This is a genomic window from Streptosporangium sp. LJ11, assembly GCF_051918945.1.
In the GTDB taxonomy this organism is placed as follows: Bacteria; Actinomycetota; Actinomycetes; order Streptosporangiales; family Streptosporangiaceae; genus Streptosporangium.
Window position 1 is genome coordinate 1 of record NZ_JBPXMB010000008.1, and the last position, 56071, is coordinate 56071.

52 protein-coding genes and 1 pseudogene (1 of these 53 cut by a window edge) are annotated in these 56071 nt (G+C 71.3%); 29 read left to right on the plus strand and 24 right to left on the minus strand.

Annotated elements, in window-relative coordinates:
- Positions 1-288 precede the first annotated feature (288 nt).
- Both ACTOQ3_RS13490 and ACTOQ3_RS13495 read right to left on the minus strand, forming a co-directional pair.
- Complete coding sequence (locus tag ACTOQ3_RS13490; protein WP_440083735.1) at positions 289-606, minus strand: hypothetical protein; 318 nt, start codon at positions 604-606, stop codon at positions 289-291.
- A complete protein-coding gene (locus ACTOQ3_RS13495) occupies positions 557-2863 on the minus strand; it encodes a BTAD domain-containing putative transcriptional regulator (protein WP_440083736.1) in 2307 nt (768 codons plus the stop codon). Before ACTOQ3_RS13495 ends, ACTOQ3_RS13490 begins: the two co-directional genes overlap by 50 nt.
- A gap of 189 nt (positions 2864-3052) precedes the next feature.
- On the opposite strand from ACTOQ3_RS13495, the gene ACTOQ3_RS13500 reads away from it, so the two are divergent.
- Positions 3053-3649 carry an NADPH-dependent FMN reductase gene (locus ACTOQ3_RS13500; protein ID WP_440083737.1) on the plus strand — a complete coding sequence of 199 codons (597 nt, stop codon included), beginning with the start codon at positions 3053-3055 and terminating at the stop codon, positions 3647-3649.
- 28 nt (positions 3650-3677) lie between these two features.
- Here ACTOQ3_RS13500 and ACTOQ3_RS13505 read toward each other — a convergent pair whose 3' ends face one another.
- Both ACTOQ3_RS13505 and ACTOQ3_RS13510 read right to left on the minus strand, forming a co-directional pair.
- The gene (locus ACTOQ3_RS13505; RefSeq protein ID WP_440083738.1) at positions 3678-3869 is read right to left on the minus strand and encodes a hypothetical protein; all 192 of its coding nucleotides are present in this window, start codon (positions 3867-3869) and stop codon (positions 3678-3680) included.
- Positions 3870-3921: 52 nt separating this feature from the next.
- The gene (locus ACTOQ3_RS13510) at positions 3922-4863 is read right to left on the minus strand and encodes a hypothetical protein (protein ID WP_440083739.1); all 942 of its coding nucleotides are present in this window, start codon (positions 4861-4863) and stop codon (positions 3922-3924) included.
- Between the two features lie 130 nt (positions 4864-4993).
- Here ACTOQ3_RS13510 and ACTOQ3_RS13515 point away from each other — a divergent pair, with 130 nt between their 5' ends.
- From ACTOQ3_RS13515 to ACTOQ3_RS13535, 5 genes and pseudogenes are all read left to right on the plus strand, one after another.
- Positions 4994-5506: a SigE family RNA polymerase sigma factor gene (locus ACTOQ3_RS13515; protein ID WP_440083740.1), complete on the plus strand. Its 513-nt coding sequence runs from the start codon at positions 4994-4996 to the stop codon at positions 5504-5506.
- Positions 5493-6233 carry a hypothetical protein gene (locus ACTOQ3_RS13520; RefSeq protein WP_440083741.1) on the plus strand — a complete coding sequence of 247 codons (741 nt, stop codon included), beginning with the start codon at positions 5493-5495 and terminating at the stop codon, positions 6231-6233. The genes ACTOQ3_RS13515 and ACTOQ3_RS13520 overlap by 14 nt, the downstream gene beginning before the upstream one ends.
- A 452-nt stretch (positions 6234-6685) precedes the next feature.
- Positions 6686-6751 (plus strand): annotated as a pseudogene (locus ACTOQ3_RS13525) (hypothetical protein); the annotation flags it as partial.
- A gap of 306 nt (positions 6752-7057) precedes the next feature.
- Positions 7058-7300, plus strand: a complete 243-nt coding sequence (locus ACTOQ3_RS13530) for a hypothetical protein (protein ID WP_440083993.1) — start codon at positions 7058-7060, stop codon at positions 7298-7300.
- A gap of 120 nt (positions 7301-7420) precedes the next feature.
- Positions 7421-7939: a COG4315 family predicted lipoprotein gene (locus ACTOQ3_RS13535; protein ID WP_440083742.1), complete on the plus strand. Its 519-nt coding sequence runs from the start codon at positions 7421-7423 to the stop codon at positions 7937-7939.
- Between the two features lie 321 nt (positions 7940-8260).
- Here the strand turns inward: ACTOQ3_RS13535 and ACTOQ3_RS13540 are convergent, their stop codons facing one another.
- The 5 genes from ACTOQ3_RS13540 to ACTOQ3_RS13560 form a co-directional block, all read right to left on the minus strand.
- Positions 8261-10672 carry a GH1 family beta-glucosidase gene (locus tag ACTOQ3_RS13540; RefSeq protein ID WP_440083743.1) on the minus strand — a complete coding sequence of 804 codons (2412 nt, stop codon included), beginning with the start codon at positions 10670-10672 and terminating at the stop codon, positions 8261-8263.
- Positions 10673-10925: 253 nt separating this feature from the next.
- Positions 10926-11555 (minus strand): TetR/AcrR family transcriptional regulator, encoded by a 630-nt coding sequence (locus tag ACTOQ3_RS13545; protein WP_440083744.1) that lies wholly within the window; start codon positions 11553-11555, stop codon positions 10926-10928.
- A gap of 131 nt (positions 11556-11686) precedes the next feature.
- A complete protein-coding gene (locus ACTOQ3_RS13550; RefSeq protein ID WP_440083745.1) occupies positions 11687-12490 on the minus strand; it encodes a hypothetical protein in 804 nt (267 codons plus the stop codon).
- 6 nt (positions 12491-12496) lie between these two features.
- The gene (locus tag ACTOQ3_RS13555) at positions 12497-13138 is read right to left on the minus strand and encodes a response regulator transcription factor (protein ID WP_362689643.1); all 642 of its coding nucleotides are present in this window, start codon (positions 13136-13138) and stop codon (positions 12497-12499) included.
- Complete coding sequence (locus ACTOQ3_RS13560; protein WP_440083746.1) at positions 13129-14367, minus strand: sensor histidine kinase; 1239 nt, start codon at positions 14365-14367, stop codon at positions 13129-13131. Before ACTOQ3_RS13560 ends, ACTOQ3_RS13555 begins: the two co-directional genes overlap by 10 nt.
- A gap of 352 nt (positions 14368-14719) precedes the next feature.
- On the opposite strand from ACTOQ3_RS13560, the gene ACTOQ3_RS13565 reads away from it, so the two are divergent.
- Both ACTOQ3_RS13565 and ACTOQ3_RS13570 read left to right on the plus strand, forming a co-directional pair.
- Positions 14720-15625, plus strand: coding sequence for a hypothetical protein (locus ACTOQ3_RS13565; protein WP_440083747.1), 906 nt, complete (start codon positions 14720-14722; stop codon positions 15623-15625).
- A 79-nt stretch (positions 15626-15704) separates the two neighbouring features.
- Entirely contained in the window at positions 15705-16676 is a 972-nt protein-coding gene (locus ACTOQ3_RS13570) for an asparaginase (RefSeq protein WP_440083980.1), read from the plus strand.
- A 208-nt stretch (positions 16677-16884) separates the two neighbouring features.
- On the opposite strand, the gene ACTOQ3_RS13575 is transcribed toward ACTOQ3_RS13570, so the two are convergent.
- A complete protein-coding gene (locus ACTOQ3_RS13575) occupies positions 16885-17394 on the minus strand; it encodes a VOC family protein (protein ID WP_440083748.1) in 510 nt (169 codons plus the stop codon).
- 71 nt (positions 17395-17465) lie between these two features.
- On the opposite strand from ACTOQ3_RS13575, the gene ACTOQ3_RS13580 reads away from it, so the two are divergent.
- Entirely contained in the window at positions 17466-17927 is a 462-nt protein-coding gene (locus ACTOQ3_RS13580) for a MarR family winged helix-turn-helix transcriptional regulator (protein WP_440083749.1), read from the plus strand.
- A 132-nt stretch (positions 17928-18059) separates the two neighbouring features.
- Here ACTOQ3_RS13580 and ACTOQ3_RS13585 read toward each other — a convergent pair whose 3' ends face one another.
- Positions 18060-19211, minus strand: a complete 1152-nt coding sequence (locus ACTOQ3_RS13585; protein ID WP_440083750.1) for an ROK family protein — start codon at positions 19209-19211, stop codon at positions 18060-18062.
- Between the two features lie 78 nt (positions 19212-19289).
- Between ACTOQ3_RS13585 and xylA the strand changes: the two genes are divergently transcribed.
- The 6 genes from xylA (at position 19290) to ACTOQ3_RS13615 (ending at position 25905) form a co-directional block, all read left to right on the plus strand.
- On the plus strand, positions 19290-20441 hold the full coding sequence (xylA, locus tag ACTOQ3_RS13590; protein WP_362689672.1) for a xylose isomerase: 1152 nt from the start codon (positions 19290-19292) through the stop codon (positions 20439-20441).
- Complete coding sequence (gene xylB, locus ACTOQ3_RS13595; RefSeq protein WP_440083751.1) at positions 20438-21823, plus strand: xylulokinase; 1386 nt, start codon at positions 20438-20440, stop codon at positions 21821-21823. Before xylA ends, xylB begins: the two co-directional genes overlap by 4 nt.
- Positions 21824-21952: 129 nt before the next feature.
- The gene (locus tag ACTOQ3_RS13600) at positions 21953-22603 is read left to right on the plus strand and encodes a DUF998 domain-containing protein (protein ID WP_440083752.1); all 651 of its coding nucleotides are present in this window, start codon (positions 21953-21955) and stop codon (positions 22601-22603) included.
- 141 nt (positions 22604-22744) lie between these two features.
- Positions 22745-24973, plus strand: a complete 2229-nt coding sequence (locus ACTOQ3_RS13605; RefSeq protein WP_440083753.1) for a sensor histidine kinase — start codon at positions 22745-22747, stop codon at positions 24971-24973.
- A gap of 174 nt (positions 24974-25147) precedes the next feature.
- Complete coding sequence (locus ACTOQ3_RS13610) at positions 25148-25537, plus strand: roadblock/LC7 domain-containing protein (RefSeq protein WP_344745811.1); 390 nt, start codon at positions 25148-25150, stop codon at positions 25535-25537.
- On the plus strand, positions 25534-25905 hold the full coding sequence (locus ACTOQ3_RS13615; RefSeq protein ID WP_440067661.1) for a DUF742 domain-containing protein: 372 nt from the start codon (positions 25534-25536) through the stop codon (positions 25903-25905). The genes ACTOQ3_RS13610 and ACTOQ3_RS13615 overlap by 4 nt, the downstream gene beginning before the upstream one ends.
- A 179-nt stretch (positions 25906-26084) precedes the next feature.
- Here ACTOQ3_RS13615 and ACTOQ3_RS13620 read toward each other — a convergent pair whose 3' ends face one another.
- The 4 genes from ACTOQ3_RS13620 to ACTOQ3_RS13635 all read right to left on the minus strand — a co-directional run bounded on the left by ACTOQ3_RS13620 (position 26085) and on the right by ACTOQ3_RS13635 (position 29973).
- Positions 26085-26660: a GTP-binding protein gene (locus tag ACTOQ3_RS13620; protein WP_362689690.1), complete on the minus strand. Its 576-nt coding sequence runs from the start codon at positions 26658-26660 to the stop codon at positions 26085-26087.
- Positions 26641-26988, minus strand: coding sequence for a DUF742 domain-containing protein (locus tag ACTOQ3_RS13625; RefSeq protein WP_362689693.1), 348 nt, complete (start codon positions 26986-26988; stop codon positions 26641-26643). The genes ACTOQ3_RS13620 and ACTOQ3_RS13625 overlap by 20 nt, the downstream gene beginning before the upstream one ends.
- Before the next feature lie 67 nt (positions 26989-27055).
- Positions 27056-27463: a roadblock/LC7 domain-containing protein gene (locus ACTOQ3_RS13630; RefSeq protein ID WP_440067665.1), complete on the minus strand. Its 408-nt coding sequence runs from the start codon at positions 27461-27463 to the stop codon at positions 27056-27058.
- The gene (locus ACTOQ3_RS13635; protein ID WP_440083754.1) at positions 27460-29973 is read right to left on the minus strand and encodes a nitrate- and nitrite sensing domain-containing protein; all 2514 of its coding nucleotides are present in this window, start codon (positions 29971-29973) and stop codon (positions 27460-27462) included. Before ACTOQ3_RS13635 ends, ACTOQ3_RS13630 begins: the two co-directional genes overlap by 4 nt.
- Before the next feature lie 157 nt (positions 29974-30130).
- Here ACTOQ3_RS13635 and ACTOQ3_RS13640 point away from each other — a divergent pair, with 157 nt between their 5' ends.
- Positions 30131-30937, plus strand: a complete 807-nt coding sequence (locus ACTOQ3_RS13640) for an SDR family NAD(P)-dependent oxidoreductase (RefSeq protein ID WP_440083981.1) — start codon at positions 30131-30133, stop codon at positions 30935-30937.
- A 166-nt stretch (positions 30938-31103) separates the two neighbouring features.
- Positions 31104-32141 (plus strand): acyltransferase family protein, encoded by a 1038-nt coding sequence (locus tag ACTOQ3_RS13645; protein WP_440083755.1) that lies wholly within the window; start codon positions 31104-31106, stop codon positions 32139-32141.
- Positions 32142-32243: 102 nt separating this feature from the next.
- Here ACTOQ3_RS13645 and ACTOQ3_RS13650 read toward each other — a convergent pair whose 3' ends face one another.
- The gene (locus ACTOQ3_RS13650; protein ID WP_440083756.1) at positions 32244-34265 is read right to left on the minus strand and encodes an NAD(P)-binding protein; all 2022 of its coding nucleotides are present in this window, start codon (positions 34263-34265) and stop codon (positions 32244-32246) included.
- A 500-nt stretch (positions 34266-34765) separates the two neighbouring features.
- Between ACTOQ3_RS13650 and ACTOQ3_RS13655 the strand changes: the two genes are divergently transcribed.
- The 6 genes from ACTOQ3_RS13655 (at position 34766) to ACTOQ3_RS13680 (ending at position 39593) form a co-directional block, all read left to right on the plus strand.
- The gene (locus tag ACTOQ3_RS13655; protein ID WP_362689711.1) at positions 34766-34966 is read left to right on the plus strand and encodes a hypothetical protein; all 201 of its coding nucleotides are present in this window, start codon (positions 34766-34768) and stop codon (positions 34964-34966) included.
- 133 nt (positions 34967-35099) lie between these two features.
- Positions 35100-36668 (plus strand): SPFH domain-containing protein, encoded by a 1569-nt coding sequence (locus tag ACTOQ3_RS13660; protein ID WP_440083757.1) that lies wholly within the window; start codon positions 35100-35102, stop codon positions 36666-36668.
- Positions 36669-36928: 260 nt separating this feature from the next.
- The gene (locus ACTOQ3_RS13665) at positions 36929-37201 is read left to right on the plus strand and encodes a GlsB/YeaQ/YmgE family stress response membrane protein (protein ID WP_329088698.1); all 273 of its coding nucleotides are present in this window, start codon (positions 36929-36931) and stop codon (positions 37199-37201) included.
- 406 nt (positions 37202-37607) lie between these two features.
- On the plus strand, positions 37608-38195 hold the full coding sequence (locus ACTOQ3_RS13670) for an ArsR/SmtB family transcription factor (RefSeq protein ID WP_440083758.1): 588 nt from the start codon (positions 37608-37610) through the stop codon (positions 38193-38195).
- The gene (locus ACTOQ3_RS13675) at positions 38192-38926 is read left to right on the plus strand and encodes an SRPBCC family protein (RefSeq protein WP_440083759.1); all 735 of its coding nucleotides are present in this window, start codon (positions 38192-38194) and stop codon (positions 38924-38926) included. Before ACTOQ3_RS13670 ends, ACTOQ3_RS13675 begins: the two co-directional genes overlap by 4 nt.
- 76 nt (positions 38927-39002) lie before the next feature.
- On the plus strand, positions 39003-39593 hold the full coding sequence (locus ACTOQ3_RS13680; protein ID WP_440083760.1) for a dihydrofolate reductase family protein: 591 nt from the start codon (positions 39003-39005) through the stop codon (positions 39591-39593).
- Positions 39594-39600: 7 nt separating this feature from the next.
- Here ACTOQ3_RS13680 and ACTOQ3_RS13685 read toward each other — a convergent pair whose 3' ends face one another.
- On the minus strand, positions 39601-40062 hold the full coding sequence (locus ACTOQ3_RS13685) for an alpha/beta hydrolase (RefSeq protein WP_440083761.1): 462 nt from the start codon (positions 40060-40062) through the stop codon (positions 39601-39603).
- A 47-nt stretch (positions 40063-40109) separates the two neighbouring features.
- On the opposite strand from ACTOQ3_RS13685, the gene ACTOQ3_RS13690 reads away from it, so the two are divergent.
- Complete coding sequence (locus tag ACTOQ3_RS13690; protein WP_440083982.1) at positions 40110-40643, plus strand: MmyB family transcriptional regulator; 534 nt, start codon at positions 40110-40112, stop codon at positions 40641-40643.
- On the opposite strand, the gene ACTOQ3_RS13695 is transcribed toward ACTOQ3_RS13690, so the two are convergent.
- The gene (locus ACTOQ3_RS13695; RefSeq protein ID WP_440083762.1) at positions 40588-41637 is read right to left on the minus strand and encodes an AraC family transcriptional regulator; all 1050 of its coding nucleotides are present in this window, start codon (positions 41635-41637) and stop codon (positions 40588-40590) included. The genes ACTOQ3_RS13690 and ACTOQ3_RS13695 overlap by 56 nt on opposite strands.
- A gap of 184 nt (positions 41638-41821) precedes the next feature.
- Here ACTOQ3_RS13695 and ACTOQ3_RS13700 point away from each other — a divergent pair, with 184 nt between their 5' ends.
- Positions 41822-42490, plus strand: coding sequence for an alpha/beta hydrolase (locus tag ACTOQ3_RS13700; protein ID WP_440083763.1), 669 nt, complete (start codon positions 41822-41824; stop codon positions 42488-42490).
- 276 nt (positions 42491-42766) lie between these two features.
- On the opposite strand, the gene ACTOQ3_RS13705 is transcribed toward ACTOQ3_RS13700, so the two are convergent.
- The 3 genes from ACTOQ3_RS13705 to ACTOQ3_RS13715 all read right to left on the minus strand — a co-directional run bounded on the left by ACTOQ3_RS13705 (position 42767) and on the right by ACTOQ3_RS13715 (position 45194).
- Positions 42767-43660: an aldo/keto reductase gene (locus ACTOQ3_RS13705; RefSeq protein ID WP_440083764.1), complete on the minus strand. Its 894-nt coding sequence runs from the start codon at positions 43658-43660 to the stop codon at positions 42767-42769.
- 134 nt (positions 43661-43794) lie between these two features.
- Entirely contained in the window at positions 43795-44682 is an 888-nt protein-coding gene (locus ACTOQ3_RS13710; RefSeq protein WP_440083765.1) for a hypothetical protein, read from the minus strand.
- The gene (locus ACTOQ3_RS13715; RefSeq protein ID WP_440083983.1) at positions 44682-45194 is read right to left on the minus strand and encodes an RNA polymerase sigma factor; all 513 of its coding nucleotides are present in this window, start codon (positions 45192-45194) and stop codon (positions 44682-44684) included. Before ACTOQ3_RS13715 ends, ACTOQ3_RS13710 begins: the two co-directional genes overlap by 1 nt.
- A gap of 482 nt (positions 45195-45676) precedes the next feature.
- Between ACTOQ3_RS13715 and ACTOQ3_RS13720 the strand changes: the two genes are divergently transcribed.
- Positions 45677-47665: an alpha/beta hydrolase gene (locus ACTOQ3_RS13720; RefSeq protein ID WP_440083766.1), complete on the plus strand. Its 1989-nt coding sequence runs from the start codon at positions 45677-45679 to the stop codon at positions 47663-47665.
- Between the two features lie 261 nt (positions 47666-47926).
- On the opposite strand, the gene ACTOQ3_RS13725 is transcribed toward ACTOQ3_RS13720, so the two are convergent.
- From ACTOQ3_RS13725 to wecB, 3 genes are all read right to left on the minus strand, one after another.
- The gene (locus ACTOQ3_RS13725; RefSeq protein ID WP_440083767.1) at positions 47927-48397 is read right to left on the minus strand and encodes a hypothetical protein; all 471 of its coding nucleotides are present in this window, start codon (positions 48395-48397) and stop codon (positions 47927-47929) included.
- 672 nt (positions 48398-49069) lie between these two features.
- Positions 49070-51127 carry a glycosyltransferase family protein gene (locus ACTOQ3_RS13730; RefSeq protein WP_440083768.1) on the minus strand — a complete coding sequence of 686 codons (2058 nt, stop codon included), beginning with the start codon at positions 51125-51127 and terminating at the stop codon, positions 49070-49072.
- Between the two features lie 63 nt (positions 51128-51190).
- On the minus strand, positions 51191-52360 hold the full coding sequence (wecB, locus tag ACTOQ3_RS13735; RefSeq protein ID WP_440083769.1) for a non-hydrolyzing UDP-N-acetylglucosamine 2-epimerase: 1170 nt from the start codon (positions 52358-52360) through the stop codon (positions 51191-51193).
- 401 nt (positions 52361-52761) lie between these two features.
- On the opposite strand from wecB, the gene ACTOQ3_RS13740 reads away from it, so the two are divergent.
- The 3 genes from ACTOQ3_RS13740 to ACTOQ3_RS13750 all read left to right on the plus strand — a co-directional run.
- Positions 52762-54639 carry a glycosyltransferase family 4 protein gene (locus ACTOQ3_RS13740; RefSeq protein WP_440083770.1) on the plus strand — a complete coding sequence of 626 codons (1878 nt, stop codon included), beginning with the start codon at positions 52762-52764 and terminating at the stop codon, positions 54637-54639.
- A gap of 129 nt (positions 54640-54768) precedes the next feature.
- On the plus strand, positions 54769-56034 hold the full coding sequence (locus tag ACTOQ3_RS13745; RefSeq protein ID WP_440083771.1) for a nucleotide sugar dehydrogenase: 1266 nt from the start codon (positions 54769-54771) through the stop codon (positions 56032-56034).
- A 19-nt stretch (positions 56035-56053) separates the two neighbouring features.
- Positions 56054-56071, plus strand: partial view of a glycosyltransferase gene (locus ACTOQ3_RS13750; protein ID WP_440083772.1) — the 5' end (the start) only. It continues 1071 nt past the right edge of the window; the window shows 18 of its 1089 coding nt (coding positions 1-18); the start codon lies at positions 56054-56056; its stop codon lies beyond the right edge, outside the window.

The window sequence follows — 56071 nt, forward strand, 5'->3', positions numbered from 1 at the left end:
CTTCAAGATCCGCGTCTGCGAGGGCACCGACAAGTTCGACGACTGCGGCCGCTGGGGCGACGCCTTCTAACCCCCTCCCGCACACCGACCCGACACCGACCCGATCGGTCTCCCCCGCTCGAACCCGGCCGGCTCCCCAGGGGGCCGGCTTCGTGCTGTCCGGGGATTCGTGCCGCGCGAGGGCGTCGGCCGCCGGCCCGGGGCGATCGGGGACTGCGCGGAGACGTCGGCCGCCGGCCGGAAACGATCGGGGACGAGGGCCCCGCGCACCGGTCCGCCCGGTGCGCGTCAGGGCACGGCCACCTGGTCGACGAGCGATCTGGCCTCCTCGGGCGTCAGGTCGCCGCCGTGTTCGAAGCAGGACGCGAAGTCGTCCCCACCCAGCGCGTCGCGTGCTCTCGCCGTGATCCTGTCGATGTCACCGCGCTCGGCGGGCGCCGGGGGCATCGCCGTCGCCAGGCGGGCCGAGGCCGCCGCTCCCAGTAACAGGGCGGCGTGGCCGTGCTCCCCGGCGAGGGACAGCGCCCCGGCCAGGCCCTCCATGGCGCGTATCACGTCACGGAAGGCGTCGAGCTCCCGGGCGACGGCGAAGCTCTCCAGGTGCATGGCTCGTGCCGTCGCGGCGTCGCCGCGCTCCTCGAAGACGAAACCGAGCTCGACCAGGATCATCGGCAGGTGCACGAGGTGGTCCGTCTCGCCGCCCTCCCGCTTCGGGGTCCACTCCAGGATGTTGCGCAGGTGCGTCTCCGCGAGGTCGAGCCCGCCCGCCCTCCTGGCGGCGTAGGCGAGCACCGTCTCGGCGAAGATCTGCCCGGCCTGGTGGCCCTGTTCCGCGGCCAGCCGCGCCGCCCGCTCGCCCGACTCCCGGGCCCCGGTCGGCCACCGCGCCGTCGAGCGCGGCGCGGAGATTGGCGGCCTCCGCGTCGAGGCGGCGCAGCCACCGCCGCTGGTCGTGCCCGTACAGGTGCCGCTCGGCCTCCTCGGCGAGCTCGGTGTAGTAGCGCCGGTGACGCCGCCGCAGCGGCTCGAACTCACCCGCCTCGTGGACGCGTTCGACGCAGTAGGCGGCCACGGACTCCAGAAGGCGGTAGCGGGGGCCGTCGGCGGTGTGGGTGACGGTGACCAGGGAGCGGTCGACCAGGCGTGCCAGCAGGTCGAGCACGTCGGCGGCCGGGAGGTCGTCCGCGCCGCAGACGGCCTCGGCGGCGGACAGGGTGCAGCCACCGGCGTGGACGGCGAGGCGGCGCAGGGCGAGGCGCTCGGGGCCGGTCAGGAGATCCCAGCTCCAGTCGATCATCGCGTGCAGCGTCCGCTGGCGGGGCGGGGCACCGCGATGCCCGGTGGCCAGGAGACGGAAACGGTCGTCCAGGCGGTCGACGAGGCCGTGCACGCCCAGCGCGCGCACCCTGGTGGCGGCCAGCTCCAAGGCCAGCGGGATGCCGTCCAGGCGGCGGCAGAGCGTGGCGACCGCCGGGGCGGTGTCCGCGTCGAGGGTGAACCCGCGGGTCGTCGCGCGGGCGCGGGTGACGAACAGCCGTACCGAGCCGGTCCGTTCCAGCGCGTCGAGGTCGGCGTCGGCGTCCGGCGTCTCCAGGGGCGGGACGTTCCAGACCACCTCACCGGTCAGGGCGAGGGGCTCCTGGCTGGTGGCCAGGACGCGCAGGCCGGGAACGGCTCGCAAGAGGAGTTCCGCCAGTTCGGCGACGGGCTCGACGAGATGCTCGCAGTTGTCGAGCACCAGCAGCAGCCGCCGGGGACGGAGCGCGCCGACCAGCCGGTCCACGGGCTCCCCCGGACCGGCGCTGTCGTGGATGTCCAGCACCGTCGCGACCGCGTCGACCAGCGAGTCCGTCGTCGGAGCGCCCGCCCGGTCGAGCGCGGCCAGCTCGACCAGCCACACGCCGTCGGGGAAGGCGTCCGTCAGCCGCCACGCGGTCTCGACGGCGAGGCGGGTCTTGCCCACCCCGCCGGGACCGGTGAGGGTCACCAGGCGGTCGGCGCGCAGCAGGGCGTCGATCTCGGCGATCGCGTCGTCCCTGCCGACCATGCCGGTGAGGGGCGCGGGCAGGTTCGTGGCGGGCCTGGCGGGGGGAGAGGCCGGTACGGCGGGCGGGTCGAGTGCCGGATCCCGGGCGAGGATCGCCCGGTGCAGGGCGATCAGCTCGGCACCCGGGTCGAGGCCGAGCTCGTCGGCGAGATGGGCGCGGAGCTCCTCGTAGCCGTGGAGCGCCTCGGTCTGCCGTCCGGAACGGTAGAGGGCGAGCATGTGGGCGGCGCGCAGCCTCTCCCTGAGGGGGTGCCGGGCCGGCAGGTCGCCCAGCTCGGCCGCGAGCCGGGTGTGCTCGCCGAGGGCGAGGCGGGCCTCGGCGTGGTCCTCGTGGGCGGTGAGCCGCTGCTCGTGCAGGTGGGTGATCATCGCTTGGGCGAAGGGCTCGTCGGTGAAGTCGGCCAGCGCGGGACCGCGCCACAGGGCGAGCGCGTCGGCCAGCAGCGCCGCCCTGGCGCGCGGGTCGCCGGTCCGCCCCGCCTCGGCGGTCAGGGAGAGGAACCGCCGCGCGTCGACCGCGTCGGCGTCGACGCGCAGCACGTATCCCGGAGGGGGCGACACCACCAGCTTCCTGGCGCCGGGCTCGGCGTCCTCCAGGGTTCGGCGCAGCTGCGAGACCTTGGCCGACAGCGCCCCCGCCGGGTTGCCCGGCAGGTCCTCGCCCCACAGGTCGTCGACCAGCCGATCGGCGGGCACCGGGCGCCCCTCGTGGATGAGCAGGTCGGCGAGGAGGGCGCGAACCTTCAGCCCGGGGACGGCGACAGGCCTGCCGTCCGTCGTCCACACCGCCAGCGGTCCCAGCACCCCGAAACGCATGGACGCCACCATAACGCGGCACGGCGTCGCGAGGCCGGGCCGTACGCGTCTGCCGAGGCCTCCGTGCGAGAGGACCGGACCCATGCCGTACGGCCAGATTCGGGTGGTGACCGGAAGCCGAGCGTAAACATGCCGTAAACGCCCTTCGGCAGGGTGGGACACATCACGTGGGAGCGAAGGAGGCCGGGGATGTCGAAGACGCAGGACGGCGACCGGTTGCGGGTGGCGGTCATCGTCGGCAGCACCCGCAACGGCCGGTTCGGTCCCACGGTCGCGGCCTGGTTCGCGGGGCGGGCTCGCAGGCGGGTGGATCTGGAGATCGACCTGATCGATCTGGCCGACGCCGCCCTGCCGCAGACGCTCACGGACCAGGACGAGGCGCTGCCCGCGCCGGTGGTCGCGCTGGCGCCGCGCCTGGCGGGTGCCGACGCGTTCGTGGTGGTGACTCCCGAGTACAACCGGAGCTTCCCGGCTCCGCTCAAGAACGCCATCGACTGGTTCCACCGGGAGTGGCAGGCCAAGCCGGTCGCGGTCGTCTCCTACGGCAACGACTCCGGCGGCCTGCTCGCCGCCGCGCAGCTGCGCGAGGTGTTCGCGGAGCTGCACGCGGTGGCCATCCGCGACGGTGTCGCGCTGCCCCGCTACTGGGAGCGGTTCGCCCCCGACGGCAGCTGGCCCCGGGCGAACGCGGAGTGCGACGCCACCGTCAAGACCACCCTGGACCAGCTGACATGGTGGGCCCGCGCGCTGCGCGAGGCCAGGGCCGCACACCCCTATGAGGCCTGAGTACGGGAACGCGGCTCGGGATCGGCCATCATGTCCGGGTCCTGGGTGAGGCGGCCCACCGGGCACCCCGCGGGGCGTCCCGCTCCCGGCCCGGATAGGCGCTGATCCGCTCCAGCGGAGTCCCGGAGGCGGAGAACTCCGCCTCCGCACGGGCGCGCAGGTCGTCGGCGCTGCGGGCGATCGCGGCCGGCGTCAGGTCGGGTCGGCTCCCGCCGGGCACGGCCCCGGCTTGGCGAAAGAGCGAGGGGTGACAAGCTCACCCAAGTGCGCCGCTACGGCAGGGCGGGCACAGCCGGCGCGGTGTTGGTCCAGCCGGCCTCGAGCATGGTCCGGGTGCGGGTCTCGTTGAGGGACAGCTTGCCACTGATCTTGGTCGTCTGGCTCTCGGACAGCAGAAGCATCGTGCCGGTGTCCACGATCAGGTAGGTCGTGTCCTTGATCGTCAGTCCGTCTTTCTGAACGGCCTTCGGGTGGTCGATCGACAGGGCCGCGCCGGCTCTGCCCATGCTGTCCTTGGACTCTCCCCGCGAACGGACAGCGGGCATCGTCAGCAAGGCCTGGTAGGCCGCGGCGCGGACGTTCTTGGGCGCCGGAAGCTGAGAGAGCATCCCCGGCAGCGCCCCGGTGACGTACTGGTCCACGTCGTTCTGCTTGACCCGTTGGACCCGCGCGGCCTCGGAGAGCCAGGACTTCAACACGTTCGGGTCCGCGGGCAGTCGCTGGACCTCGTCGTATGTCAGCCGCTGCCCGGCCAGAAAGAACTTGTCGTCGTTGCCACGTACGGGCCCGACGTGGCCCTTGTCCGGCTCGGTCGACAGCTTCACGACCTGGCCGTCGGCCGTGCGGGTCCACTTGGCCGGCGAGCCGTCGCGGCGCCACGCCTTCCGGTCCGCCGCGCTCTTCGGGTACGCCCCCGCCTTCCGGTATCCGAACCAGGCCTTGCCGTCGGGCGCGGTCCACGTCTCGCTGAGCCTCTGCTCCACCACCCAGTAGCGATTCGCGCCGCTGCCCATCTGGCGGGGACCGGTGTGCTGGGTCAGCACCCTCGTATGCCAGTAGGCGCCTTCCGGCGGAGCCGACTCGGTGGCCGCGAGCCGTGTCTCCGGTGCCTTCATGACGCTCGGCAGGCCCAGCAGGGCGACGGCGCCCACGGCGGCGGCCAGGCCGGTGCCGACGGCGATCAGCGGCCGGACCGGTGCGGTCGCGAGCTTCATGTGTTTCCTCCAGAGGTTCGAAGTGATGTCCCCCAATACGCCTGAGCGCCTCACAAGGTTGCCTGCGACCCCCGGGCAACTGTTGGAGGATGCGAGGCGTATTAGGAGGCGTGAAACGGGACAGACAGACGTGAGCGGCGCGGAGCACGACTTCGGCGCATTTGTAGCCGCAAGGGCCTCCACCCTGCTGCGGGTCGCCTACCTCGCCTGCGGGAACGAGGCGGAGGCAGAGGACCTGCTGCAGACGGCGCTGGAGCGTACCTACAGGAACTGGGACAGGGTGCGGCACGACAGCCCCGAGCCCTACGTGCGCCGCGTCATCATCAACACCGCCATCAGCCGGGCCCGCCGCCGGGCAATCCTGAGCATCATCCCGATGCGCATCCTGCCGGAGAGGGCGGCGCGTTCGACCAACGTCGATCTGCGCCACCTGCTCATGGACGCGCTGCGTGGCCTGCCTCCCCGGCAGCGCGCGGTGGTGGTCCTGCGGTACTGGGAGGACCTCAGCGAGGCGCAGACCGCGGAAGTGCTCGGCTGCACGGTCGGCACGGTGAAAAGTCAGACGTCGAAGGCGATGGCCAAGCTGCGTGCAGCGCTCGGCGAGGCATCCGTGGAAGGAGTGATCGACAATGCTCACGCTTGAGGAACGCCTCCGCCAGGTCATGGCGGACGAGACCGCGAGGCTGCACGCCGCGCCCGACTTGGCGGACCGGGTCATCCGGTCCACGAGGCGGACGAGGACGCGGGGCAGGGTCGCGGCCCTGGCCACGTCGGTGGCCGTCCTCGCGGCAGGCCCCCTCTACCTGACGGTGGCCCCGGGCGCCACGCAGACGCCCGCTGTGTCGGAGACGCCGGCCGTCTCCGAGACGCAGGGGCCGCCCGCCATCGACGACACCCCGCCCGTGCCGTCCGCCCCTCCCAGCCTCGGGGACCTGGGCGACGGGAAGACGCTCAAGCACCTCAAGGTGGGTTACCTGCCCGAGGGTCTGCAGTGGAGCCACTGGTCGGTGGACCACGGCGACAGCTACTCGACCTCGTGGAACTTCGACGGCGACAAGCACGGCTTCTACTGCGTGCAGATCTTCGTGTACGAGGGTGAGGCCGTCCAGGAGGTCGACGACCGTGTGCAGTGGCACCGCGACGAGGGGGAGGGCGAAGAGGTGACCGTCGGCGACCGGACCGGCTATTCGGTCATCGCAAACGTCGGCGAGGACGGCATGAAGGGCACCCCCACGCTCATCCTGAACATGGGGGAGCAGCGGCGGGCCGAGATCATGTTCAGCCCCACGTACGCGAAGGAATTCCCCAACGCCAAGGCCGTCGACCGCGAGCTGACCAAGATCGCCGAAGGTCTCACCGCCGACGACTAGAACCCTCTCTCTGCTCACTGTGTGACATGCCAATCACAATGGGTGGCAGCGCTGCGGGTATGCAGTGCTGTCACGCGAGCGGAAGGTCGGGTCGGCTGGATGCCGGGCCGGCCACCGGTAGCTCCGACAAGACAGTGCGACTACGGCGACTGTGAAGGCCCGTCGCCCGGCCCGTACACCAAAGGAATACAACGCTCAGTGATTCCTGAAGAGTTGCGGGGCGAGCATTCAAGCTCGGTACCCCCACCTCAAGTGACCACGGGTGATCAGAGTGGTGTTCCGTAAGGGGATCCCTCAACGGAACACCACTCAAGCCGGATAGACCCCCAGGTCGGCGTGTTCCGTATAGGTGTTCCGCGAACTGTTCCGGTGAAGGTCCCCTATTCGGAACACTTGAACGCGTGAACGGAGCCCGTGTCGGCTACGCCCGCTGCTCCACCGACGAACAAGGTGTGATCATCCAGACCGAGCCGCTCCTGGCCCCCGGCGTGCCGCAAGACCGGATCCACCTCGACCGCGGGTTCTCCGGCACCACCCGCCGCAACCGCGCCGGCCTGGACCAGGCTCCGGCCGCCGTGTGGGACGGCGGCGTCTTCACCGCTCCGCGCGGCGACGGCAGTGACGAGCTCGGCGTCGGTGCTGTCCACGGTGACATCGGGGGGCTCGCGCCGCCGGAAAGGGAACGGTCTCACGGTGTGTCTATCGCACGGCCCGCACGCGCCGGTTCACCTAGGTCAGCACTTTCGCGATTTGGCCCCTGGAGAAGCCCTCTCCCGAGCCCCCGCCGCTCCGCGATCCCGCGGGCCCGGCGTGCAGCACACCATATGGAACGCGACCTCAGCCACGAACGCACCATGGACGGCCTCGCCGCCGCGGACGCCCAGGGACGCTACGGCGGCGGGCCTCCCGCCGTCGCCGACGACACCCTGGCCATCGCACGCGCCTGCCAGGCCCGTGGGCCCGGTTTCCCGCCCCGGCTCGTCCCCGTCCGCGGACGTTCATGGGCCGCGGACAAGCGATCTGGCGGTTCGGGCGGGTCGGAGTGGGTTCAGGCGTACCGGGCGTGAGACGGGTCTCGCAAGGGCGGGCAAAGGCATGTCCAAGCGATCCGTGTCGTGGCCCCCAACCGGTGCCGCAGCGTGTCTGCTGTCCAGCAGTAATGGCACTGCTTACCTGGAGGGTCGGAGATGAGGAAGTTGCTTCATGCCGGCGTGCTCGCGCTCGGCGTGCTCGCAGCCGGATGCGGCGGCGCCGACGACGGGAGCACGACCGAGCCGATGGTCGCGGACCAGGTCAAGGCGTCGCCCACCTCGCCAGAAACCCCCACCTCGTCCTCGCCGGCGACCAGGGCCAAGGTCGAGCTGGGAGAGACGAGTATCGGAAAGGTCCTGGTCGGAGAGGGAGGACGCACGCTCTACCTCTTCGAGAAGGACAAGGACGGGAAGTCGTCGTGTTCCGACGCCTGCGCGCGGGCGTGGCCGCCGTACGTCACGGACGGGAAGCCCGAAGCGGGCCAGGGCGTCAAGGAGGACCTGCTCGACACCACCGAGCGGGACGACGGCACGACGCAGGTGACCTACAACCGCCATCCCCTCTACTACTTCGCCAAGGACACCAAGGCCGGTGACGTCAAGGGGCACGACGTCGACGGCTTCGGCGACGAGTGGTACGCGGTCGACGCGGACGGGAAGAAGGCGCGCGACTGAGCCGGACCGAAGGAATGTGAACGAGCGCAACTCGGGGGGACGTGAACGAGCGCGTCCATGAGGCCGGATCCCCGGACCTCCGGGAACCCGGGAACCCGGGAGTCCGGGCCGGAGGCGGCGGGCACGGCGTGCCGGCCCGCGACGCGGGCGAGCCCGCCGGCGAGACCGTGAGGATCGCCCCGCCCGGGGCGCGAAACGTGAAGGGCCCGCCGTCGCCCCGGCGGGCCCTTCACGTTTCGCGCCCGCGCCTTCGTGGAGTTCTCCGCCCGCGCCTTCGCGAGTTCTTCGCCGGTCGAGGCCGGTCGAGGCGCGGTCACCCCGTCAGGTGGACTCCCGGACGACGAGCTCCGTGGGCAGGATCGTCGACGACACGGGACCGCCGTCGATCTGGCGGAGAAGCAGGCGCACCGCCGCCCGCGCCTGGTCCTCCCGGGGCGCGCGCACCGTGGTGAGCGCGGGCACGGCGTAGGAGGCGGCCTCGATGTCGTCGAATCCCGCGATCGCGACGTCGTCCGGCACCCGCCGCCCCGACTCGCTCAGCACCCGCAGGGCACCGATCGCCATCAGGTCGCCGGCCGCGAAGACCGCGTCGAGCGCCGGGTCGTCGCGCAGGAGCTGGCGCATCGCGTCCGCGCCCGAGGCGAGGGTGAGATCGCCGACGGCGATGATCGACCGGTGCCCGGTGTCGCGCAGGGCCTCGCGGTAGCCCCTGAGCCGGTCCTGCGCGGCGACCGCGTCCGGGGGCCCGGCGATCGCGGCGATCCGCCGCCGTCCCCTGGCGAGCAGGTGCGCGACCGCCGAGGCGGCGCCGCCCGCGTTGTCGACGTCGGCGTACGCGGCGTGCGTCGCCACCGCGGGCCTGCCCAGTGACACGACCGGGATGCCCGTACGGGCCAGCGCGGCGGGCAGCGGGTCGGTGCCCTGCGTCGATACGAGCACCACCCCGTCCACGTGCCCCGAGGCGGCGTACTGCTCCACCCGGAGCCGGCCGGCCGTCGAGTCGGCGAGCATGAGGGTGACGCGCTTGCCCGACTCCTCCAGCTCCCGGGTGGCCGAGCGGACGGTCGCCGAGAACAGCGGGTCGTCGGAGCGGACTCCGGAGGGGGAGCCCGAGACGACCAGCGCGATCGAGTCGGTGCGCCGTGTCACCAGGCTGCGGGCCGCCGAGTTGGGGACGTAGCCCAGCTCGTTGACGGCGTGCATGACGATCGCGCGGAACTCGTCGCTGACCGTGTCCTCACCGTTGATCACCCGGGAGACGGTCGACCTCGACACGCCCGCGCGGGCGGCGACCGCCTCCAGGGTGGGGCGCTTGGCGCGCTCGCGGCGCAGCCCGTTGTGCCGGATCACCTCGCGGTACCACAGCGCGCTGTCCTTGGGCAGCCGCCGCTGCGTCTCGAAGTCGACGTGCACGATCCCGAAGCGCTTGTGGTAGCCCTCGGCCCACTCGAAATTGTCCAGCAGCGACCACACCAGAAAGCCGCGCAGGTCGGCACCGGCCTCGATCGCGGCGTGCGCGGCCCTCAGGTGGCCCTCGAAGAAGGCGGTCCTGTCGGCGTCGTGCACGCGGTCGCCCGCCACCACGTCGTCGAACGCGGCGCCGTTCTCGGTGACGATCAGGCCGACCTCGGGGTAGTCGCGCGAGAGCCGCGTGAGCAGCTGGGAGAGCCCGGTCGGCACGATCGCCCAGCCCATCGCCGTCGTCGGGGCGTGGGTGCCGCTGAACCGGATGCCCTCGCTGCCGGGGTAGGCGGCATTGGCCGGCTCGCCCGGCTCGGACCGCACGACGCAGGGGGTGTAGTAGTTGATCCCGAGCAGGTCGATGGGCTGGTTGATCGTTTCGAGGTCGCCGTCGTGGATGTGGTCGGTCCCGCCCATGCGCTCCATGATGGCGAGCACCGGCTCGGGATGCTTCCCGCGCAGGACGGGGTCGAGGAACTGCCGGTTGATGAGGCAGTCGATCAGGTTCACCGCCTCGGCGTCCTCGGCGGACGGTACGAGGTCGGGGTCGCTCAGCTGGCCGGGCGTCATCACCGGCGTGAGGTTCAGGGTGAGGGCGATCTCGCGGGCGCCCGCGTCGCGCAGCACCCGGGCGCCCAGGCCGTGGGCCAGCAGGAGGTGGTGGGAGGCGCGGAAGGCCTCCGCCGCCGAGGCGCGGCCCGGCGCGTGGATGCCGATGCCGTACCCCAGCACCGCGGCCACCCACGGCTCGTTGACGGTCATCCACGTCCCGACGCGGTCGCCGAGCCGGTCGTACATGATTCGGGTGAAGTCGGCGAAGCGGTGGGCAGTGTCGCGGTTGGTCCACCCGCCCAGGTCCTCCAGCGCCTGGGGGAGGTCCCAGTGGTAGAGCGTCACGTAGGGCGTGATGTCGGCCGCCAGCAGCTCGTCCACCAGCCGGTCGTAGAAGTCGAGCCCGGCGGCGACGGCGGGCCCCGAGCCCGACGGCTGGATCCTGGGCCACGCCACCGAGAACCGGTAGGCCCCGAGGCCCAGCTCCGCCATCATGCGGACGTCGCCGGCGTAGCGGTGGTAGTGGTCGCAGGCCACGTCGCCGGTGTGGCCGTCGGCGGTCCTGCCCGGCGTGTGGGAGAAGGTGTCCCAGATCGACGGGCCACGCCCCCCGTCTCGCGCGGCGCCCTCGATCTGGTACGCGGCGGTGGCGGCCCCCCAGACGAAGCCCTCGGGAAAGGCCAGGGTCTCGCCCCGGGTCGAGATGGTCGTTGCGGTCATCCTTCGAAAACCCCCGTTGGTTCTCGCGACTGCCAGGACGCGCGAGGCGGTGGCGGGGTCGCCGTCGTCCCGGCCGGTGGAAGTGGCCTACCGACATCATGGGACGATCGCGGCCCGGCGTCGAGAGGATTTCCCGACCCGCGTGGGAACGCTCCCACCCTGCCCGTTTTCATGATCGACGAAACAGTAACCGATGCCACCGACAGCGGGCACGCCGTTCTCCGGGGCGGAGAGGACCTCCAGGAGGCCGTTCTCAGGCTCCGGGGAGTTTCAGCATGCGATCGAGCAACTGGCGGTGATGGGCCAGGAGGCGTCGCCGCGCCCGAGGGTCGGTGGAGACGGAGTGTTCCGCCTCGGCGATCGCCTCGCCGTGCAGGAACCCGTACACGCTCCAGATCAGCGTACGCAGAAACAGGCTCAGGTCCACCTGGTCGTCGATCAGCCCGGCCCTGGCGGCGGAGCGCATCGCGTCGCGGGTGAGGTTGATGAGAGGGATCGAGTAGATCTGCTCCAGGTCGGGAAGATCGGCGGCGTCGCCGAGCCAGCGGTGCATCCACAGCGCGGGGATCTGCGGATTGTCGAGGCAGAACTCCAGGTAGCGCTCGGAGAGTTCGTACATGACGGCGGCGAATTCCTCGGGGCCGGCGGCGGGGAGCGCGCTGAGCACGTCCTCCACGAGGGCCTGTTCCGCCCGGCCGGCGTGGTCGATGACGGCGAGGTAGAGATCGTGTTTGTCGCCGAACCGTTGCTGCACCCACGTCAGGTTCTGCCCGGCCGCCTCCGCTATCCCCTGCAGTGACGTGCCGTCGTGACCGAACGCCGCGAAGAGCCGCGCCGCGATGTCGATGACCGCTCGGCTCTGCGGGTCGTCGGCGGGAATCATGATTCGATTCAAGTCCTCCGCACGGGTGAAGACGCCCTGGCGTTGGTTTTGACCTGGTCAAACCTGTGTGCGCGATGCTCCGTCCCGCCCGCGCCGAGAGGCGTGGGGCTCGTGGGGCGGGAGACCGCGGGTCAGGACGGGAGGACGCTCAGCTCGCCCGACCCGGTCAGGGTGGTGATCCGCCGCGGGGCGGCCGGGTCGCGCCGCACCCCGACGCTCGCGTGCTCGGTGCCGGTCCGCACGTCGTAGCCCTCCTCGTACTCCTGGCCGTCCGGCACCCTGACCTTCACGTCCCCGGACGTTCTCACCACGGCGCTGACGTCGTCCGGCGGGGCCGCGAACCTCAGGTCGACGTCTCCCGTACCGGTCTCGACGTCGGTCCCGGCGGACCTGAGGCCGGTGCCGATCACGTTCCCCGTCTGCGCCCGCACCAGCAGCGCGCCCCCCGTGCCGTCCGCGACCACGTCGCCCATGGCGGTGGAGAGGCGCAGGTCGCCCTGGATCCCGCTCACCGAGACGTGTCCGAAGCGGCGGGACGCCGCCTCGACGTCGGTGTCCGCGGGCACGCCCAGGACGTAGTCGGCCTGGCAGGCGGGGCCGCCGGGACGGTCGCCGCCGGGGCAGCGGACGTCGAGCCGGAGCGTCCGCCCGTCCCACTCCTCGGTGACCACGGGCCGGTCCCGGGTCCACAGGAGCGTCCGTTCCAGGTCCAGCCGCTTCGCCGAGCCCGGCACGAACGAGATGTTGACGTGGCCGGTGGCCTCCACGACGATCTTCGGTGAGGTGAGCGCCCGGGACTGCAGCGCGGTCTCGGTGTGCGGGCGGACCATCGTGATCTCGGCCCACGCCGCCAGGGCGGTGAAGGCCACGGTGAGCGCGGTGAGCGTCCCACCGGCGGCCAGCCAGGCGGTGCGGGCGTTGTTTCGTGTCGGCATGCTCTCTCAAACCTTCAGGAATCGCAGGACGGCGAGCACCCGGCGGTGGTCCTTGTCGGCGCCGGAGAGGTCGAGCTTGGTGAAGATGTTGTTGATGTGCTTGCCGACCGCGCTCTCGGACACCACCAGGGCCTCGGCGATCCCGGTGTTGGAGCGGCCCTCCGCGATCAGCGCGAGCACCTCGTGCTCCCGGCGGGTCAGCCGGTCCAGCGGGTCGCTGTGCCGGCGCAGCAGCAGCTGGGCGACCACCTCGGGATCCAGGGCGGTGCCTCCGGCGGCGATCCGGCGCAGCGCGTCGAGGAACTCCTCGACGTCGGCCACCCGGTCCTTGAGCAGGTAGCCGATCCCGCTGGTGGCGGTGGACAGCAGCTGGGTGGCGTAGCGTTCCTCGACGTACTGGGAGAGCACGAGGATCGCGAGCGTCGGCCGCTGGCGGCGCAGGACGAGCGCCGCGCGCAGGCCCTCGTCGGTGTGCGAGGGGGGCATCCGGACGTCGGTGACGACGAGGTCGGGGACGTGCTCGTCCACGGCGCGCAGCAGCCCCTCCGCGTCGGACACGGCGGCCACGACCTCGATGCCCGCCGAGCCGAGCAGGCGGACGAGCCCCTCCCTCAGCAGGACGGAGTCCTCGGCGAGCACTACGCGCACGGCAGCTCCACTCTGATCGTCGTCGGCCCGCCGAGCGGGCTGTCGACGTACAGGATGCCGTCCACGGAGCCGACCCGGCGGGCCAGGCCGCGCAGGCCGGTCCCCCGGTCGGGATCGGCGCCGCCGCGGCCGTCGTCGCTGACGGCCACGTGGAGGCGGTCGTCGAGCCGGTGGACGGCGACCTCGGCGCCGAACGCCTCCGCGTGCTTGGTGATGTTGGTCAGCGCCTCGGACACGACGAAGAACGCCACCGCCTCGACCGTGGGGGAGACCCGCTCGAAGATGTCGACGTCCAGCCGTACGGGGAACGGCGCCCGCGCGGCCAGACCGGACAGCGCCGCGTCCAGGCCCTGGTCGTTGAGTACGGCCGGGTGCAGCCCCCGGACGAAGTCGCGCAGCTCCTTCAGGGCCTGCTTGGCCTCCTCGTGCGCCTGCACGATCACCTCGCGGGCGGGTTCCGGCAGGTCGGTGAGGGTGGCGCGGGCCATGCCCAGGTTCATCGCCAGCGACACCAGTCGCTGCTGGGTGCCGTCGTGCAGATCCCGCTCGATGCGGCGGCGCTCGGCGTCCGCGGCGTCGACCACCTCGGCGCGGCTCTCCCGCAACGTCTCGACCCGCTGGACCAGCTGGTCGCTCAGGCTGGGGCCGAGCAGGGCCTCGGCGGCGATCACGTCCAGTACGGCGAACCCGCGGGCGACCCAGGGGGCCGCGACGAACAGGGTCCCCGAGACGAGGACGAACGCCACGCTCGGCCAGCTCTCCTCCATCGCCCAGTACCGCACGGCGAGCGCGGCGGTGACCAGGCCGCCCGCCCACGCCCCGACGACCGAGACGGCACCGACCCCGCTGATCAGCGGGGTCAGCAGGTGGTACCCGAGCCGGCGCCAGGTGCTCCGCGTCCTGGCCTCCTGGAGCAGCCGCCTGAACGGGTTCATGCTCATGGGGCGGCGCGCGACCGGCGGGATGTCGATGTCGAGGAAGGCGGCGAACCGGGACCGCTGCGCCAGGGTGAGCAGCCGGACGACCCAGAAGAACAGCAGCAGCGCGATCACCGGGACCACCACGGTCCACATCAGCAGCAACGACGCCATCACCAGCGCCGCGATCACCGCCGTGCCCAGCAGGGCGATCGGCACGCCCGTCACCAGATGCGCGGTGCGGAGCCAGGCCCGCGCGGACCAGTGGGCGCTGATCCTCTCCCAGGGGGTGGTCATCTCGATGCCGGTCATGTGACCACCGTAAGGACCGCCACGGCCGGGGCACAGGGGCGAGGCATCCCGGAAAAAGGTGGGGTAAACCCCACCTTCACGGCCGGCCCGGAGTTCTCTTCACGGGGTACCCCCGGTGTCACAACCGTATGGTTCGCCCTCTTCGTAGGGTAAAGACATCATTTGCAGGCTTCACCTAACCTTGAGGAACGGGCTCCCGCGAGCATGTCGAACGGCATGGCGCGGGAGGGGCGACGGACCGGTCGCCTCCCGCTCGGGCCGTACCCCCGCACCCCCGCACCCCCGTGCCCCCGTGCCCCCGGCCTCCCCGTATCCCCATATCCCCGCCCTCTCCGCACTCCCAGGTCTACCCATGTTCCCCGTGCTCCCCGTACTCCCCGGCCTCTCCGGCGCCGCCGATCCTTCCCGGCTCCTCGTCGACGACCCGATGTCCGAGCCCCTGACCTACCCGGGCCGCCTCCCCTCGGGAGCCGGACTGCTGGCCGACGACCGTTTCCTGCCGATGTCCGAGGATGCCGGCGCCCTCGGCGACCGGCGGGTCCGGTCCGGCAGCCGGGTCGTGCGGCTCGCCGACCACCTGGCGAGCCTCGGCGCGGGGCCGATGGAGGCCCGCCACCCGGTGGTCGCGGTGGGGTCCAACGCCGCGCCGGGCCAGCTGCACCGCAAGTTCACCGCCGCCGGGATCCGGCCCGTCGTCCCGCTGACCCCGGCCACCGCGCACGGCGTCGCCCCGGGGGTGTCGGCGCACGTCAGCCGGAACGCCTACCTGCCCGCCGCGCCCGTCAGGGTGGCGGGGGCGTCACTCCTGTTCGTCGTGTGGGTGGACGACGCCCAGCTCGCCGCGCTGGACGCGACCGAGCCGAACTACCTCCGGCTCCCGCTGCCCCCGAACTCCTTCCCGGTGCGCCTCTCCTCGGGGGAGACCCTCCCGTCGTGCCACATCTACGCGGGCAGGCACGGATGCCTGGTGGACGAGGAGGGCGAGCCGCTGCGGCTCGCGCCCCAGCCGGAGCTGATCGGGCACCTGCTGGCGCGCTCCGCGAAGCTGCGGCGCCTGTTCGGGTGGACACCCGAGGAGTTCGTGACCAGGGCGCGGCGGGACGACGGGACGCGGGAGGCGGCCCACGCGCTGTTCCGGAGCGACGGGCTCGCCGACCCCGGAGCCGGGCTCGCCGGAGAGCTGTCACGCGTCCCGGACCGCGAACGGCACCGGCACTCCTGGCCGGAGGCCGCACCGACCGCTTCGGCTTTCAGGTAACCCCAATGGGGTTAGTCGTGGGTTATAAATAGAGGGAGACCTGAAAGCGGCCAACGAAGGGATCGTCTCCTTGAAGCGCGTGCTGCTGCTGGCGACCGGTGACGCCATCGCCCACTCCTACGCCCCGGGCCGCCCGGGAGTCGCGTCGGGGGCCGAACTGCTGAGGGCGCTCCCGCCCGGCACGATCGCGGCGGACGCGGTGGACGTGGTGGCCGAGGACGTGATGGCGGAGCCCAGCTGGGACATGTCGCCCTCGACCATGCTGGAACTGGCCCGCAGGGCGCGCTCGGCCATCCTGGATCGCGGATTCGACGGCGTCGTGATCACTCACGGCACCGACACGATCGAGGAGACGGCGTACCTCGTGGACCTCCTCGCGGGCCGGGCGGCGGAGCGCGGCACCATCGTGCTGACCGGCGCCGTCCGCTCCCTGGACGAGCTGTCCTCGGACGGCCCGCGCAACCTCGCCTCCTCGCTCGTGGTGGCCGCCGACGGCGCGCTGCGCGGTGCCGGGGCCGTCGTGTGCGTCAACGACGAGGTCCACGCGGCCCGCTGGGTCGCCAAGGTCGACGCCACGAGCGTCGCGGCGTTCTCGTCGGCCCCCTTCGCCGTGCTGGGCCGGGTGACCGGCGGCCGGGTCGAGACGCTGTCCGCCCCACCGCCCCGGCCGCCCGCGTTCGGAGGGGACCCGGCGTCGGACGTCGCCCTGATCAAGACCTATCCGGGGATCGAACCCGTGCTGCTCACCGCCGTCGTGGACGCCGGGGCCCAGGGCGTCGTGCTGGAGGCGACCGGCATGGGCAACGTGCCGGTCGGGCTCTTCGTGGCGATCGCCGAGCTGACGGAGTGGGGGATCCCGGTGGTCGTCGCGTCGAGGTGCCGTACCGGCGCGGTCCCGCTCGGCGAGATGCGCTTCGGCGCGGGGCTCGCCGCGAGTGTCGGTGCGATCGGAGCCCGGGGCCTGGCGCCCTCGAAGGCGCGGTGCGCGCTGATGGTCGCCCTCGGGACCGGCGGGATCGACGCCGTACGCGACTGGTTCGACAGGCTCTGACGCCGGTTCGGCAGGTCTGACGCGCCGTGAGGCGATGCGCGGATAGGTAAAAACCGCGAGAAGGGGAGTATCGCCGAGCTGTGCGGGCACGTCGGTGGAGTCCGTGATCCGGCGAAGGGCTGGGGAGGCCTTCGCCGGATCACCCCCTCCCCGCCCGGCGCCCGTCACGGGGTGCCGGGCCGCGGAGCGGCCGGACGGGCCGGAACGATCAGACGGGGATCGAGACCCCGAGGCCGCCGCGGGTCTCGGCGCCGTACCGCTCCTTCTCCCTGGCGATGTCGAGGGGCTTGATGCCGGAGCGCCCGTTCAGCACCTCCTCGGTGAGCAGGTCGGCGGGGACCAGCCAGGAGACCTCGAACTCCAGCCCGTCGGGGTCCTTGGCGTACAGGGCCTTGGTGGTGGAGTGGTCGGAGGCGCCGACGAGGGCGTCGAGCTCGCCGAGCTTGAGGGCGATCCGCTCCAGCTCCTGGAGGGTGTCGACCTCCCAGGCCAGGTGGTAGAGGCCGACGGCCGAGCGCCCGGCCTCCGAGGGACCCGCCTGCGCGCCGACCTCGAAGAGGCCCAGGTCGTGGTCGTTGCTGGACCCCGAGGCCTGGAGGAACGCGGCGCCCGGCATGCCCATGACCACCCTGAAGCCGAGTGCCTCCCGGTAGAAGGCGACGCTGCGCTCCACGTCGCGGACGAAGAGAACGGCGTGGTTGAGCCGCTGAACCGGCATGCTTCCTCCTAAAACTTGAACTCTCAAGTACATTACCCCCACTTTCTTGAGAGTTCAAGTAAGCTGAGCCCGTGACGCGATGGCTGGACGATGACGAGCAGCGCACCTGGCGTGCGTTCCTGGCCGCCTCGCAGCTCGTCCAGGAGGAGCTGGACCGGCAGCTGCAGCGCGACTCCGGCATGCCGCACGCCTACTACGCCGTGCTGGTGAAGCTCTCCGAGGCGCCCGGGCGCATGATGCGGATGAGCGAGCTGGCGGCGGAGGTCAACTCCTCGCAGAGCCGCCTGTCGCACGCGGTGAAGCGGCTGGAGGAGCGCGGCTGGGTGCGGCGCGAGCCGTGCGCCGCGGACAAGCGCGTGAGCTGGGCGATCCTCACCGACCAGGGCCTCGCGGTCCTCACCGCCGCCGCCCCCGGCCACGTCGAGGCGGTACGGCAGACCCTGTTCGACCGTCTCGACCCCGAGCAGCTCGTCCAGCTGGCCGAGATCTGCGCCGCCATCCTCGCCAGGCCCGGCCCCGGCCTTCCCTCCTGAGCCTGAGCGGGCCTTCCCGTCCGTGCCTGAGCGACCTCGCCGCGGACGCGCCGGCGCCGCCCTCCCCTGGTGGCCACGGGTGACCACGAAGGACGCAGGGGTGTCCACGGGTCAGGTGGCCACGGACGGCTACTAGAGGTGGCTCCAGGGGTCGGCGATGACCCGGTGGATGACCTGCCCGGCGGCGCCCAGGGTCGCGGCGTCGCCGCCGAGCCGCGAGACGGTCAGTTCGGGGACGGCCCGGCGCATCACGCCCAGCCGGGAGGTCATCGTCTCGTGCGCCGGACCCCGGATCCACGGGAACAGCGGGGCGAAGACCCCGCCCAGCACGATGGTCCCCGGGTCCATCAGGTGCACCGCGGAGGTGAGGGCGACGCCGAGTGCCTGACCGGCGCGCTCGCAGGCCTCCAGGGAGTCCCGCTCGCCCGCGTGGAGGCGTGCCAGCAGCGTGGCCACGCCGTCGGGAACGCCGGCGAGCCCGGCGGCCCTCAGGAGCGCGTCCTGCCCGGCGTACTGCTCCAGGCAGCCCCGGCCGCCGCAGCGGCAGGCCGGGCCGTCGGGGGAGACGACCACGTGTCCCAGTTCCCCGGCGAGGCCGCGGGCGCCGCGGAACAGGGCGCCCCCGACCACCAGGCCCGCGCCGATGCCGATCTCCCCCGACACGTGCAGGAAGTCGCCGGGCACCGAGCCGAACCAGAGCTCGCCCAGGGCCGCGAGGTTGGCCTCGTTGTCCACCTCGACGGGGAAGTCCAGCAGGTCGGAGACGCGGACGTCGTGCCAGCCGAGGTTGGGGGCCGTGTGGACCAGCCCGCCGTCCACGGGGCCGGGCACCGCGAGGGTCGATCCGGCGATGGAGAGGCCTTCCCCGCGCGCTTCGTCCACAGCCCTGTGGGCGAGTTCTTCCAGGTGGGACAGGGTTTCCACAGGCGAGGACGTACGGTTGTCCACAGCCTGTGCATATCTGAGCCGCACCGCCAGGGTGAGGTCGACCACGCAGGCGGACAGGTAGTCGACGTTGATCTCCAGGCCGAGCGCGGCGACCCGCCGCCCGCTGAGCGCGACGGCCGTGCCGGGCCGCCCCCGCTCGCCGTCCCTGAGCGCGCCCGACTCGGTGACCATGCCCGCCTCGATCAGGTCGCCGACCATCTTCGACACCGTCGTCTTGGTCAGTCCGGTGATCTCGGCCAGCGCCGCCCGGGTGATCGGGCCGCTCCTGCGGACCTCGCCGAGGACCACACCGAGGTTGCGGGCGCGCATCGAATTGTGGCGTACGGCCTGTGTCATGGAGCACCCACCTCTTGACGATCCCACCACCTCGATCCATATTAAGTCCATAAAGTGGATTAAATCGGAGGAACGCAAATGAGCGCCTACACCCCCAAGCCCGAAGACCGCTTCACTTTCGGGTTGTGGACCGTCGGCTGGCAGGCCCGCGACCCCTTCGGGGACGCCTCGCGGGCCCCGCTGGACCCGGTGGAGAGCGTCCACCGGCTCGCCGAGCTCGGCGCGTACGGCGTCACCTTCCACGACGACGACCTGCTCGCCGTCGAGTCCGACCGTGACAGGGCCATCGCCAACTTCAAGAAGGCGCTGGCCGAGACCGGGCTCAAGGTCCCGATGGCCACCACGAACCTGTTCACCCACCCCGTCTTCAAGGACGGCGGGTTCACCAGCAACGACCGCGACGTCCGCCGCTACGCGCTGCGCAAGGTCATCCGCAACGTCGACCTGGCCGCCGAGCTCGGCGCGACCACCTACGTCTGCTGGGGCGGGCGCGAGGGAGCGGAGTCCGGGGCCGCCAAGGACATCAGGGCCGCGCTCAGCCGCTACAAGGAGGGCATGGACCTGCTCACCTCGTACGTGATCGAGCAGGGCTACGACATCAGGTTCGCCATCGAGCCCAAGCCGAACGAGCCCCGGGGCGACATCCTTCTCCCGACCATCGGTCACGCGCTCGCGTTCATCAACGAGCTGGAGCACTCCGAGCGCGTCGGCCTCAACCCCGAGGTGGGCCACGAGGAGATGGCCGGGCTCAACTTCGCGCACGGCATCGCGCAGGCGCTCTGGCACGGCAAGCTCTTCCACATCGACCTGAACGGCCAGCACGGCCCCCGCTACGACCAGGACCTGATCTTCGGTCACGGCGACGTGAAGAATGCCTTCTTCCTGGTCGACCTGCTGGAGAACGGCGGCTACGACGGCCCCAGGCACTTCGACTACAAGCCGCTGCGCACCGAGGACTCCGAGGACGTCTGGGTCTCCGCCGCGGCCAACATGCGCACGTACCTGATCCTGAAGGAGAAGGTCGCGGCGTTCCGCGCCGACCCCGAGGTCGCCGAGGCGCTCGCCGCGAGCAGGGTCGCCGAGCTCTCCGAGCCCACGCTCGCCCCCGGCGAGACGATCGCCGACCTGAACCGCGACGAGTTCGACCTCGACGCGGTGGCGGCGCGCGGCTTCCACTTCACGCGCCTCAACCAGCTCGCCATGGACTACCTCCTCGGAGTCCGCGGATGACGCTGGTGGCCGGGGTCGACTCGTCGACCCAGAGCTGCAAGGTGGTGATCAGGGACGCCCGTACGGGCGCCCTGGTCCGCCAGGGGCGCGCGACCCACCCCGAGGGCACCGAGGTCGACCCCGGAGCCTGGTGGGAGGCGCTCCAGGAGGCGATCGCGCGGGCGGGCGGGCTGGACGGCGTCGAGGCGATGAGCGTCGGCGCGCAGCAGCACGGCATGGTCTGCCTGGACGAGTCCGGCGAGGTCGTCAGGAAGGCGCTGCTGTGGAACGACACCCGTTCCGCCGGAGCCGCCGCCGACCTGGTGAAGGAGCTGGGCGGTCCCGAGGTCTGGGCCGAGGCGGTCGGCAGCGTGCCGGTCGCGTCGTTCACGGTGACCAAGCTCCGCTGGCTGGCCGAGCACGAGCCCGACTCCGCCCGTCGCACGGCGAGGGTGTGCCTGCCGCACGACTGGCTCACCTGGCGGCTGGGCGGGGAGTTCGTCACCGACAGGGGCGACGCGTCGGGTACCGGGTACTGGTCGCCCGCGACCGGGGCCTACCGGACCGACCTCCTCCGGACGGCCTTCGGCGCCGTACCCGGGCTCCCCGAGGTGCTGGGACCCCGAGACTCCGCGGGCGAGGTGCGGCCCGCAGCCGGCGTCTCCGGCGCGGGCGCGGTGCGGCTCGCGCCGGGTACGGGCGACAACATGGCGGCGGCCCTCGGGGTCGGCGCCCTGCCCGGGGACGTGGTGGTGTCGATCGGGACGTCGGGGACGGCCTTCGCGGTCGCCGCCGTCCCGAGCGCGGACCCGACCGGTTCCGTGGCCGGGTTCGCGGACGCCACGGGGCGGTTCCTCCCGCTGGTGGCCACGCTCAACGCGGCCAGGGTGCTCGACGCCGCCGCGCGGATGCTCGGGGTCGGCCTCGACGAACTCGGCAGGCTGGCCCTGGAGGCGCCCTCGGGGGCCGGAGGGCTCGTCCACGTCCCGTACCTGGAGGGCGAGCGCACCCCGAACCTGCCCACCGCCACCGGCTCGCTGCACGGGCTGACGCTCGGCACCTCCACCCCGGCGCACCTCGCCAGGGCGGCGGTGGAGGGCATGCTCTGCCATCTCGCCGACGCCTTCGACGCGCTCGGGCTCGACCCGGCCAGGGTGCTGCTCATCGGAGGAGGCGCCAGGTCGGAGGCCGTACGGCGGATCGCCCCCGCGGTCTTCGGGCGGCCGGTGGTCGTTCCCGAGCCCGGCGAGTACGTCGCCGACGGGGCGGCGAGACAGGCCGCCTGGCTGCTCGGCGGCGACGCCGAGCCGCCGGCCTGGGAGGCGGGCAAGGTCGAGCACTACGAGGCCGATCCCGCACCGGAGGTCAGGGCCCGCTACGCCGAGGTCCGCGGCCTCCGCTGAGCCGCGGGCGCCCCGGCGCGTGCTCCCGCCGGGGCGCGCGCCGGGGTGGGTCGTCTCAGGGGCGGCTCAGGGTTGGATCAGGGGTGCCGCCGGATGTCTGAAACGTCCTCTGGCGGACAGTCTTAGCGCATGCTCGCGTCGAAGAGGCTCTACCCCCTGATCGCCTGTGCCGGGCTCGTCGTGGCCGTCGCGGCCGCGGCCGCCGGACAGGCCGACCCGGTTCCCTACGCGAACCCGCTCGATCTGACGATCAGTGAGTACGCCGCGCTGGATCGCACCGGAGCCACCGGGCTCGCGATGGCGGCGCTGGGGATCGCGGCCTTCGCGGTGGTCGCCGGGCTGCGGGCCGTGGGGGCGCCGGTGGGTGTCCTGGCCGAGCGGCTGATGCTGGCCTGGGGCGTGGGGCTCATCGTGCTCGCGGTGGTGCCCGCGGCTCTTCCCGGTACGGGGACGGACCTGATCTCCCAGACGTACCGCTACGTGTCGATCGCCGTGCTGGCCGCGGTGCCCGCGGCGGGCGGCCTGACGGTGGCGCGGTTCGGCGAGGACGAGCGGTGGCGGCCGGTGGCCAGGCCGCTGGAGTGGCTCACGCTGGCCGGGGGTTTCGGGCTGCTGGCGCTCACCTACGTGACGCTTCCCGGGGGCGGGGTGCTCGCCGGTCTCGTCGAGTGGACCCTGCTCGGCACCGAGATCGCGCTGGTCGGAGTGCTGGCCGTCCGGCTCGCGAGACTGACATGGGCGCGGGGAACCGCTCCCGCCTCACGCGCCGCTCTCGGCTGACGGACTCACTTTTGAAAACTCTTTCATGACATGTCACAAATAGGCTACAAATAGCAGGAGCCGCCAGTGCTATTCTCGTCGGCGATCTAGAGATCGTCCGGGGCTCCCCCCGGCGCTCCGAGAGCGAGCCGTTGAGGTGACATGGCAGCGAGCAGGTCCATCCGCTTCAAGGTCTCGGTGCTGCTGGTCATCCCGCTCGCCTCACTGGTGGCACTGTGGGCTTTCGCGACGGTCGTGACGGTCGGCGACTCGATGAGCCTGCTCTCCGTCGGCACGCTGTACGACACCGTCGCCAAGCCCGCCGGAGACCTCGGCACCGCGGTCCAGCGCGAGCACATCCTGTCGGCCGAGTACCTGGCCACCCGCTCGGACGCGGACCGCGACACCCTCGTGGGGCAGCGCTCGGTCACCGACCAGGCCCGTGCCCGGCTGCGCCGGCAGACGACCGGGGACGCGGCGCAGGCGGCGATGTCCGAGGAGATGAGGACGCACCACGACGAGCTGATGCGTCAGGTGGGCGCGCTCGACGCGATCCGCGCCAGGGTCGACTCCGGGCGGATCGGCCCGGTGGGCCTCTCCGAGGAGTTCTCCCGGCTGCCGGACGCCCTGCGCCGGCTCTTCAACACCCTGAGCCTCAGCAACGACCTCTCGCTCTACCGCCAGTCGCGCGCCATCACGACGATCAACCATGCCATGGACCTGCTCAGCCGCGAGCGGGCACTCGCCGCGGGCTCGCTGGCGCTCAGGAGCCCGATGACGCCGAGCGAGATGCGGCTGTTCACCCGGCTCTCCGCCAACCGGATCTTCCTCATGGAGCAGGCGCTCCCCGAGCTGGATCCCGAGCTGCGCGCCCCCTTCTCGGACATGATCGCCTCCTCGACGTACGCCCGCTTCATCACCCTGGAGAACCACCTGCTGACCGGCGCCGAGGTGCGGTCCACCGACTGGCGCGCCGCCGGTGACGCGCTGGACGCCGTCTACCAGCGGTCCCTGACGGCGGTCGCCCCCGCGCTCATCGAGCAGGCCACGCCCGCGGCCGTCAGCGTCTTCGTCCGCGCCGGTGTGATCGGCGTGCTCGGCCTCATCGCGGTCGTCGCGTCGCTGCTGGTCTCCTACCGGGTCGGCAGCGGGATCACCAAGGAGCTCGCCGCCGTGCGGCGGGCCGCCGCCGAGCTCGCGCAGGCGCGGCTCCCGAGGGTCATGGAGAAGCTGCGCCGCGGCGACATGGTGGACGTGGAGGCCGAGGCGCCCGCGCTCAGGCCGCCGGGCAGCACGGCCGAGATCCACGACGTCGCCGACGCCTTCAACAGCGTCCAGCGCAGCGCCATCGACGCCGCCGTGGAGCAGGCCAGGCTGCGCGAGGGCGTCTCCCAGGCCTTCCGCAACCTCGCCCGCCGGAGCCAGTCGCTGCTGCAGCGCCAGCTCAAGATGCTCGACGGCATGCAGAAGCAGGCGGAGGATCCCGCGGCGCTGGACAACCTCTTCAAGCTCGACCACCTCACCACCCGCATGCGCCGCCACGCCGAGGGCCTGGTGATCCTGTCCGGCGGGGCGGCGGGCCGCAAGTGGCGCTCGTCGGTGCCGATGGAGGACGTGCTGCGCGGGGCCGCCGCCCAGGTCGAGGACTACGCCCGGGTGCGGATCCACCCGACGGGCGGCACCACCCTGGTCGGCAACGCCGTCGCCGACATGATGCACCTGTTCGCCGAGATCTTCGAGAACGCCACCGTCTTCTCCCCGCCGGGCAGCCAGGTCTCGGTCCGGGGCGAGCTCGTCGGGCGGGGCTTCGCGGTCGAGATCGAGGACAGGGGACTCGGGCTGACCGACGACAAGCGCGCCGCGATCAACGAGCGCCTGGCCAGCCCGCCGGAGTTCGACCCGGCCGACACCGACCGGCTCGGCTTCGCCGTGGTCGGGCTGCTGGCGGCCAGGTACGGGGTCGAGGTGGTGCTGCGCGCCTCGCCGTACGGCGGTACCGGGGTGGTCGTCCTCATTCCCGAGAAACTGCTCGGAGACCCCGAGCCCGTCGAGCAGCCGCTGGAACCGCCGGTGCTCACCGTCATCAGCGTCCGGCCCGAGTCCGCGGAGCAGCGGGCGGAGACCCTCGTGGAGCGGGTGGACCGGCCGGGCGACTCCGGTGAGGTCCCGATCCCCGCTGACCTGTGGAAGCCGCTGCGGCGCGGTGGGGACGGCCTGCCCCGCCGGGTGCGGCAGGCGAACATGCCGCCGCGCCAGGCCCAGGAGTCCCGCTCGCCCGAGGCCGAGGTCGGGGGACGGTCGCCCGAGGAGGCGAGGGCGCTGATGAGCTCCCTGCAGTCCGGGTGGCGGCGCGGGCGCGGCGACGACGAGGACGGCGGTGCCAAGCGATGAGCCGGGACCGTGCGCGCCGCCGCGGATCCCCGGGACCGGGTTCGCCGAGGTCCGGCCCGCGGCCGTGCGCGCGGCCCGGCGACACCCGTGGGAGCGGATTCGCGGGAACGGATTCACCGAGCCGGTGGGGGCCGGCGACCAGCGAGATCATCAGAGGGGAAGGGGTTTAACCACGTGCCGGGTGAGCTGTATTGGCTGCTGGATGACTTCGTCACGAGTGTGGCGGACGTCTCGCACGCGCTGATCCTGTCCAACGACGGGTTGATGATGGCCTCGTCCCGAGGGCTGAGCAAGGAGGACGCCGAACACCTGTCCGCGGTCGCCTCCGGCTTCCAGAGTCTCGCCAAGGGCACCAGCCTGCAGTTCGGCGGCGGTGCCGTACGCCAGACGATGGTGGAGATGGACTCCGCGTTCCTCTTCGTCACCTCCGCCGGTCAGGGGAGCTGCCTGTCGGTCATGACCACCGGCGCCGCCGACGTCGGCCTGATCGCCTACGAGATGGCCCGCCTGGTCACCCGCGTCGGCCAGCATCTGGCCACCGGACCACGGGTGGCCGGCCAATGAAAGACGACGTCGAGTGGGTCGACGAGGAGGCCGGTCCCGTTGTCCGCCCCTACGCGATGACCGGTGGGCGTACCCGGGCGTCGTCGTCCTCGTTCGACCTGCTCGCGATGGCGGTGGCGACCGGAGCGCCGGTCGGCCCCGGGGCGAACCTGGGCTCCGAGCACCGGCGGCTGCTCAACCTGGTCAGGCGGGCACGCCCGATCGTGGAGATCGCCTCGGACGCGGGGCTGCCGGTCGGCGTGATCAAAGTCCTCCTGGGCGACCTGCTGGACCAGGGCCTGATCCAGGTGCGGTCGCCGCTTCCCGCCGCCTCCATACCCCCCGAGAGCCTCCTGAAGGAGCTGATCAGCGGCCTGCGGGCGCTGTGACGCCTCCCGCGACCCCGCTGTGACGCCTCACGCGACCCCGGCGGGCAAGGGCGTCGGGGGCGTCGAGGGCACTGCGCCCAGGCTCGCGACCCCACCGGCCGGCGCGCCCGCTCCGCGGCCGTAGCGCCCGAGCCGGTGTCCGGCCCAGGCGGGGGCCGGGAGTACCCCGGCCCGCTCCTCTAGCTCTGGCTGGCCGTCAGCACCCTCAGGGAGTGCTCCACCAGCGTCACGAGCACCGTCTTCGCCGAGACGCGGCGTCGCACGTCGCAGAGCAGCACCGGCACGTCCATGTCGAGGTCCAGGGCGACGCGCACGTCCTCCGCCTCGTGCTGCTCGGCACCGTCGAAGCAGTTGACGGCCACGATGAACGGCGTGCCGCGCTGCTCGAAGTAGTCGATCGAGGGGAAGCAGTCGGTGAGCCGCCGGGTGTCGGCGAGCACCACCGCACCCAGCGCGCCGTAGGACAGCTCGTCCCACATGAACCAGAACCGCTCCTGGCCCGGCGTGCCGAACAGGTAGACGACCAGGCCCTCCCTGATCGTGATGCGGCCGAAGTCCATCGCGACCGTGGTGGTGGTCTTGCCCTCGACGCCGTCGACGTCGTCGATGCCGATACCGCGGTCGGAGAGGACCTCCTCGGTGCGGAGCGGCCGGATCTCGCTGATGGCGCCCACCAGCGTGGTCTTGCCCACCCCGAAGCCACCCGCGATGAGAATCTTGAGGGCGACGGGTTCGTCAGAGGGCCCGAAGTCCATTGATCACTTCCTTGAGAATGCGCTCGCTCGCGGAGGCGCGCCCGATCGAGATGAGCTTGTGGTCCTGCAGGTCGCCGAGAAGGACCCTGACCACGCCGAGCGGCAGGTTGAGGTCCGAGGCGACGTCGGCGACCGAGGTCGGAGTGGTGACCATGGCGAGGATGCGTTCCTGTTCGGGGCCTGGGACGAATCCCCCGGACGGAGCGCCGCGAGTCGAGGTGACCATCGCGACCAGGTCCAGCTTGTCACCGGAGGAGCGGGTGCGACCCCCGATGAGCGCGTACGGCCGGACGACCGGTCCGGCCTCCTCGTCCATCCAGTTCGTCATCCAGACCTCCAGCACCGGGCTCGGGGATCTAACGGTCCGTCGACGACGCGGCCCTCCGTTCTCTCGCTCACGAGAGACCCTGGCGCGGGTTGGTGGAGATGTGCTGGCCGACCCGCTTGACCAGCATCGCCATCTCGTACGCGATGTGGCCGACGTCGGCGTCGGAACTGCTCAGCACGGCCAGGCAGGTTCCCTGACCCGCGGCGGTGACGAACAGGAACGCCGACTCCATCTCCACGATGGTCTGGCGCACCTCGCCACCGCCGAAGTGGCGTCCCGCGCCGCGCGCCAGGCTCTGGAATCCGGCGGCGACCGCGGACAGATGTTCGGCGTCCTCGCGCAGGAGGCCCTTCGAGAATCCGACGGCCAGCCCGTCGGTGGAAAGGATCACCGCCTGGCGCACCGCGCCCACCCTGGTGATCAGGTCGTCGAGGAGCCAGTTCAGCTCGCCGGTGTTGGTCAATTTGCCGGTCATTTGTCCCCCTTGTCGCCTGTCGTATGGTGCGCGAAGTCATTGTCCTGCTCCTCGCGCCCGCGCCGCGCCCCCGCCTGGAAGGCGGAGAACAGCGCGCGGACCTCGTCCGGCGAACGCTCCTCGCTCGGCTCCGCCCTCGGCTCCGGCTCGGACTCCTGGCGGAGCTGAGGCGCCAGGTTCGCCTGCCGGACCCGGCGGGGCAGGCCGCCCGGCCCCGCGGGGGGCTGTACGGCCGTCTGGCGCGTCGGGCCGCCGTTGCCGACCTTGTCCCGGGCCTGGGCTTCGCGAGGCGTCTCGTGGGTCTCACGGGGCGCCTGGGGCGACCCCTGCGGCGGTGCCGGGGAGGGCGCGTTGGGAGGAGCCTCACGCGCCGCCGCGCCCCAGCCCGTCTCCCGGCCCGCGGGCGGCTGCCCCGCCTGACCCGAGGACGGGGTACGGGCGGGCAGGTCGGTCACCACGCTGAGGGACGGGGCGCCGGGCTGGTCCGGCTGGTCCTGCTGGAAAGGGTGGCCCGGCTGGTTCTGGGAGGCCTGCCTCGTCCTGCGCGGGAGTCCGTTGCCGTTGGCCGGAGGGGCGAACGTGCCCGGCGGGGTGGTCTCGAACGTTTCCTTCTGGCGCGCGGCGGCGCGCTCGGCGGTGAAGGACGTCCGCTCCGCGGTGAGGGCGAGCGGCGAGTCCTGCTGGGCGATCACCGAGCGGGGGATGAGGACGATGGCCGTGGTGCCGCCGTACGGCGAGCCGCGCAGGATGACCTGGATGCCGTGCCGGGAGGCGAGCTGGCCCACCACGAACAGGCCGAGCCGGTCGCTGTCGGCCAGGTCGAACTCCGGCGGGCTGGCCAGCCGCTCGTTGATCGCCGTGTACTCCGCGGTGCTCAGGCCCAGGCCGCGGTCCTCGACCTCGACGGCGAACCCGTTGGCCACCACGTCGCCGCGCACGGTCACCGCGGTCTGCGGCGGCGAGAAGATCGTCGCGTTCTCGATCAGCTCGGCCACCAGGTGGGTGATGTCGGCGACCGCGGCCCCGTCGAGCGAGACGTCGGGCACCGGCACCACGTTGACCCGGGTGTAGTCCTCGACCTCGGCGATCGCGGCCCGCAGCACGTCGACCACCGGAACCGGCTTGCGCCACGTCCGGCCGGGCGCCGCGCCGGACAGGATGATCAGGCCTTCGGCGTGCCGCCGCATGCGGGTGGTCAGGTGGTCCAGCCGGAACAGGTCCTCGAGGCTGTCGGGGTCGGTCGCCCGGTGCTGCATGCTGTCGAGCAGGGTGAGCTGGCGGTGGAGCAGGCTCTGCTTGCGCCGGGCCAGGTTCACGAACACCTGGCTGACACCGCGCCGCAGGTTGGCCTGGCCGACGGCGGCCTCCACGGCGGTGCGCTGCACCGAGCCGAACGCGTGGGCCACGTCGTGCACCTCGGTCGAGCCGCCCGCCTGGATCGGCGGCGCCTCGGCCCGCACGTCGACGTCCTCGCCGCGCCGCAGGCGTTCCACGACGCGGGGGAGCCGCACGTCCGCCAGGTCCAGGGCGGCCGAGCGGAGCCCGGCCAGCTCGGTGGCCAGGCGGCGGCCGAAGCGGACCGAGATGATGATCGACGCGACCACCGCGATCAGGCCGACGCCGCCGGCGATCAGGATCCGGACCATGACGCCGGTGGCGACGTCCTGGGCCCGGTCCGCCAGCTTCTTGGAGGCGGCGAGGTTGACCTGGTCGAGCCAGTTCGAGATCGCGTTCGTGGTCGCCTTCCACGAGCGCGCCTCGGAGGCCAGCCGGCCGCCGGTCGACCCGGCGATGGCCTTCTCCAGGTCGGTGAACTTCCCGAAGGCGGCGGAGGCGAAGGTGTCGCGGTACTGCGCGCCCAGCTCGGGGTCCAGCGAGGCGGCGCCGCGGGCGTGCAGGAAGCGCCGGGTGGCGACGTACTCGCCGAAGGCCTTGCGCTCCGCCTCGGACAGCCGGTAGTCGATCAGCGCCCCGCTGATCAGCGCGTTCTCCCTGGCGATCATCTCGTGGGCGTTGCCCATCCCCTGCATGGCCGCGGCCTGCTGGAAGATCGAGAAATCGGGCACCGCGGCCATCTGGTCGTACACCAGGAAGACCGAGTCGAGGATCTGGTTGTAGTTCGACAGCACGTCCAGCCGCGAGTGCTGCCCGCTGTCGACGCCCGAGCGGACGCTCGGGAGCTTGTCGAGCTGGCGGAGCAGCTCGTCCAGCGAGTTACTCAGTTCCGGGCTGCCGGAATCCTCGCCGACGGCCGCTTTCCTGAACTCCTCGACCGCGCGGTCGGTGCGGACCCGCTGGTCGCCCATCCCGCTCGTGAGGACCCGGGAGCTGATCGCCACCGACGACTGCGTCCGCTCGGCCTGGAGCTGAAGGCCCAGCTCGGTGGAGGTGACGCCCACCGTCTGGTAGAGGGCGTTCGCCTTCAACAGGGCGACCCCGTCGCCGACGGTCAGGTTGAGTACGAAGCCCCACAGCGCGCTCAGCGACAGCAGCGGCAGGAGCAACAGCAAGAAAATCTTGAACCGAATCGAGCGGTTTCTAGAGCTCATGTCCACTCGTCCCAACCCCTGCGCGTGTGGAGGCTCGTGCCGGTTAGGGATGGATACGCCTCCGAAGATCGCACAGGAGACTAGCACCGAATAAGGTTTTTGCGCAGTGGAGGATCCGATGATTAGTGTGATTACCGGGGCTAGTGCCGGAATTGGCGAAGCCGCCTCGGTGGAACTCGCGAGACGCGGGCAGAAGGTAGTTCTGGTCGGCCGTAATCCCGACAAGACGGCGCGCGTGGCGGAAAGGGTGAAGGCGGTCTCCGGGGTACTCCCGGATACGTTTACCTGCGACTACACCCTTTTGGATGATGTGCGAAGGTTGGCGGCGGAACTGCTGTCCCGCTACGAGCGGATCGACATCCTCGTCAACAACGCGGGCGTCATGACGACCAGGCGCACGCTCACGCGCGACGGCCACGAGACGATGATCCAGGTCAACCACCTGGCCCCCTTCCTGCTGACGAACCTGCTGCTCGAACGGGTCGCGGGGCGGGTGATCACCACCACCTCCCGCGCGGGCAAGACCGGGCGCCTGGACCCGTCCGACCTCGACCGCGAGCGGCGGCGCTGGAGCGGCTGGCTCCAGTACGGGGACTCCAAGCAGGCGGGCGCCCTGTTCACCGTGGAGCTGGCCCGGCGCCTCCAGGACACCGGGGTGACCGCCACCTGCTTCCACCCCGGGGTGATCAAGACCGAGTTCGCCCCGTCGACGTTCATGATGTGGATGGTGAAGAACGTTCCCGGCATGGGCGAGACCGTCGAGGAGGGCGCGAGCACCCTGGTCCACCTCGCCACCCACCCGGACGGCGCCGCCCATCCGGGCCGCTACTTCGCCAGGAGCGCCCCCGCGGCCGTTCCCCGGGGAATGCGCGACCCCGCGCTGGCCCGAGCCCTCTGGGACGCGAGCGCCGCCGCCGTCGCGTGACCGTCCACGCGGCGCGGTGACGAGCGGTGACGACGCCGGCGCCGGACGCCCACGGATACGCACAGGTGTCCGCGGGCACCCGGCACCACGGTTCGCGGCGGGGATTTCCCCGCGCGTCACCGGTCGTTCGCCCGATGTTGGGCGGGTCCGGTTACCGTCCGGGGCTGTGAGCGTCACAACCCCGCTGCGGGTCCTCCTCCCGGCCGCCGCGGGCAGGGATCCGTTCTTCGACAACGCCAAGTTCCTGGCGATCACCCTGGTCGTGTCGGGCCACCTGGTCGAGGACCTGCGGGACGTCCCGGTCGCGCACGCCGCCTACCTCTTCGTGTACACGTTCCACATGCCGCTGTTCATCGTGCTCAGCGGCTACCTGTCGCGGAACTTCACCTTCTCGTCCGGCAAGGCGCGCAAGCTGATCAGCACCCTCGCCGTCCCGTACGTGATCTTCGAGCTGATCTACTCGCTGCCCCGCCTCCTCCTGTACGGCAAGCTCGACATCAGCCTCCTCGACCCGTACTACCTGACCTGGTTCCTGATGTCGCTGTTCCTGTGGCGGCTGTCCACACCGGTCTGGCAGCAGCTGCGGTGGCCGCTGGTGGTCGCGGTCGGGCTGTCGCTGCTGTCGGGGATGAGCAGGCTCCCCGACGAGCTGTCGATGAACCGCACCCTCGGCCTGCTCCCGTTCTACGTGCTCGGGCTCATGCTGCGGCCCGAGCACTTCGAGTGGCTCAGGAGGCGGTGGGCCCGGGTCGCGGGCGCGGTCACCCTGGTCGCCGGCGCGGCCCTGGCGCTCGCCGTGCACACCTCCGTGAAGACCGAGTGGATCCGCTGGCGGCACGCCAACGACGTGATCGGGGTGGACGACCTCACCGGCAGCCTGATCCGCCTGGGCATGCTGGCCGCGGGGACGCTGCTCGTCGCCGCGTTCCTGGCGATCACCCCGTCCAGGCGCACCTGGTACTCCGGGCTCGGCATGGCGACCATGTACGCCTACCTTCTCCACGGCCTGGTGGTGAAGGTCGCCGAGCGGTTCTACGGCGACTGGTCCCAGACCGTGCCGGGGGTGGCGGCCGTGGCGCTCTTCGGGGTCGGGCTCGCCGCCCTGCTGTGCACGGCGCCGGTGCGGCGCGTCACCCGCTGGGCGGTCGAGCCCGGTATGAGCTGGGCCTTCACCAGGCTGAGAAAACCAGGCCGAGAGAGCTGAGAGAACCGGCCCGGCCGGATTCGCCGGGCCGATCGGACCGCCAGGGGGTGGTGGCCGGAGCGGGAACGGCCCGCCGGGGGGTGCGGCCGGCCTCGGGACCGGTCAGATCCGGATCGGCCCGCCGGAGGGGCGCGGCGGCCGGCTCTGGAGCTCCGCGACCGCGCGATAGGCGGCGGTGACGGCCGCGTCGGCGCGGGCGGCGGGAACGGAGTCGGAGTTGGCGATCGCGATCCGGCCGTGCGGCCTGCGGGCGACGGCCGCCGGGGGCTGCCCGTCGGGGTAGAAGTCGAGGTCCCACGGGGTGGCGTACTCGGGCGCATAGCCGTGTCCCCACCGGTTGACCGTAATCGCCTCGATGTCGCGGGCCGCGTCGAAGCCCCCCGGGCCGAGCAGCCGGGTGAGCTGGTCGCGGATGCTGTACTCCAGGTGCTCGTACGGCGTCTCGATCAGGGCGTACCGTCCGGCGACCGAGCCGTGCGCGGGGGACACGCCGGGGGTGACGGGGGTGCTGACCATGTGCACGGCGATCGGCTCCTCGGGCCTCCTCGGGCACCGGTAGCCGCCGAGGTCGGCCGGGTCGTCGAGCTCGGCCACGCACCAGCGGGCGCCGGTGAACCGGGTGCGCCTGATCCCCAGCTCCCGCCAGGCCCGCCAGTCGCGGAGCTGGACCGTCGCGTACAGCAGGGGCACCTTGACCGACCGCCGCAGGGCCGTCCGCTGCGCGGGCGGGAGGTCGCCGACCAGGTAGGGGATCATCGAGTTCCAGCAGGCCAGGATCACGCCGCCCGCCCGCACGGTCCGCACCCGCTCGCCGTCGAAGTAACCGACCGTGGCGTCGGTGGCCGTGTCGGGGAGGCCGTCGTTGGCGGCCGAGACCACCGGGCTGGACAGGCGCACCCGGACCCGGTTGCCCGGCCGGTCGAGCACGTCGTAGTCGAAGCTCGCGGTGGTGACGTCATTCACGCCGGCGGCCGTGGCGAAGCCGGGGATCATCCGGGCGGCCATCATCCGGACGATCGCCTGGTTGCCCTCGGGGAAGCGGCAGGCGCGCGGTTCGCCCGCGTCCCACTCCTTGATCACGGTCGGGGAGTTGTACCTGGAGGGCTTGGACCTGTCGAGCCCGAGCCCCTGGAACCCCGCGTACCGGTGCTCGTCGGCGCCGCCCCAGGCGTCGATCGCGCCGAAGGCGTCGGAGCCGTAGGCCCACTCGTCGCTCGGCATGGTCCTGACGAATGCCAGCACGTCCGGGTGGACCCCGCAGACGTCCCTGAGGAAATCCGAGTAGGTCAGCCGGGCCAGCCGCTCCTGCTTCTCCTCGGCGGACAGGCCGGGGAACCAGTCGGGCGGATCGCCGTACAGCATGAGCAGGTCCTTTTTGGCCCGCTCCGCGACGGGCAGCTCGGCGATCCACCGGGCGGCGCTCTCGCCGGGCGTGAGCACGACGAGCTTCTCCGCGTTCCCGGCGGGGAAGGCCTCCCGGTCGCAGAAGACGCTGTCGTGCATCCCCATGCTCGCGTACAGTCCCCGTCCTGCGGGTTCCCCGAGCCTCTCGGGGTGGATGCCCAGCTTGGCGAGCAGGTCCCTGCCCTCGGGGGTCCACGCCGACGGGTGCTCCATCGACCGCGAGCCGCCGTACGCGACCAGCGGTCCCTTCCTGGCCGCCGGACGGAACTCGTTGCGCAGGGCGTGCCCGCCGATGTCGTCGTGGTTGTCGAGGATCAGGATCCGTGCGGCGGGGTCGCGCTCCAGCCACCGGTGGGCCGCGCTGAGGCCGCTGATCCCCGCGCCGACCACGACCAGGTCGTAGTGCTCGCCGGTGGGCTTCGGCGTGCCCGCGTACGGCCAGAACCGCTGGTCGCGAAGGGCGTGGGGCACGCTGAGCGCCTCCGCGGTGTCGCCGCGCAGTCCCGTGAGGGACGGCGGATAGGACATGTCAGGTGAAAGCTCCAGAATCTCCGGGGGTGCGGGAGGGGCGTCCTCCCCACCGCCGACCCCGGTCAGCGAGCACGCCGCCGCGATCCCGGTGGCCGCGATCACCCCATCGAAGAAGTCTCGACGGGAGATGGGACGGTCCATGCCGAGTTCCAGGGCCTTACGGGGATTGATCTCGTGAGGATCGGTCATGGGGCGATCATCACGATGTGAATGGATCGGCGGGGCTGCCTCGCTGCGTTTTCGGGAAGTTTTTACCCGGGCCATTAACGCGCTGTCGTGACATCTCCTACATGAGAGTCATGTCATGGTGGCTGGGAATTAAAGGGGGAGAGGGGGTGATGCGGCTTCGGTGCCGCCTGGGCTTATCCGATCCGGGAAAAGCAGCCCGCGCCGCGAGTGGCCCGGTACGCACCCCACGCCGCCCTCGGGTCGATCTCACCACGTTCCCGCTGCTCCGCGCCCTTCCGGTGTCGCTTGCCCGGGATTTTGCGGGGCGGGGAAGGTGTGTCATCTGGATTACCGGATAATCCGGAACGTTATGGTCAGTCGGCTCGTTATCCGTATAAAATCAAACCAGGGGATTCGCGATGGATCCGGCGCCTCCTGTCGCCGGGCGGTGAGGCGCGGCGTGCCGGGGGTGGCGTCCGCATTCGCTTTTTCCCTTTGACGGATGCCACGGGGAGTACCGCGTGATCGGTAAGCAGGGAAGAGTCACCGGAAGGATCGGCCCGGGCCTGGTCGGGGAGGTGATGGTGGCGGTCCGCGGGGGCGTCGAGGCGTTCTACGCCCATCCGACGGTCCCGGACGAGGAGATCGCCCCGTCCTCGATCGTCGTGGTCGTCGAGTTCTTCCCACCGCGCACGATCTACGTCGCCCGCGCGCTCCCCTGACCCCTTTGCGACCCGCCCCCCGGCTCCTTTCGCCCCGGCTCCCCCGAGCCCTCCAACCCCCCGCTCCCCCGAACCCGATCTCCCTTGCTCTCCCTCACTCTCCCCTGCTCTCCCCCACACCGCGGAGGCCGAGATGCCCACGGAGTACCTCGTCATAGGGGGCGTAGTCCTTGTCGCCCTTCTCGTCATGATCCTGTTGTTCAAGACCGTCTGGCGGGTGGCGGAGCCCAACGAGGCGCTGATCATCTCCGGTCTCGGCGCCCGGGGTAGCTCCACGGACGCCGACAGCCTCGGGTTCAGGATCGTCACCGGCAAGGGCACCTCCGTGCTCCCCGGTTTCCAGACCGCGCGCCGCCTGCGCCTGGACAGCCGCGCCGCCAACCTCCAGGTCTCCTGCGTCACCCAGCAGGGCATCCCGGTGGTCGTACGGGGCGTCGTGATCTACAAGGTCGGCGACGACCTGCACTCGATCGCCAACTCCGCCCGGCGCTTCCTGGACCAGCAGGACTCGATGAACGGCGCCATCCACGAACTGTTCACCGGTCACCTGCGCTCGATCATCGGCAACCTCACCGTCGAGGACCTCATCCTCAACCGCGAGCGGCTGACGGGCGAGACCCGCGCCTCGGCCGCCGACGAGATGATCAGACTCGGTCTGATCGTCGACTCCCTGCAGATCCAGGAGATCGAGGACGGGACGGGCTACATCACCAACCTCGGCAAGCCGCATGCCGCGAGCATCGCCGCCGCGGCCCGCATCGCCGAGGCCCAGCGCGACCAGGAGGCCACCCAGGCCGAGCAGATCGCCGCCGCCAACAAGGCCGCGGCGTGGCGCGACTCGCAGATCAAGCAGGCCGTCTACCAGGCCGAGATCGACGAGGCCCAGGCCAGGTCCCGCCAGGCGGGGCCGCTCTCCGAGGCGTCCGCCCGGCAGGAGGTCGTCGTCCAGGAGACCCGCGCTGCCGAACTCGAGGCCGCGCTGGCCGAGCAGCGGCTCCAGGCCCAGGTCCGCAAACCCGCGGACGCCAGGGCGTACGAGACCGTGACGGTCTCCCGGGCCGAGCGCGACGCCCGCATCGCCCAGGCCGAGGCCGAGGCGCGCGAGACCGAGCTCCGCGCCGCCGCGCAGGCGTCGCAGGTCAAACAGGCCGCGGCGGCCGAGGCGGAGTCCGTGCGGCTGCGCGGTGTCGCCGCCGCCGAGGCGACGAAGGTCACCGGCTTCGGCGAGGCGGAGTCCGCCAGGGCCCGCGGTCTGGCCGCCGCCGACGCCTCCAAGGCGCAGGGACTCGCGGAGGCCGACGCCGCCAGGGCGAAGGGCCTGGCCGCCGCCGACGCGATCCGGGCCCGCGCCGAGGCCCTCGCCGAGAACCAGGAGGCGGTCATCGCCCAGCAGCTCGCCGAGAAGTGGCCCCAGATCGTCGAGGCGGGCGCGAAGGCCTTCGGCAACGTCGACCACATGGTCGTCCTCAACGGCGCCCAGGGCGTCGAGGAGATGCTCGCCAAGGCCCTCACCCTCGGCGGCGCCGGCCTCGGACTCGCCCGCTCCCTCCTGAACACCGCCGCCCCCGCCCAAGCCACCCCCGGCACCTCCGCCTCCGGCGCGGCCACCTCGGGTGCTGTCACCCCCGGTGGGACCGGTGGAGCCACACCCTCGGAGAAAGGGGCCACACCCCCCGAAAAACCTGCCGCCCCCGCCCCCTGATCCTCTGTCCTCGTCCCCTTCCCCCCGATTTCTCCGGCGGATTTCTCCGGCGGCTCCCCGGAGGGCGGATGGGGGCGGTGGGGCTTCCGGGGCAGGTGAGACCGGGTTTCCTCCGTGTGCGGTCGCGGGTCAGGACCGGCCTGAGACCTCCGCGCGACGGACTCGTGACCGGTGGCCACTAATTCGGGGCACCCCGTTATGTGTTGTTCCTTTTTTCCAGGGCATACGCCTGGCAGCTGAGCAGACAGGGAGCGTGGAACATGACAGTCACCGGCATCATCACCGCCATTGTTATCGGCGCCATCATTGGTGCCCTGGGTCGGCTCGTCGTGCCCGGCAAGCAGGGCATCCCGATCTGGCTGACCATCGTGATCGGTATCGTCGCCGCACTCATCGGCACCGCGATCGCCGGAGCCCTGGGGGTCTCCGCCACATCCGGTATCGACTGGATCGAGCTGATCATCCAGATCGCCCTGGCCGCAGTCGGCGTCATCCTGGCGGTGAGCCTGTACGGCAGGCGAGGCGTCCGTTAGCCCGTGACCCGGGGAGGCCGGTTTCCGCGGGGAGAACCCGAGGAAATCCGGAGACCACCACCCTGGGCGCCTGCGACGGCCCCGTCCCGGATCTCTCCGGGACGGGGCCGTCGTCGTTCTCCGTACCGCCCGGACGCGCGACACCGCTCCGGGCTCCGGTGGACGACGCGGCGCCGGGCGGCGTGACCCGGCCGGCCGGGTTCACCGGCTCGTCCCGGCCGGGGCGCGCACAGTCGTTCCCACACACATGTACTGTCCGCTCGAACTCACTGATTCCTGAAATTTCAGGACGTCATCCCCAGGTGCTCGTGGCCCCCGCACGACCCCGGCCGGCGGCCGGCCAGGCCTGGGTACCGGCAAATAAGAATTCCTTGACAACATAATTTGTCGGCCATAGTCTGTGGTCATGCAGGAGATCGCCGTGATCGAGGACCCGGCCGCAGCCGAGGCCTCGCTGGACCCCATCCGGGCCCGGCTGCTGGCCGAGCTGAGCGAGCCCGGCTCCGCGACCATGCTGGCCGCCAAGGTCGGCCTGCCCCGTCAGAAGGTCAACTACCACCTGAAGACGCTTGAGGCGCACGGGCTCGTCGAGCTGATCGAGGAGCGGCGCAAGGGCAACGTCAACGAGCGCATCATGCGCGCGACCGCGGCCTCCTACGTGATCTCGCCGACCGCGCTGGCGTCGGTCGAGCCCGACCCGGCACGTTCCCCCGACCAGCTGTCGGCGAGCTGGCTGCTGGCCGTCGCGGCCCGGCTGGTCCGCGACGTCGGGGCGCTCATCACCGGCGCCGCCAAGGCGCGCAAGCGCGTCGCGACCTTCGCGATCGACGGCGAGGTGCGCTTCGCCTCGGCCGCCGACCGGGCCGCGTTCGCCCAGGAGCTCGCCGGAGCGGTCACGGCCCTGGTGTCCAAGTACCACGACGAGTCCGCCGAGAAGGGCCGCGACCACCGGATCGTCGTCGCCGTCCACCCGAGCGTGAAGGAAACCCGATGACGCACCCGTTCGAGCTGACCCAGGAGATCGAGCTCGCCGCCACCCCCGAGCAGGTCTGGGACGCGATCGCGACCGGGCCGGGCGTCGACTCCTGGTTCATGGGACGCACCGAGCTCGGCACGTCCGCCGGCGGCCCGGCCCACCTCACGATGATGGGCCACACCCAGCAGGCCACGATCACCGCCTACGAGCCCGGCACCCGCCTCGCGACCCGCGGCGCGGAGGCTCCCGACGGCCGGTTCATGGCGATGGAGTATCTCGTCGAGGGGCGCGGCGGCGGCACGACCGTGCTGCGGCTCGTGCAGCACGGCATGCTCGGTGACGACTGGGAGACCGAGTTCGAGGCGATGAAGGCCGGCTGGCCCATCTACCTGGAGACCCTCCGGCAGTACCTCACCCACTTCACCGGCCGCACCCCGTCGTCGCTCACGGCCGCCTTCCGGCCGGGAGCGGGCGGCCCGGACGCCGTCTGGAAGATCGTCACGGAGTCGCTGGGCGTCACGCCGGACGTCGGCGAGGGCGACGACGTCCGGCTCCCCGACGGCTCCGCCGGAGTCGTCTACTACGCGAACCTGCCCGTCAACCTGGGTGTCCGGACGGACGAGGGCCTGTACCGGTTCGTCTACTCCGGCGACGCCCGCGGCGACGCCCTCGTCCTCGGCCACCAGAACTTCGCGGGCCGCGACGAGCAGGCCGCGTGGGACACCTGGATGGCCGCGAACTTCGGCTGACCGGCCTCTCCCGGTCGGCTCGTCCAGAGTGGTGGTACCTCACCTCCCCGATACACCCCCTTAAGGAGCGAATCCCATGCGTATCGTGATCATTGAGTTCATGAGCCTGGACGGCGTCGTGCAGGCGCCGGGCGGACCTCAGGAGGACACCGACGGCGGCTTCGCCCACGGCGGCTGGTCGGCCCCGTTCTTCGACCCGGAAGTGGTCGGCGGTGCCTTCGACGGCGCGATGAGCGGGGCCGAGGCGTTGCTGTTCGGGCGCCGCACGTGGCAGACCATGGCCTCGGCGTGGCCCGGGCGAGCCGGTGACCCGTTCGCCGACCGGATGAACGCCATCCCGAAGTACGTCGTGTCCCGGACGCTGGGCGACGACGAGCTCACGTGGAACAACACCACCCGCATCCCCGGTGACGAGGCCGTCGCCCACATCCGGAAGCTGCGCGAGACCGACGGCGGCGACCTGGTGGTCATGGGAAGCCCCACCCTCGCCCGCACCCTCCTGAGCGAGGGCCTGGCCGACGAGCTCCGGCTCACGGTCATGCCGGTGATCCTCGGCGGCGGGAAGTCGATCTTCCCCGACGACGGTGGCCTGCGCACGCTCGAACTGGTCTCCACGGTCACCAGCGCCGCGGGCGTGAACGTGTGCGTCTACCGGCTGGCCGGCTAGGAGATCTCTAGGCCGCCTGGCTCAGGTTCTCGCCGAAGAACCCGGCGATCCTTTCGACGGCCAGATCCACGTACTGCTTCTTGTCATAGAGGTCGACGTGGCTGGCGCCGTCGATCCAGTGGATCTCCTTGGGGCCCGTGGTGCGCTGGAAGGCTTCGATGCTCATCCAGGACGTGACGGCGCGGCTGCCGACGATCATGAGCAGCGGTCGGTGCCCGATCAGCGGGATCGGCGCGAAGGCGTCGAAGGCTGCCATCTTGTCGATGCTGTTCCAGGTAAGGAACCTCGCCGAGCGGGGGTGCCGGCCACGTTCGGTGCGGTAGTACTCGAAGCCCTCGGCACCGTGTTCTCCGCCGAGCGCATAGGCCTGCTCGACGGTGCCGGGGAAGAGGGTCAGCACCGGCGGCTCCTCGCCTCGGGCCTCAACGGTGCGGGCGTGGGCCGCGGCGTCCAGCATGCCGAGGAACACGGCCGGGTCCTGGGCGCCGTCGGCCCCCAGGCGGAACTGGCGGGCGCCTGCTCGACCAGCTCACCGCGACCCCCGCCGTCGTTCTGGGCAAACGGCTGGACATCCTGGAGTGGAACGCCGGCGCCGCCGCCCTGTACACCGACTTCTCGCAACTCACCGCGGACCGGCGCAACTACCTGCGTCTGTTGTTCACCGACCCGATCATCCGGGACATGCACCTGGAGTGGGAGCACGACGCCCGCGACGCCGTCGCCGCCCTGCGCATGGAGTCCGCAGCCGATCCCGGCGACCCCGAGCTCGCCCGGCTCGTCGGCGAGCTGTCCGTGCGGGACGCCGACTTCCGTACCTGGTGGGCGGAGCATCGCGTCAACAACGCCGTCTACGGCACCAAGCGCTACCGGCATCGGCTGGTCGGCGGTCTCACCCTCGATTGCGACACGTGGAGCAGTCCCGACGGCTCGGGACAGCGCCTCATGGTTCTCACCGCCGAGCCGGGTTCACCGTCGCACGACGCGCTCCGCGTCCTCACCTCGTGGGCGCCCGGGCAACCGAACGGGAGCCTTTCCCCCGCACCCCGATGACGGCTGCGGAGGCCGGCGGCCGATCGCCGAGACCGGACCCGACCCCGTGCACGATCTGACCGCCGGCCGGGCTGATCCGGCGGCGGTACTCGCGCGGGGACGCGCCGGTGACCCGCTTGAACGCGTTGCTCAGCGCGCTCTCCGAACCGTAGCCGACCTCACGGGCGATCGCCGCCACCGTCTCGTCGCCGCGGCGCAGGCGCTGGGCGGCCAGTTCGATCCGCCAACCGGTCAGGTAGTCCAGCGGGCCCTGCCCGACGGCCTGCTTGAACCGGGCGGCCAGCGTCGACCGGGAAACCGCCGCGACCCCGGCCAGCTGGGCCACCGTCCAGGCGTGGGCCGGACGGGCGTGCATGGCCCCCAGTGCCGAGGCCACGATCGGGTCGGTGAGCCCGGCCAGCCAGCCGGACACGGCGCCCGGCCCGGCGACGGCCAGGTGCAGGCGCAGCAGATGGATCAGCATGATCATGGCGAGATGCTCGGTGACCAGTGTCGAGGCGAGCGGCCGATCGCGCAGCTCGGCGTCGATCTGCTCGAGCGCCCAGCGCACGGTCGCTGCCTCGGCGGTGCGGCCGGGCACGTGGATCACCGGCGGCAGCACATCGAGCAACAGTTCCTGTGCCCGCTCGCCGAAGTCGAATCGGCCGCCGATGAAGACCACGTCCTCGCCGGTTCCCACCCGGGCCACACCGTCGGTGGCCGCCGCGAAGACCGGGTGGGCCGGAACCGGCCGCACCCCCGGCCCACTGGCCAGGGTGAAGGCGCGTGGCCGGGTGAGCAGGAAGCAGTCGCCCTCGGCCAGATCGATCGGCTCCGGCACGCCGTCGACGGTGAGCAGGCCGTGGCCGCGGCGCACCGCGTTGAACTTGACCGCCGACGGCGGCTCGAACGACAGCGCCCACTCGCCGCCGGCCACCAGCCCGACGGACAGGCGGCTGGTCGTGCCGACAAGGGTGAGGACATCGTGGAGGGGATCGACTCGCTGGATGCTCACGCAACTATGTTGCACTCTGGATCATTCCAAGTCCAATTCTCAAAGCTTAGAGTTGCGGGCATGCCATGCATTGGCACCCGTTCAAAGGCGTAGTGCGCCCGCATCGAGTTCGCCGACGGCCATCGGACCTTCCTGGCGGGCGGGTCGACCGAACTCCGCAAACGAGAACCTTGGAGCACCGTTCATGACTACCGTGATGCTCGTCCATGGCGCCTGGCACCGGCCGGCCTGCTGGGCGAAGCTCGAGCCCGAGTTGCACGCCCTCGGCTATGACACGCGTTCGCCGGCGTTGCGCAGTTCCGGCGAACATCCCACCGCGGGCATGCATGAGGACGCCGCCGTGCTGGCCGAGGAACTGACGTCGATCGAGGGGCCGGTCGTGCTGCTCGGTCACTCCTACGGGGGCATCCCGGTCACCGAGGCCGCCGCCGGAGCGGGCAACGTCGTGCGGCTGATCTACCTTGCCGCGTACATGCCGGACAAGGGACAGTCGATGTACACCCTCCACGGCGCTCCCGATCCTGACGACATGAGCGGCCTGTTCCCGCTCATCGACGACCCGCGTACCTCGCTCTACGGCGACCTGACCGACGCCGAGGCCGAACAGGCGATGAGCGAACTGGTCCAGCAGACCGTCCGGTCGTTCGCGGAGAAGGCCGACGCCGCCGCCTGGCGGGACATCCCGTCCACCTACATCGTCGCCGAGCACGACAAGGCCATCCCACCTGCGCTGCAGGAGCAGATGGCGGCCCAGGCCACCGAGATTCGCCGGATCACCAGCGCTCACTGTCCGCTCCTGTCACAGCCACGCCGGCTGGCCGCCCTCATCGACGAGATCGCGCGGCCGGCCTGAGGGGCGTCGCAGGCGAGAACGGACACTGATCGTCAGTGGGTTCGGACATCACCTGTCGATCAGTGGGCCGCGCAAGGCCGGTGCGCCGCGGGATACGGGACGTCTCCCGCGCGGTCCTGTGAGGAGTGGCGTGGGCCGGCCTTTCGCTCCGGCAAGACCCCGGAAAGCCACCTCGCCGGGCTTCACCTGTGAGGCGCCATCCCATGGCCTCGAAGTTTCCCGTCCACCCGAAGATCCGAACTACGAACACGCCCTGGGTCTCCGGGACATCCGTAGTCAGAAGGTGACCGGGGTCGCCCGTTCGAGGCGGGCGACCTCGTCCTCCGAGAGCCGCAGCGCACCGGCGGCCACGTTGGCGACCAGGTGGTCGGGGTTGCCGGTGCCCGGGATGGCCAGCACGTGCGGCCCGTGCCGCAGCGTCCACGCCAGCCGGACCTGCGCGGGCGTCGCCCCGTGGGCGCGCGCGACGGCGAGGACCTCGTCGTTCTCGGTGCCGCCCGCGCCCGCCTCGCGCCCCTCCCCGGCGATCGCGTAGAACGGCACGAACGCGATGCCCTGCTCACCGCAGGCGCGCAGGAAATCCCGGCGCTCGGGGTTCGCGCCGAGGCCGTACCTGTTCTGCACGCAGACCACCGGGGCGATGGCCAGGGCCTCGGCGAGGTGCTTGGGCCTGACGTTGGAGACGCCCAGGTGGCGGATGAGCCCGGCGTCACGCAGCTCGGCCAGCGCGCCGAAGCGCTCGGCGATCGAGTCGGGCCCGTGGCCGCGCAGGTTCACCACGTCGAGGTGGTCGCGGCCGAGCTGGCGGAGGTTCTCCTCGACCTGGCCGCGCAACTGCTCCGGCCTGGCCAGGGGCAGCCACGCCCCCGAAGGGTCCTTGCCCGGCCCGACCTTCGTGGTGATCACCAGGTCATCCGGGTACGGGGCCAACGCCCGGTTGATCAGCTCGTTGGCGGAACGTAGCGACGAGAAATAGAACGCGGCGGTGTCGATGTGGTTCACCCCGAGCTCGACCGCGCGGCGCAGCACGCCGATCGCCCGGTCACGGTCGCTCGGAGTGCCGTCGGCGTTCGCCGTCAGCCGCATCGCGCCGAATCCGATCCGGTTGACGACCAGGTCGCCCAGCTTCCACGTACCCGCCACCGCCGCCGTGATGCTCTCCGACTTCACGGACGAAGTCTGCCACCACCGTCCGACCGCCCAGGAACGCCAACCAGCGGGCGCGAATCCTGACATCTTCGGATGGAGACTCCTCGGGGTTCCCCGATTCGCAAGGCCGGCAACGCGCCGCTCCGTCCGAGGGGTCAGGAAGGTCGCGGGCAGGGGTCGCCGGCCATGCTCGGGCCGGGCACCTCGGGCCGCGTGGGCGTGGGCGTGACGAACAGGGTGGCCTTGCCAGGCTCGCTCATGTGGCCCTCCTGCACGTACCAGGTGCCGGGCACCGAGGAGTGGAAGTCCTTGCCGTCGAAGTACGTGCCCACGGTCACCCCGCGTTCCCGCAACAGCCCGCGCACGAGATCCACGGACCTGCCGAGGAAGGGCACGCAGTGCATGGGCTCGCCGACCTCCTGGAGCGGGCGCAGTGCGGCATACCGCTCACCCCGGTTGGCCTTGCGCCCGAGTGTCACGGTCGCCGACCCGGTGAAGTCGACAGGGACCTTCAGCCCGATCGGGCACTGCCACTGGACGGCGCAGGCTCCCGGCTTCCGGATCGCGGAGACATATTCCTCGCTGCGCTCGATCTCCTCCATACTCCGGCCGTCCATCCTCATGTCCCAGGTGAAGATGCCGCCCTCGACGGCCGGAGGCACCGGTTTGACCCGCAGCCGGATGTCGAGGCCGCGCTCGCGGAGCTGGGTCTCGTACAGCTTCGGGTCGGCGAACAGGTCCTTGACGGTGATGACGTAGAAGGCTCCCTGCCGCTTGATGTCCAGCGCGTCGGCCTGGCTGGGGGTCACGCCCAGACCGCCCGGCAACAGCCCGCCGACCATCGTGACGGCGACGGCGGACCCGGTGACCAGCAGGGCGGCCGTGCGCGGGCGGAGCGGTCCCCAGGAGAATCGCCGGGTGACGGTGGCGGGCTCGCAGGGGGTGGCCGTCAGCTCGTCGAGCAGTTCCAGCGCCCCGGCGGTCAGACCCGGGCCGGGGCCGGGGTCGATGTCGGCGACCATGCGGTCGATCCGGTGCCTCATCACTTCGCCTCCAGCAGGTTCACGGCGCGCGAGCCGTACCGGGCCAGGTCGAGACCGGCTGAGGCGAGCTCCTTGGCCAGGCGTTTGCGCGCCCGGTGCAGCCGCACCCGTGCGGAGGGCCGGGAGCAGCCGAGCACGACCGCGATCTCCGTCGCGCTCAACCCCTCCCAGCCCGCGAGTGACAACACCTCACGGTCGTCGGGCGACAGCCGCCCGAACGCCGCGCGGACCGCGTCCGGGTCCTGCTCCACCGCCGACTCGGCCAGCACGGTCAGCTCCGCGCGCAGCCGTACGGCGAGCGCGCCCTGCCGCTTCTCCCCCCGGCGCTGGTTCGCCAGCACCCGCCGCGCCACGCCGTACAACCACAGCCTGGTCTCGTCCGCCGGAGGGATCTCGCCGACCTTGCGCCAGGCGGTCGCGAACGTCTCGGCGATCGCGTCGGCGGCGTCGTCGGGCGAACCGGTCCGGCGCCGTACGTAGCTCATCACGGCTTGGTAGTTGGCCATGTACATCTCCTCAAAACGCTGCTTCGAGTCGGGCGGGGCCACACGGATGTCCTTCCCCCGGGGGTCTGCATCAGAGGAGATGTCCGGATACGCCGCGTCGTTACAGCGGAAATCCGAGGATCGTGAAAACACCGCCGCTCACTCGAGAGGGGCACGGCCGACGCCGGAGACGGCACGTGAGTCAGAACGCATTCTGAAGTTGGTGAACCAGGAAGGGGCGGCACGCGATCGCCTGCCGTCAAGCAGGCCACATCGACCCGAACGGAACAATCCATCCGTCCCATCGGCGTTGAAACCGTCATCGAGCAGCAGGTAGGAGCAAGGTCGTGACGAACTCCGTCATCCACTCCGGCTCGGGCGCACGGCCGGAGGGCCGGTGACGGCCTGCTCGGGGTAGGGCTGCCCTTACCTCCGATACACCGGCAGGCGTCAGCGAGCCGCCGGCCCATTCGCACCAGACTCGCTCCTGACACACAGGAGACGTCAGCATGGACACCTCGGGATTGACCCCCGCCAGAATCATCGCCCTGGCGGCCATGACCCTCACCATCCTTGCTCTCGGCTACCTGGGCGCACGGGATACGACGACACCGGCGGCGTCCCCCGCGGCCAAGGTCGGCACACTGACTCTGAACCCCTGCACGTACGAGACCGAAACCGGAGCCCTGCCGGCGGACTGCGGCACCCTGACCGTCCCAGAGAACCACGACGTTCCCGGCTCCCGGCCGATCACGCTGCCCGTGAACCGCATCCGGGCCACCGGCCCCGACCCGGCCGAGCCGATCTTCCGTCTCGGGGGCGGGCCCGGCCAGACGAACATGACCTTCAAGGAAGCCGGCCGCCTCTCCGAGAGGCACGACATCGTCCTGGTCGGTTACCGCGGCATCGACGGTTCCGTCGTCCTCGACTGTCCTGAGGTGACCACGGCGATGCGGCACTCCGCCGACCTCGCCGGACCCGACACGACGCGCCGCACCTCCCAGGCCTACGCCGACTGTGCCAGACGCCTGACCGAGGACGGCACCGACCTCGGCGGCTACTCGCTACCCCAGCGCGTCGAGGACTTGGAGACCGTCCGCAGGGCACTGGGCTACCGGCGGATCAACCTGATCAGCCAGAGCGTCGGAACCCGCACCGCCATGATCTACGCCTGGCGCCATCCGCGGTCCATCCACCGGTCGGTGATGGCCGGCGTGAACCCGCCCGGTCGCTTCCTCTGGGACCCCGCCACCACGGACGACCAACTCGCCCGATATGCCCGGCTGTGCGCCCAGGACCACGCATGCGCCGCACGCACCGAAGACCTCGCCGCCTCCATGAGGGCGACCGCCGCGCACCTGCCCGACCGGTGGGGACCCCTGGCCGTCAAAAGCGGCAACGTCCGCGCCGCGACGCTGATCGGACTGGTCAACTCCACACGATTCGCCGCACCGCTCAACGCGCCCGCGATGCTCGACGCCTGGCTGGCCGCCGCCGACGGCGATCCCAGCGGACTCTGGGCCATCTCCCTTCTCGCCGACCTGACCATCCCGACGTCCTTCGTCTGGGGAGAGTCCGCCGCGACCACCATGATCGACGCTGCGCCGGTCGACCGCTACTACGCCGGAGGGGGCGACCCGGGCTCGATCCTCGGCAACGCCGGCGCGGATCTGCTGTGGGCCGGCGGTGGCCTCACCAAGGCGTGGCCGTCCGGCCCCGACACCCGCGGATACCAGCGGACGCGCCCGACCGACGTCGAAACGCTCCTGATCAGCGGCACCGTCGACTTCACCACGCCCGCCGAACTGGCCACCAGGGAACTGCTGCCCGCCCTGCCCAACGGCCATCAGGTGATCCTGGCCGAACTCGGGCACACCACCGACTTCTGGCGCTACCAGCCCGAGGCCAACCGGCGGCTGCTGACCGCCTTCTTCGACCACGGCCAGGTCGACACCTCCGGATACACCACCCACAAGGTCGACTTCCGGGTCGGCACGCTCAGCATGCCGAACATCGCCAAGATCCTCGCAGGCGTCCTGACCGGCCTCACGCTGACCGCCGCCGTCCTGCTCGCCGGGATGACCCGCCGAGTACGCCGCCGCGGTGGCTTCGGGCCCAGAACCGGCATCTGGCTGCGCGTCCTGACCCCGGTGATCCTCGGTCTCGGCGGCTGGTCCCTGGCCATACTGACCGTGTCGATCCTGTGGCCGGCGACCTACCTCGGCGACCCGCTCGTCACCGTACCGCCCGTCGGTGTCGCCATCGGCTACGGCGCCTACTGCGCCTGGACCCGACGCGACCGGACCTCTCGGCACCGGCGCCGGGGCCTGGCCGCCGCACCGGCCGCGGCACTCGCCGGAGCCTGGCTGGGGTTCTCCGCCGCCGACGGCCTACCCGGCACGACGGCCACGATCATCGGCGCCGCCCTCGCCGCCAACCTCGTCCTCCTCACCCTCGACATCCTCGGCGACCGCGCCGCCACACTGTCGGAGAGCTGATCCACGACCTCCCACCACGGACGGCCCTCGCCCTGTTCCGTTCGCCGAAGGCCGACTGATCGTTCTCCGGAGGCTCCCGGTCCCGCAGGTGCTGCCAGACCGCTCCGGGCGCGGCGCGCAGTGCCTCGAAACATCGGCGTGTGTTACCTAAGGCGTGGCGGCACAACTCCTCCCATCCCTTGACCGCGTCACTGGTACCGAACCGGATATCCCATTCGTCATCCGGAGGCGGGACCGTGACCCGGTCACCGCGCTTCGGGCTCACGCCGAAACCTCCACCGGTCCGAAGTCGCCGCGTGTGGCCTTACGCGCCTGGGCGTGGCGGGCGGGATCGGCCTTGATCCGAGCGGTCGCCCGACAGCCTGCGATGACCTCCTGTGTGGTGACATCGACATCCAGTTCCGCTGCGTCGGAGAGCGCCTCGACCAGTTCGAGGGTGAAGGCACGCGGTTCGGCGGAGGTGAGGTGGCGGACCCAGGGGAAGACCTCGGGCATGGCGATGACCGGCGCGCGGGCGGTCGGATCGTGCTTGATGAGGGCGAGGAACAGGCGAGACGCCGTGGCCAGCGTCTCCCCGCGCTGATCCTCACGGTCGGCGGCGGTCAGGGAGGAGTCCGGGGCATCGCGGTGGGTGACGCGTACTCTGCCGAGGCGCGCGGCGCGTTCGGCGACGGCTCGGGGGTTTCTCGACAGGTCCGAGAAGGTCACGGCGTCGGCGTTGCCGGTGCTCACCCTGCCATCGTGAGTCAGGACACATTCTGAAGTCGGTGAACCAGGGAAGGGGCGGCACGCGATCGCCTGCCGTCAAGCAGGCCACATCGACCCGAACGGAACAATCCATCCGTCCCGTGGGAACTGGAGGGCAAGCATCAGCGAGCGGGCACCGCCGTCTGGTTCCACCTGCCGGCGGGCGACGTACCCCTCGACAGAACCACATGAGTGTCGTACGGCGAGCGAGCCCCGGCGAGCGCCCCCTGCGCTCCTTTCCGCACCGGCGCTTCAGCTACGGCGAACAACCCCGAAAACGGCCCCGTACGGATCGCTTCAGCGTCAAAGGGCCCGATGGGCGGCCCGGAAGAAAGCGACCACGGTCTGCACGGCGTACGGCGAGACGGGTCGTGTGCGGAGGTGGGTGGGTGTTCCGGGCGGCTTATAAGAATCCGTGACCAGCGCGCCCGCCAGGCCGGAGGCCTGACGCACCGGAGCCGCCACCGACGACGGCCGCCCGGAGCACCCACCCACCGGAGCGCGAACGCACATCACGCGCTGATCCCCATCAGCCATGTACCCGACGGATACCGGGCAGAGCGGCCGGACGACATCCGTCGTATCGATGCCCCGGGAAAGAGCCCCCGTTTCCGGGAACCGCCCCACCAAAGGCCTTCGGGAACCGCCCCACCAAAGTCAGATCATGACGTGCGCTTCCGGGTGCCCGGCGAAGGAGAACTGGGCGTTGCGGGTGAGCTTGATGTCGTCGGCCTGCCAGGTGTGCATGGACTTGTCGCCGCTGCGCCAGTAGACGAAGTTGAAGCGGTCGGCGGAGTAGATCTTGACGCGGTCCTCCTTGAGGCGACGGACCAGGTGGGTGTCCTCGCCGCGCGTGATGTCCTCGAAGCCGTAGTGCCGGAACATGTCGGCCTTGCCGAGGAAGGTGCCGCCCTGCACCAGGAAGGCGTACCGGTGCTCCAGCCCGGGCAGGCGCAGCATGGTGGTGTTGCTGCCCTCGAAGTAGGCGTAGTGCGCGCCCTTGCCGACGAGCTCGGCGTCGGAGTAGTCGAAGGCGCGGGCCAGGTCGGACAGGTAGTGCTCGCCGTACAGGTTGTCGTCGTCCATCTTGGCGATCAGCTCGCCCTCGGCGGCGGCGATGCCCATGTTGAGGCAGGCGCCCAGCGACAGCGACTCGTCGGCGGGCAGGACCACGACGTCGGTGATCCCGGCCATCCGGGCCTTGTCGGCGACGACGACGGGGTCGATGTCGAGGCCGTGCAGGACCATGACGAGCTGGACGGGCCGGTGTATCTGCCGGGCCACCGAGGAGATCGCGTGCTCGATCTGGGAGGCGCGGTTGGTGGGCAGGACCACCGAGATCGACCGGGTCCGCTGCTGCACCGGCCTGCCGAGGATCCCCAGGATCTGGTCCACGCGGTGCGAGAACAGGTGCTTGTCGAAGACCTCGCGCATGGCCAGGTGCCCCTGGCGGGCGCGCAGCTCGGGGCTGTTGATCAGGTGCAGGACCTGGTTGTACGACTCAAGCTCGTCGCGGGCGATCGGGATCAGCGACCCGAAGGTCTCCTCGATGGCCCGGGACCAGCCGGAGACGATCGACGTCGAGCAGGCCGACAGCTCGAAGACGCGGCGGGCGCACATGGTCGGCGAGTCGAGCACCGAGTTCACGTTGAGGAAGACCTTGTACATCTTGTACGCGGCCAGCATCTGGTCGTACGGCAGCTCGCCCACGATGTGCGGGACGTACTCCTTCGGCCAGGCGTACTTCTCGTCAACGGTGCCGTTGCGGGCGAAGATGTGCAGCCCGAGCTCGCGGATCGGAGCGATGACGGTTTCCATCTGCTCGCGGCGCTCGGGGTGCTTGTCCCTGAAGTACATCCCCGCGAAGACCACGTCGTTCACGCGCCCGCGCTTGTCCTGGATGGGGTTGTGCACCCGGGGCTGCGCGGCGAACTGCAGGACGTCGACCCGGTCGTGGCCCAGCACCTCGCGGTAGCGGGGGACCATGTCGCCGTCGCAGGTGAAGACGTAGTCGAACAGCTTGGCCGTGTCGATGAAGAAGTCGAAGTTCGGCGGGTCCTCCTTGTTCCAGAAGACCGTGGGGATCCCCTCGGCGCGGCACCAGTCGATCAGGGCGAGCAGCTCGGGCTTGGGGGCCTTCGTGCCGGTCATCTGGTAGCGCCAACGGCCCTGGTTGCCGTGCCAGGCCGACTCCACGAACAACAGCTCCGGCCGGCGCTCGGCGAAGATCTCCGGCCAGTCGCGGAGCCCGAACTCGATCTGGTCCCACTCGTACTTGAACGCCATCCGGGAGAAGTCGTCCAGGATGACCGCGACCTTCATGTCGGGGCGGACGATCGGACCGGCGGGCCACTTGACCTGCGGCACGTCGACCACGGGCCCCTGGTGCTTGAGCTCCTCGATCACCTCGGCCACCGGGCGGGGCGGCTTGGGGCCCTTGCGGGCCTGCATCGCGGAGCGCAGCCTGCCCGGCAGCGCGGTGACCCCCGGCCCCTTGGCCGCCGTCAGTGCCTCGGCCACCCGGTAGGGGCGCTGCACCTTGGTCGACTCCAGCTTCCACTGCGCGTAGTCGGCCCGCGCCTCGGCGATGGCGAGCCGCCGCTCCAGGTCCTGGACGCGCTCCTCGAGGCGCTCGACGACCTTGCGCTCCTCGGGCAGCCAGTTGATCGGCCCGAGACGCTGGAACTTCGGCTCTTCTGGGGTCTCATCGCTCATGGGGAATCGCCTTTGTCAGGGGTCGTGCCAGCGTACGACCATAGCCGTACCGAAAAAGTAGTTTTAAAGGGATTTGGGCGATACCGATTGTCCGGCCGGTGAGAGGTTGCCGCCGCGCAGCCAGCTCCCGATCACCCGGGCGATCCGGGGACCGGCCTTGCCGTCCCAGAGCGGGGGCAGCTCGCCCGACGGCGTCGCCGCGCCGTCCGCCAGCGCGCGATCGGCCGCGGTGGGCAGCTGCGCGGGGGTGACGAGCCGGTTGGTGCCGTGCGTGATGGTGATCGGCCGCTCGGTGTTGGGCCGCACCGTGAGGCAGGGGACGCCCAGCATGGTCGTCTCCTCCTGCACGCCGCCGGAGTCGGTGACGACCAGCGTCGCGCCCCGCACCAGTGACAGGAAGTCCACGTAGCCCAGCGGGTCGACGATGCGGAGGTTCTCCCCGTTCACCAGTCCGGCCTCCGCCAGACGGGTCCGGCCGCGCGGGTGCAGCGGCACCACGACCGGGAGGCGCTCGCTCACCGACAGCACGGCGTCGACCAGTTCCTTGGCGGAGGCCGGGTCGTCGACGTTGCCGGGACGGTGCAGGGTGGCCACCGCGTACCGCTCGGGAATGCCGAGCCGGGAGCGGACCGGGACGGGGTTGAGGTGGTCGAGCGCGGAGAACAGGCTGTCGATCATCGGGTTGCCGACGAGGTGCACCCGGGCCGGGTCGACGCCCTCGGCGGCCAGGTGGGAGAGCGCGTCCGGCGAGGTGGCGAAGAGGATGTCGGACAGGCCGTCGGTGACGACCCGGTTCACCTCCTCGGGCATCTCCCGGTCGAAGGAACGCAGGCCCGCCTCCACGTGCGCGGTCGGCACGTGGAGCTTGGCGCAGACGAGGATCGCGGCCAGCGTCGAGTTCACGTCGCCGTAGACGACGACCAGCGTGGGACGGTGCTCGAGCACCACGTCCTCCAGGCCGACCAGCAGCGCCGCCGTCTGGCGGGCGTGCGAGCCGGAACCGACGCCGAGGTTGGCGATCGGCTCGGGGAGACCGAGGTCGGCGAAGAACACGTCCGACATGAGCGCGTCGTAGTGCTGACCGGTGTGGACGATGCCCTGTCGCACCCCGAGTTCGGTGAGCGCGCGCACCACGGGCGCGGCCTTCACGAAGTTGGGACGCGCGCCGAGCACGTGCAGGACGAGGGGATTATCGGGGCCCTGAGCAGCGCCCGGACGGGCAAAGTCCCTCATTGACCTCGCCTTTCATGCGGCAGTGGGGCAAACGTTGCCTATGGTACGGTCACGGCGTGGTATCCGATGCCAACAGGCCAGACTCCCCCTCGGTTCCAGCGAAGGTTCCGGCGAAGCCCCCGGGTCCGGCGACATCCTCGGTGCCGGCGACACCATCCCCCTCGGTGACGCCTCCGGCCGTTGAGACCCCCGCCGTCGAGCCCTCCGCTTCGGTGACCCCTCCGCCCGCCGTGTCTTCCGCATCCGCGGAGCCGGTGACGCCTCCGAGTCCGGAGCCGTCCGAGACACCTGCGGCGCCGAAGGCATCTTCCGAGCCGGAGACACCCGCCGCGTCGGAGGCACCCTCCGAGCCGGAGGCACCCTCCGTCCAGGAGACGACTCCGGTCGTGGAGGAGCCCGCCGTGGACACGCCCACGGAGCCGCCGCCCCCGCCGAGCGCGGAGACGCCCCCGGTCGCGGACGCGACCCAGGCTGCGGAGACGACTCCGGCTCCCGCCGCGGACCCGCACGGAAGCCCGGACGCGGCCGGAGGCCCGGACGCGGTCCCGGTCTCCGACATGCCCGCGGTCACGGCGAGGCCCTCGGACGAGGACGAGGAGAAGGTCCCCGCGTCGCTCCCGGCGTCGTCCACGCCTCCGGCGGCCCCGGTGTCGGCGAAGTCGGCCAGAGCGGGACTGCGCGGGCTGATCAGGGGCTTCGTCCAGCACCCGGTCATCGTCTCCCGGGTCGTGGCGACCAAGGTGAAGTCCGACCCGGTACGCGTGGCGCAGGCGGCGGCCGAGACGCTCCCGCCGAGTGTCCGCCCCGTCGTGGGCCGGTTCGCCTGGCCCGTCGCGCGACGCGCCAAGATCGTCGTACGCAAGCTCGGCATGCGCCTGGTGAAGGGCCCGTGGAGTGAGGCGAAGGAGCACTTCGACTCCGGCCGGATGAGCGAGGCCGCCGCGGTGCTGCAGGCCCACACGCGCTATCCCTTCATCAAGCGCCGGCACGCCTACTACGCCGGTGAGCTGGCCGCGATCCAGCCGAACCCGATCCCGCCCAAGGCGAAGGTGATCGTGGGCGAGCGGTTCCAGGGCCGGGTGCTGCACTGCGTGACCAACGCGCTGCCGTACACGCAGGCCGGATACACCGTCCGCACCCACCGCATCGTCACCTCGCAGAAGGCCGCCGGGCTCGACCCGCACGTCGTGACCAGCTGGGGCTGGCCGATGATGCAGGGGCACGCCGACGCGACGCCGTACGAGGAGATCGACGGCATCCCCTACCACCGGCTGATCCCGAGCGGCGAGGTGCCGTTCGAGAGCCACGGGCGGATGATCCGCGGCGCCGGAGAGGTGACCGAGCTGGTCAGGACGCTGCGACCGCAGGTGCTGCACGCCGCGACCGACCACCGCAACGGATCGGTGGCGCTGGCCGTGCGCGAGCGCACCGGCACGCCGATGGTCTACGAGGTGCGGGGCTTCCTGGAGGAGACCTGGGCCTCCCGCGACCCCAAGCGCATCGGCAGCCAGCGGCACGTGCTCCAGCGCGACCGCGAGGCGTTCATCATGCGCTCCGCCGACGCCGTGGTCACCCTCGCGGAGACCATGGCCACCGAGATCGTCGAGCGCGGGGTACCGAGGGAGAAGATCTATCTCGCGCCGAACGCGGTGGACGACTCGCTGCTCAGCGCCGAGTACGACGGTGCGGCGTTCCGCGCCGCGTACGGCATCGAACCCGGCGAGATCGTGATGGGCTCGGTGTCGAGCATCGTGGCCTACGAGGGCTTCGCCACCATGATCAACGCGGCCGCGCTCCTGCGGGACGAGGGCGCGCCGGTCAGGGTGCTGCTCGTCGGCGACGGCGTGGAGCGGGCGGCGCTGCTCGAACAGGTCGAGGAGCTGGGACTGGGCGACATCGCGATCCTGCCGGGACGGGTCGGCCCCGACGAGGCCCTGCAGGCGCAGGCGGCGATCGACATCTTCGTCTGTCCCCGTGAGGACCTGCGCGTCTGCCGACTCGTTACGCCATTGAAACCCGTCGAGGCGATGGCCCTCGGCAAGCCGGTCGTGCTGAGCGACCTGCCCGCCCTCTCCGAGCTCGTGGGCTCCGAAGGGGCCGGGCTTCTGGTGCCCGCGGGAGACCCCGAGGCGCTGGCCAAGGCGATCGCCGGGCTGCGTGACGATCCGGAGCGAAGGGCCGAGATGGGTGAGGCCGGACGGGCCGAGGTGGCGGCGAAGCGTACGTGGAGCCGCATCGCGGAGACTTACCGTGATATTTACCGATCGATTGCTGGTTGATGGTCTCGTGTTGGTAACGGGGATCCCAGTCGTTTGCGATGCGTTCAATCGCATTAGGCGTAGCTCGTTCGGACTTGAGATAGCCTTTGCGACCATGAAGTGTTGTTTCCGGCGTTCCAAGGTCATCCAGTGACTGCCTACGACCTGGCCATCATCGGTCTGGGCTACGTCGGCATGCCCCTGGCCAAGGAGGCCACGGCGGCTGGTCTGCGGGTCGTCGGCTTCGAGGTCGACCCCGTCAAGGTCGAGGCCCTCAACGCGGGCACGTCCTACATCGACGACCTGACCGACGCCGACCTTGAGCACATGCTGGCGGGGGGCTTCACCGCCACGCTGGACGAATCGGTCCTGGCCGACAGCCGGACCATCGTCATCTGCGTGCCGACCCCGCTGGACGAGGACCACCGCCCCGACCTGTCGGCGGTCGAGGGTGCCACCGGCACCGTCGCCCGCAACCTGCGGGCCGGCTCGCTGGTGGTCCTGGAGTCCACCACCTGGCCCGGCACCACCGACGAGGTCGCGCGGCCCATCCTGGAGAAGGGCTCGGGCCTGGCCGCGGGCACCGACTTCCACCTCGCCTTCTCGCCCGAGCGCATCGACCCGGGCAACCCCAAGTACGGCCTGCGCAACACCCCGAAGGTCGTCGGCGGCTACACCCCGGCCTGCAAGGACCGCGCGGTCGGGTTCTACTCGCAGTTCATCGAGCAGGTCGTGCCGGTCAGCGGCACCCGCGAGGCCGAGATGGCCAAGCTCCTGGAGAACACCTACCGCCACGTCAACATCGCCCTCGTCAACGAGATGGCGATCTTCTGTGACGAGCTCGGCGTCGACCTCTGGGAGTCGATCGAGGCCGCGGCCACCAAGCCGTTCGGGTTCCAGAAGTTCCTCCCCGGGCCCGGCGTCGGCGGGCACTGCATCCCCGTCGACCCGTCCTACCTCTCCTACACGGTGCGCAAGCTGGGCTACCCGTTCCGCTTCGTCGAGCTGGCCCAGGAGATCAACGAGCGGATGCCGTCGTACGTGGTGGCCCGCGTGCAGCGCCTGCTCAACCGGCAGCGCAAGCCCGTCAACGGCTCGAAGGTGCTGCTGCTCGGTGTCACGTACAAGCCCGACATCGCCGACGAGCGCGAGACCCCGGCCCTGCCGGTCGCGCGGGCGCTGCTGGAACTGGGCGCGGAGCTCGTCTTCGCCGACCCGTACGTCAAGGAATGGCGCGTCGACGACGTCGAGGTGCCGCGTGAGGAAGACCTCGCCACGGCAGTGGCCGAAGCCGACGTGACGCTGCTGCTGCAGCAGCACGCCGCCTTCGACCTGTCGATCGTCGAGGACCAAGGCAAGCTCGTGCTCGACACCCGAGGCGTGCTCGCCGAGGGTGAACGCGTCGAGCGGCTCTAGCGACGGAGGGCTGCGCGCAGTGCACGTGCTCGTCATG

Excerpts from the sequence above, each read along its gene's own strand:
- ACTOQ3_RS13490 (WP_440083735.1), bottom strand. The coding sequence starts at position 606 with ATGCACCTGGAGAGCTTCGCCGTCGCCCGGGAGCTCGACGCCTTCCGT.
- ACTOQ3_RS13495 (WP_440083736.1), bottom strand. The coding sequence starts at position 2,863 with ATGCGTTTCGGGGTGCTGGGACCGCTGGCGGTGTGGACGACGGACGGC.
- ACTOQ3_RS13500 (WP_440083737.1), top strand. The coding sequence starts at position 3,053 with ATGTCGAAGACGCAGGACGGCGACCGGTTGCGGGTGGCGGTCATCGTC.
- ACTOQ3_RS13510 (WP_440083739.1), bottom strand. The coding sequence starts at position 4,863 with ATGAAGCTCGCGACCGCACCGGTCCGGCCGCTGATCGCCGTCGGCACC.
- ACTOQ3_RS13520 (WP_440083741.1), top strand. The coding sequence starts at position 5,493 with ATGCTCACGCTTGAGGAACGCCTCCGCCAGGTCATGGCGGACGAGACC.
- ACTOQ3_RS13530 (WP_440083993.1), top strand. The coding sequence starts at position 7,058 with ATGGAACGCGACCTCAGCCACGAACGCACCATGGACGGCCTCGCCGCC.
- ACTOQ3_RS13535 (WP_440083742.1), top strand. The coding sequence starts at position 7,421 with ATGAGGAAGTTGCTTCATGCCGGCGTGCTCGCGCTCGGCGTGCTCGCA.
- ACTOQ3_RS13540 (WP_440083743.1), bottom strand. The coding sequence starts at position 10,672 with ATGACCGCAACGACCATCTCGACCCGGGGCGAGACCCTGGCCTTTCCC.
- ACTOQ3_RS13545 (WP_440083744.1), bottom strand. The coding sequence starts at position 11,555 with ATGATTCCCGCCGACGACCCGCAGAGCCGAGCGGTCATCGACATCGCG.
- ACTOQ3_RS13550 (WP_440083745.1), bottom strand. The coding sequence starts at position 12,490 with ATGCCGACACGAAACAACGCCCGCACCGCCTGGCTGGCCGCCGGTGGG.
- ACTOQ3_RS13560 (WP_440083746.1), bottom strand. The coding sequence starts at position 14,367 with ATGACCGGCATCGAGATGACCACCCCCTGGGAGAGGATCAGCGCCCAC.
- ACTOQ3_RS13565 (WP_440083747.1), top strand. The coding sequence starts at position 14,720 with ATGTTCCCCGTGCTCCCCGTACTCCCCGGCCTCTCCGGCGCCGCCGAT.
- ACTOQ3_RS13575 (WP_440083748.1), bottom strand. The coding sequence starts at position 17,394 with ATGCCGGTTCAGCGGCTCAACCACGCCGTTCTCTTCGTCCGCGACGTG.
- ACTOQ3_RS13585 (WP_440083750.1), bottom strand. The coding sequence starts at position 19,211 with ATGACACAGGCCGTACGCCACAATTCGATGCGCGCCCGCAACCTCGGT.
- xylA (WP_362689672.1), top strand. The coding sequence starts at position 19,290 with ATGAGCGCCTACACCCCCAAGCCCGAAGACCGCTTCACTTTCGGGTTG.
- xylB (WP_440083751.1), top strand. The coding sequence starts at position 20,438 with ATGACGCTGGTGGCCGGGGTCGACTCGTCGACCCAGAGCTGCAAGGTG.
- ACTOQ3_RS13600 (WP_440083752.1), top strand. The coding sequence starts at position 21,953 with ATGCTCGCGTCGAAGAGGCTCTACCCCCTGATCGCCTGTGCCGGGCTC.
- ACTOQ3_RS13605 (WP_440083753.1), top strand. The coding sequence starts at position 22,745 with ATGGCAGCGAGCAGGTCCATCCGCTTCAAGGTCTCGGTGCTGCTGGTC.
- ACTOQ3_RS13615 (WP_440067661.1), top strand. The coding sequence starts at position 25,534 with ATGAAAGACGACGTCGAGTGGGTCGACGAGGAGGCCGGTCCCGTTGTC.
- ACTOQ3_RS13620 (WP_362689690.1), bottom strand. The coding sequence starts at position 26,660 with ATGGACTTCGGGCCCTCTGACGAACCCGTCGCCCTCAAGATTCTCATC.
- ACTOQ3_RS13625 (WP_362689693.1), bottom strand. The coding sequence starts at position 26,988 with ATGACGAACTGGATGGACGAGGAGGCCGGACCGGTCGTCCGGCCGTAC.
- ACTOQ3_RS13630 (WP_440067665.1), bottom strand. The coding sequence starts at position 27,463 with ATGACCGGCAAATTGACCAACACCGGCGAGCTGAACTGGCTCCTCGAC.
- ACTOQ3_RS13640 (WP_440083981.1), top strand. The coding sequence starts at position 30,131 with ATGATTAGTGTGATTACCGGGGCTAGTGCCGGAATTGGCGAAGCCGCC.
- ACTOQ3_RS13650 (WP_440083756.1), bottom strand. The coding sequence starts at position 34,265 with ATGACCGATCCTCACGAGATCAATCCCCGTAAGGCCCTGGAACTCGGC.
- ACTOQ3_RS13660 (WP_440083757.1), top strand. The coding sequence starts at position 35,100 with ATGCCCACGGAGTACCTCGTCATAGGGGGCGTAGTCCTTGTCGCCCTT.
- ACTOQ3_RS13665 (WP_329088698.1), top strand. The coding sequence starts at position 36,929 with ATGACAGTCACCGGCATCATCACCGCCATTGTTATCGGCGCCATCATT.
- ACTOQ3_RS13670 (WP_440083758.1), top strand. The coding sequence starts at position 37,608 with ATGCAGGAGATCGCCGTGATCGAGGACCCGGCCGCAGCCGAGGCCTCG.
- ACTOQ3_RS13675 (WP_440083759.1), top strand. The coding sequence starts at position 38,192 with ATGACGCACCCGTTCGAGCTGACCCAGGAGATCGAGCTCGCCGCCACC.
- ACTOQ3_RS13680 (WP_440083760.1), top strand. The coding sequence starts at position 39,003 with ATGCGTATCGTGATCATTGAGTTCATGAGCCTGGACGGCGTCGTGCAG.
- ACTOQ3_RS13700 (WP_440083763.1), top strand. The coding sequence starts at position 41,822 with ATGACTACCGTGATGCTCGTCCATGGCGCCTGGCACCGGCCGGCCTGC.
- ACTOQ3_RS13710 (WP_440083765.1), bottom strand. The coding sequence starts at position 44,682 with ATGAGGCACCGGATCGACCGCATGGTCGCCGACATCGACCCCGGCCCC.
- ACTOQ3_RS13715 (WP_440083983.1), bottom strand. The coding sequence starts at position 45,194 with ATGTACATGGCCAACTACCAAGCCGTGATGAGCTACGTACGGCGCCGG.
- ACTOQ3_RS13720 (WP_440083766.1), top strand. The coding sequence starts at position 45,677 with ATGGACACCTCGGGATTGACCCCCGCCAGAATCATCGCCCTGGCGGCC.
- ACTOQ3_RS13730 (WP_440083768.1), bottom strand. The coding sequence starts at position 51,127 with ATGAGCGATGAGACCCCAGAAGAGCCGAAGTTCCAGCGTCTCGGGCCG.
- wecB (WP_440083769.1), bottom strand. The coding sequence starts at position 52,360 with ATGAGGGACTTTGCCCGTCCGGGCGCTGCTCAGGGCCCCGATAATCCC.